Origin of the sequence: Lichenicoccus roseus, from assembly GCF_005844085.1 — a bacterium.
Taxonomy (GTDB): Bacteria; Pseudomonadota; Alphaproteobacteria; order Acetobacterales; family Acetobacteraceae; genus Lichenicoccus; species Lichenicoccus roseus.
The window spans coordinates 56,873-98,904 of sequence record NZ_VCDI01000011.1 but is presented as its reverse complement, the minus strand read 5'-3'; the positions used below and the strand labels follow the sequence as shown (position 1 = coordinate 98,904).

General features: G+C 61.5%; 40 protein-coding genes and 1 pseudogene (1 of these 41 cut by a window edge). 24 read left to right on the top strand and 17 right to left on the bottom strand.

What is annotated here, in order from left to right:
• The 6 genes and pseudogenes from FE263_RS20685 to FE263_RS20660 form a co-directional block, all read right to left on the bottom strand.
• Positions 1–239: pseudogene (locus tag FE263_RS20685) on the bottom strand (hypothetical protein); the annotation flags it as partial.
• Entirely contained in the window at positions 236–949 is a 714-nt protein-coding gene (locus tag FE263_RS20680) for a site-specific integrase (RefSeq protein ID WP_138327936.1), read from the bottom strand. The gene FE263_RS20680 and the pseudogene FE263_RS20685, both read right to left, overlap by 4 nt.
• A 4-nt stretch (positions 950–953) precedes the next feature.
• Positions 954–1,451: a hypothetical protein gene (locus FE263_RS20675; RefSeq protein ID WP_138327935.1), complete on the bottom strand. Its 498-nt coding sequence runs from the start codon at positions 1,449–1,451 to the stop codon at positions 954–956.
• 94 nt (positions 1,452–1,545) lie between these two features.
• A complete protein-coding gene (locus FE263_RS20670; protein WP_138327934.1) occupies positions 1,546–2,898 on the bottom strand; it encodes a mechanosensitive ion channel family protein in 1,353 nt (450 codons plus the stop codon).
• Between the two features lie 220 nt (positions 2,899–3,118).
• Entirely contained in the window at positions 3,119–5,086 is a 1,968-nt protein-coding gene (locus FE263_RS20665; RefSeq protein WP_240760003.1) for an AI-2E family transporter, read from the bottom strand.
• 139 nt (positions 5,087–5,225) lie between these two features.
• Positions 5,226–6,830 carry a PAS domain-containing protein gene (locus tag FE263_RS20660; RefSeq protein WP_205880481.1) on the bottom strand — a complete coding sequence of 535 codons (1,605 nt, stop codon included), beginning with the start codon at positions 6,828–6,830 and terminating at the stop codon, positions 5,226–5,228.
• A gap of 149 nt (positions 6,831–6,979) precedes the next feature.
• On the opposite strand from FE263_RS20660, the gene FE263_RS20655 reads away from it, so the two are divergent.
• The 12 genes from FE263_RS20655 (at position 6,980) to FE263_RS20600 (ending at position 13,777) form a co-directional block, all read left to right on the top strand.
• Positions 6,980–7,153 (top strand): CsbD family protein, encoded by a 174-nt coding sequence (locus FE263_RS20655; protein ID WP_138327933.1) that lies wholly within the window; start codon positions 6,980–6,982, stop codon positions 7,151–7,153.
• 169 nt (positions 7,154–7,322) lie between these two features.
• Positions 7,323–7,733, top strand: coding sequence for a YsnF/AvaK domain-containing protein (locus FE263_RS20650; RefSeq protein ID WP_138327932.1), 411 nt, complete (start codon positions 7,323–7,325; stop codon positions 7,731–7,733).
• Between the two features lie 165 nt (positions 7,734–7,898).
• Positions 7,899–8,600 (top strand): YsnF/AvaK domain-containing protein, encoded by a 702-nt coding sequence (locus tag FE263_RS20645; RefSeq protein WP_171034258.1) that lies wholly within the window; start codon positions 7,899–7,901, stop codon positions 8,598–8,600.
• 136 nt (positions 8,601–8,736) lie between these two features.
• Positions 8,737–9,045 (top strand): hypothetical protein, encoded by a 309-nt coding sequence (locus tag FE263_RS20640; RefSeq protein ID WP_138327930.1) that lies wholly within the window; start codon positions 8,737–8,739, stop codon positions 9,043–9,045.
• A gap of 83 nt (positions 9,046–9,128) precedes the next feature.
• Positions 9,129–9,587, top strand: a complete 459-nt coding sequence (locus FE263_RS20635; protein WP_138327929.1) for a hypothetical protein — start codon at positions 9,129–9,131, stop codon at positions 9,585–9,587.
• Between the two features lie 43 nt (positions 9,588–9,630).
• The gene (locus tag FE263_RS20630) at positions 9,631–10,266 is read left to right on the top strand and encodes a general stress protein (RefSeq protein ID WP_205880480.1); all 636 of its coding nucleotides are present in this window, start codon (positions 9,631–9,633) and stop codon (positions 10,264–10,266) included.
• Between the two features lie 70 nt (positions 10,267–10,336).
• The gene (locus FE263_RS20625; RefSeq protein WP_138327928.1) at positions 10,337–10,867 is read left to right on the top strand and encodes a hypothetical protein; all 531 of its coding nucleotides are present in this window, start codon (positions 10,337–10,339) and stop codon (positions 10,865–10,867) included.
• Positions 10,864–11,259, top strand: coding sequence for a phage holin family protein (locus tag FE263_RS20620; protein WP_138327927.1), 396 nt, complete (start codon positions 10,864–10,866; stop codon positions 11,257–11,259). The genes FE263_RS20625 and FE263_RS20620 overlap by 4 nt, the downstream gene beginning before the upstream one ends.
• The gene (locus FE263_RS20615) at positions 11,259–12,353 is read left to right on the top strand and encodes a DUF3618 domain-containing protein (protein ID WP_138327926.1); all 1,095 of its coding nucleotides are present in this window, start codon (positions 11,259–11,261) and stop codon (positions 12,351–12,353) included. Before FE263_RS20620 ends, FE263_RS20615 begins: the two co-directional genes overlap by 1 nt.
• Positions 12,354–12,453: 100 nt before the next feature.
• Entirely contained in the window at positions 12,454–12,714 is a 261-nt protein-coding gene (locus FE263_RS20610; protein WP_138327925.1) for a GlsB/YeaQ/YmgE family stress response membrane protein, read from the top strand.
• A gap of 46 nt (positions 12,715–12,760) precedes the next feature.
• Complete coding sequence (locus FE263_RS20605; RefSeq protein WP_205880479.1) at positions 12,761–13,165, top strand: YidB family protein; 405 nt, start codon at positions 12,761–12,763, stop codon at positions 13,163–13,165.
• Positions 13,166–13,216: 51 nt separating this feature from the next.
• On the top strand, positions 13,217–13,777 hold the full coding sequence (locus tag FE263_RS20600; RefSeq protein ID WP_138327923.1) for a hypothetical protein: 561 nt from the start codon (positions 13,217–13,219) through the stop codon (positions 13,775–13,777).
• A 65-nt stretch (positions 13,778–13,842) separates the two neighbouring features.
• Here the strand turns inward: FE263_RS20600 and FE263_RS20595 are convergent, their stop codons facing one another.
• The 3 genes from FE263_RS20595 to FE263_RS20585 form a co-directional block, all read right to left on the bottom strand.
• Positions 13,843–14,025 (bottom strand): hypothetical protein, encoded by a 183-nt coding sequence (locus FE263_RS20595; RefSeq protein WP_138327922.1) that lies wholly within the window; start codon positions 14,023–14,025, stop codon positions 13,843–13,845.
• An 81-nt stretch (positions 14,026–14,106) separates the two neighbouring features.
• On the bottom strand, positions 14,107–16,668 hold the full coding sequence (locus FE263_RS20590; RefSeq protein WP_205880478.1) for an EAL domain-containing protein: 2,562 nt from the start codon (positions 16,666–16,668) through the stop codon (positions 14,107–14,109).
• Positions 16,669–17,392: 724 nt separating this feature from the next.
• Positions 17,393–17,635 carry a hypothetical protein gene (locus FE263_RS20585; RefSeq protein WP_138327920.1) on the bottom strand — a complete coding sequence of 81 codons (243 nt, stop codon included), beginning with the start codon at positions 17,633–17,635 and terminating at the stop codon, positions 17,393–17,395.
• Between the two features lie 786 nt (positions 17,636–18,421).
• Between FE263_RS20585 and FE263_RS20580 the strand changes: the two genes are divergently transcribed.
• Positions 18,422–19,456 carry a fatty acid desaturase family protein gene (locus tag FE263_RS20580; protein ID WP_138327919.1) on the top strand — a complete coding sequence of 345 codons (1,035 nt, stop codon included), beginning with the start codon at positions 18,422–18,424 and terminating at the stop codon, positions 19,454–19,456.
• A 132-nt stretch (positions 19,457–19,588) separates the two neighbouring features.
• Here FE263_RS20580 and FE263_RS20575 read toward each other — a convergent pair whose 3' ends face one another.
• Positions 19,589–20,611, bottom strand: coding sequence for an SDR family oxidoreductase (locus tag FE263_RS20575; protein WP_138327918.1), 1,023 nt, complete (start codon positions 20,609–20,611; stop codon positions 19,589–19,591).
• Between the two features lie 512 nt (positions 20,612–21,123).
• Between FE263_RS20575 and FE263_RS20570 the strand changes: the two genes are divergently transcribed.
• On the top strand, positions 21,124–21,423 hold the full coding sequence (locus FE263_RS20570) for a hypothetical protein (RefSeq protein ID WP_138327917.1): 300 nt from the start codon (positions 21,124–21,126) through the stop codon (positions 21,421–21,423).
• 7 nt (positions 21,424–21,430) lie between these two features.
• Here the strand turns inward: FE263_RS20570 and FE263_RS20565 are convergent, their stop codons facing one another.
• A complete protein-coding gene (locus tag FE263_RS20565) occupies positions 21,431–24,085 on the bottom strand; it encodes an HWE histidine kinase domain-containing protein (protein ID WP_138327916.1) in 2,655 nt (884 codons plus the stop codon).
• A gap of 646 nt (positions 24,086–24,731) precedes the next feature.
• Between FE263_RS20565 and FE263_RS20560 the strand changes: the two genes are divergently transcribed.
• The gene (locus tag FE263_RS20560; protein ID WP_138327915.1) at positions 24,732–25,628 is read left to right on the top strand and encodes a ferritin-like domain-containing protein; all 897 of its coding nucleotides are present in this window, start codon (positions 24,732–24,734) and stop codon (positions 25,626–25,628) included.
• Positions 25,629–26,909: 1,281 nt separating this feature from the next.
• On the opposite strand, the gene FE263_RS20555 is transcribed toward FE263_RS20560, so the two are convergent.
• The 3 genes from FE263_RS20555 to FE263_RS20545 form a co-directional block, all read right to left on the bottom strand.
• Complete coding sequence (locus FE263_RS20555; RefSeq protein WP_138327914.1) at positions 26,910–27,170, bottom strand: hypothetical protein; 261 nt, start codon at positions 27,168–27,170, stop codon at positions 26,910–26,912.
• A 129-nt stretch (positions 27,171–27,299) separates the two neighbouring features.
• Positions 27,300–28,022 (bottom strand): Crp/Fnr family transcriptional regulator, encoded by a 723-nt coding sequence (locus FE263_RS20550; RefSeq protein WP_138327913.1) that lies wholly within the window; start codon positions 28,020–28,022, stop codon positions 27,300–27,302.
• A gap of 549 nt (positions 28,023–28,571) precedes the next feature.
• Entirely contained in the window at positions 28,572–28,826 is a 255-nt protein-coding gene (locus FE263_RS20545) for a hypothetical protein (RefSeq protein ID WP_138327912.1), read from the bottom strand.
• 126 nt (positions 28,827–28,952) lie between these two features.
• Here FE263_RS20545 and FE263_RS20540 point away from each other — a divergent pair, with 126 nt between their 5' ends.
• The 8 genes from FE263_RS20540 (at position 28,953) to FE263_RS20505 (ending at position 37,800) form a co-directional block, all read left to right on the top strand.
• Positions 28,953–29,873: a transposase gene (locus FE263_RS20540; RefSeq protein ID WP_138327911.1), complete on the top strand. Its 921-nt coding sequence runs from the start codon at positions 28,953–28,955 to the stop codon at positions 29,871–29,873.
• A 12-nt stretch (positions 29,874–29,885) separates the two neighbouring features.
• The gene (locus FE263_RS22850) at positions 29,886–30,473 is read left to right on the top strand and encodes an IstB-like ATP-binding domain-containing protein (protein ID WP_138327910.1); all 588 of its coding nucleotides are present in this window, start codon (positions 29,886–29,888) and stop codon (positions 30,471–30,473) included.
• A gap of 781 nt (positions 30,474–31,254) precedes the next feature.
• The gene (locus FE263_RS20530) at positions 31,255–32,688 is read left to right on the top strand and encodes a DUF4331 domain-containing protein (RefSeq protein WP_138327909.1); all 1,434 of its coding nucleotides are present in this window, start codon (positions 31,255–31,257) and stop codon (positions 32,686–32,688) included.
• A 95-nt stretch (positions 32,689–32,783) separates the two neighbouring features.
• Positions 32,784–33,959 carry a tetratricopeptide repeat protein gene (locus FE263_RS20525; RefSeq protein WP_138327908.1) on the top strand — a complete coding sequence of 392 codons (1,176 nt, stop codon included), beginning with the start codon at positions 32,784–32,786 and terminating at the stop codon, positions 33,957–33,959.
• A gap of 73 nt (positions 33,960–34,032) precedes the next feature.
• The gene (locus FE263_RS20520) at positions 34,033–35,085 is read left to right on the top strand and encodes a HoxN/HupN/NixA family nickel/cobalt transporter (RefSeq protein ID WP_240760001.1); all 1,053 of its coding nucleotides are present in this window, start codon (positions 34,033–34,035) and stop codon (positions 35,083–35,085) included.
• Complete coding sequence (locus FE263_RS20515) at positions 35,060–36,220, top strand: HupE/UreJ family protein (RefSeq protein ID WP_138327907.1); 1,161 nt, start codon at positions 35,060–35,062, stop codon at positions 36,218–36,220. Before FE263_RS20520 ends, FE263_RS20515 begins: the two co-directional genes overlap by 26 nt.
• A gap of 9 nt (positions 36,221–36,229) precedes the next feature.
• On the top strand, positions 36,230–36,676 hold the full coding sequence (locus FE263_RS20510; protein ID WP_138327906.1) for a hypothetical protein: 447 nt from the start codon (positions 36,230–36,232) through the stop codon (positions 36,674–36,676).
• Entirely contained in the window at positions 36,673–37,800 is a 1,128-nt protein-coding gene (locus tag FE263_RS20505; protein WP_138327905.1) for a HoxN/HupN/NixA family nickel/cobalt transporter, read from the top strand. The genes FE263_RS20510 and FE263_RS20505 overlap by 4 nt, the downstream gene beginning before the upstream one ends.
• Positions 37,801–37,931: 131 nt before the next feature.
• Here FE263_RS20505 and FE263_RS20500 read toward each other — a convergent pair whose 3' ends face one another.
• A complete protein-coding gene (locus FE263_RS20500; RefSeq protein WP_205880477.1) occupies positions 37,932–38,387 on the bottom strand; it encodes a winged helix-turn-helix transcriptional regulator in 456 nt (151 codons plus the stop codon).
• Positions 38,388–38,492: 105 nt separating this feature from the next.
• Between FE263_RS20500 and FE263_RS20495 the strand changes: the two genes are divergently transcribed.
• Complete coding sequence (locus tag FE263_RS20495; RefSeq protein ID WP_138327904.1) at positions 38,493–39,395, top strand: NAD(P)H-binding protein; 903 nt, start codon at positions 38,493–38,495, stop codon at positions 39,393–39,395.
• Between the two features lie 650 nt (positions 39,396–40,045).
• Here FE263_RS20495 and FE263_RS20490 read toward each other — a convergent pair.
• Both FE263_RS20490 and FE263_RS20485 read right to left on the bottom strand, forming a co-directional pair.
• Positions 40,046–40,756: a DUF1223 domain-containing protein gene (locus FE263_RS20490; protein ID WP_138327903.1), complete on the bottom strand. Its 711-nt coding sequence runs from the start codon at positions 40,754–40,756 to the stop codon at positions 40,046–40,048.
• A gap of 37 nt (positions 40,757–40,793) precedes the next feature.
• A protein-coding gene (locus FE263_RS20485) for a lactonase family protein (RefSeq protein WP_138327902.1) crosses the window boundary here: on the bottom strand, positions 40,794–42,032 show its 3' portion. 15 nt of this gene lie beyond the right edge of the window; 1,239 of the gene's 1,254 nt are visible here — the last part of the coding sequence; its start codon lies off the right edge, out of view; it ends in the stop codon at positions 40,794–40,796.

Here is a 42,032-nt window from a genome sequence, read left to right as displayed (position 1 = left end):
AGGCTGCGGGACGCCCCTCCCATCAGCCGGTGGAACCAGTCCTCCTGCAGCTGCTCGAAGTCGATCTGCCACGGGATCGTCCCGGCGCCAGCCGCCCCCGTGCGGAAGCGCGTCAGATCCTGCACCGGCCCGCTGATCGTCAGCCGATGCTGCAGCCAGTCAGTGTCGGGCAGACAGAACGCCTCTTCCGGCTCCGCGATCTCCTGCGCGACAGCATCGGCTGCGGCCGCGCTGGTCACAACGCTGCCTTCTTCGGGCGCAGCCGACGCAGGGCGCGACGGACAAGGATGCGGCGCAGCGCGTCGGTGCCAAGGCGCTGGTGCTCGAGGTTGCCCCAGCGGTCGATCTTGCGGAACACCGGCCCGAACCGCGTCTCCGAACTGCGCAGCCAGTCCTCCAGCACCCGCACCGGACACAGTCGGCGTTCCGCCGTACGCGGCAGCATAACCGCCTGCGTCGCTCCGTCCACCGCCACGATCTGCAGGGTGACGCCCTGGTGGCCGATCTGGATGTGCTCGACATCGAGCCCGACCAGCGCGCCACGACCAAGCCCGGCGGCGGCCAGCAACAGCAACGCACGATCGCGCAGTCCGGCAAGATCACCGGGACAGGCGCCGGCCATGCGGGTCAGCTGCGCCGCACCCGGCGCTGGCCGACGTCGTGGCCGCGCTGTGCGACGCGCTTCCCGCAGCACAGCCTGCACGGCCGGATCCCGCGCCTGCGCCTGCAGCCCGGACCTGCGGTGCTGGTCGACGATCGCCGCCAGCCGACGCGCCAGCCCCCCCGGGCCAAGCCGCACCGTCTGGTCCTGCAGATACGCTGCCAGCGTGACCGCATCGGCCGGCAGCGCCGTCTGGTTGCCGTTGCGGCACCAGAGCGCGAATGCAGCCCAGTCGGTGGCATAGAGCCGCCGGGTCTCCGGCTTCAGCAGGGTCGGTTCGACATCCACGGCTCTAGCGGATGACCACGGGCTGCTGGATGGCGACGCTCTGTGGCCTGCCGACCTGAAGCAGCGAGGCGGCCAGGATCACCAGCGGCCGACTGTCGGGGTTGAACGGGTGCAGCACGAGCGTTTCCGTCTCGACCACCGTATCACCCGGGTTGAGCAGAAGCGCATTCGGCCCGGCATGGACTTCCTGCTGCGGCCCCATGCTGCCATCCGGCTGGACACGGCGCACGAGGGCGATGCCACCGAGCACCTGAAGACCGAGATGCCCGGACACCACGGAGACCACCTGCATGCCCGGATGCACCTCGCCTGGAATGCTGGCCTTCGGGGCGAACGTCACCCGGCGCAGGGAGAGCTCCTGACCGGGCGCGGCTGCCGGAAGCGATGCCCCGAGGACGACGCGGGCCACCCCGTGCACGGCATTGTCCTGAGCTCTCGCCGCGAAGGTCGCGAACACGGCGGGTGCCGCGAGTGCCACGATCAGGAGCGTCTGCCCACGCATGTCTCTCTCCTTCAGCCAATTGGAGCCGCTTTGCGTGCCCTTTGGCAGCATCTAGCCGCCGCATCTTTCGACCGCAGTAGTGCGGGTGCGCCGACTACGGGGCAGCGACGTCGTGCGGCTCCGATCTTTTGGCCTCTCCAAAACTGACTTCTCCAGGACGAAGGACCTTGGCAAGGAGCTCAGGGTTCTTGAGCGTCACGTCGCGCTGCGGGAATGGAAACTCGATGCCGGCCGCATGGTAAGCATCCCAGACCTGTAGCCGGACGTCGCTTTCGACGTTGGCGGTCCCGTTGCGCGGATCCTTAATCCAGAACCGCAGCTCCAGATCGACTGAGCTATCCCCGAAGCCCGCGAGCAGGCAGACGGGTTCCGGTGTTGGGAGAACCCTCTCGACGCGGCTCACCGCCTCGACCGCCAGCCCGATCGCCTTCCGGACATCGGCATCGTAAGCGATACCGAACGCGACCCTGAGGCGAACCAGGTCGTTGGAGTAGCTCCAGTTGATCACGCGCTGGGTGATCAGGTCCTCGTTCGGGATCAGGTATTCGGTTCCATCCCGCGTGACCACCGAGACGAAGCGGGCGTTCAGCTTGGTGATCCAGCCATAGGTGCCCTCGATCTCGATCACGTCGCCGGGCTTGATTGATCGGTCGAGCAGCAGGATCACGCCGCTGATCAGGTTGGAGATGACCTTCTGCAGACCGAAACCGATGCCCACGCCGATCGCGCCCGTGAACACCGCGAACGCCGTCAGATCGATGCCCACGGCACTGAGCGCGAAGACCACCGCCAGCGTCAGCAGGCCGGCCCGGCTCAGCTTGGCGGCCAGCACCTGCATTGCCGGTGTCAGGTCGCGCGAGCCGTTCAACCGGCCCTCGATCACGTTCGAGACCAGGTTGGCGAGCCAGAGCAGCGCCACCAGCAGCGCCACCCCTTTCAGGAGCAGCAGCATGCTGATCCGCAGCGTGCCGACGGTGACCGCCATCGCGCCCAGCACGTCGGCCGTCGGCCCGATCAGCCCGGCGAGGTTCAGGGCCGCGATCGTCCAGGCGACTGCGGCGATCACGCGCGACAGACGCGGGTTGCGCACCAGCCCCGTGCCGAGCCGGATGATGACCCAGGCAAGTGCCAGGCTTTCGACCAGCCGCAGCAGGTGGTCCTGCACCTGCTCGCGTGCGGCAACGAGTTCCTCGAACCGGATCAGCAGCACCAGAAGCAGCCAAGGCGTCGAGGCTGCAACCGCGGTCATGACCCTCCGCACGGACGCGGTATGCAGACGGCTGATCGGGCCCGCGGCCGCTCTCTCCAGCCGCGGCGCCATTAGCCGTACTGCCCCTGCCGCGAGCAGCGCGCCCGCCGCCTGCACGAGTGTCGCCAGGACGAGAACGTCCGAGCGGAACCACGCAAGTACGACATAGGCAACTTGGTGCAGATCGTCCGTCTTCATGTGCGCTCCTCGATGAGGCACAGGTCTGCCTGCGAGACCTGTTGCCCTGCAAGGTCGCTGCTCAGCCTTTTAGCCCGATGATGCGTCAACTTGCTTCAAACGTTGCTCGTGACAGGAGTGGTTCTGAATGGCGAAGGCTTGCAGGCTTCGTTTGAGGGCTTGCCGAGGACGTTTTCAAGCGAGCACATGAAGATCTGCTGCAGCAATCACAAGGGGAGCGTCAGGCTTTCTGGCGCAGCTCCTCCTTTGACGACTGCCCAGCTGCTCGGACGCAACATGTGACAGCCTCGGACAGAGAACTGGTGAAGTAGTCCGCCCCGATGCTCGCCTGAACTTGCTTGTCAGTCAGGATGCTGTCCTGCGTCGGCCATAGTCCGACTAGGATGGGCGCCCCCTGTGGCAACTTCTGCCGAAGCCGCCGCATGAGATAGCGCAGATTGGCTGGGCTGCCGCTAATGTTGAGATACGAAACGCAGGCCATCGCGACACCTTGCACGTCCAGCCGCTCCACATTCTCGCGTGACACGTCCTGGTAGCCGACCAGACGGCTGGGGATGCCGTGCTTGCCGAGAAGTTGCACCAGCATGGATGCGGCGGCCTCATCCAGTGGACCGCTCCCCGCGATGCAGAGCACGGCGCCTTCCGCGCTCCAGGCGACGGGCAAGCCTTCTTCCGTTGGGTTCACGGTTGCCGGACCGCAGTTTACAGGTAGATCGTTCTCGGCGGCGAGCGGCGCTATGGCGCCCCTGTCACCCTTCGCCGGGGACGACTGCTCGTCGTCGCGGGCACGCAGGCTGTTGACGAGCACCTTGACCGTTGACTTGATCCGCTCGAGTTGTGCGTGCTCGAGCACGCCGCGCTGCGCGTCGTTAGCAGCCAACTGCAGGCCCTTGAGGGCCACCTCGTCGTAGTAGGTCGACAGCGAGCGCTGCTTCAGCAGCGTCTCGGCATGGTCCTCCGCCTCGTCGGCATCGCCGGCCAGGATGCGCTGGTAGAAGCTCTCTACCGGTGTCAGCGCCGGACGGTCGCCAAGCAACACGTCCAGGAACGCCAGCCGCTCGACATGCCGGCCTATCACCACGAGACACAGCGTCAGCGGCGTGGAGAGGATCAGGCCGATCGGACCCCACACCCACGACCAGAAGATGGCCGCGACCACGACCGAGAATGGCGACAGCCCGGTCGCGTGGCCGTACACCATCGGTTCGATGACCTGGCCGGTAATACCCTCGACCACCACGTAGAGCCCCAGCGTCCACAGCACCATCGACCAGCCCGGCTCGATTGCGGCGGCGAGCCCCATCGGCAGCACCGCAGACAGCAGCGATCCCACGTACGGGACGAAGCGGAGCAGCGCCGAGAGGATGCCCCACAGTACCGGGTTCGGCACCCCGATGAGTAGCAGCCCGATGCCGACGACAACTCCAAACAGCGTGTTGATGCAGAGCTGGGTGATGAAGTAGCGGCTCAGCCGGCGAGCGCCGTCATCGATGGCGACGGTCGTTCGGTGCAGGTCGTCGGAACCGACCAGACGAATGAGCCGGTCCCGCAGGTCCTCGCGTTGCAGCAGCGCGAACACCGCAACCACGAAGACGATACCCAGGGTTGCCAACGGCGACAGCACCGGGCCGAGATACTTCTCGGCAATGCTTAACGGCGAGTTCGTGGTTGCTGCGGAAACGCCGTTGCTGGTCGGCCCCGGTGAGACGCCCAGCGGCGGCAATATAGACGGAAGCGAGCCGGAAGACGCGTTTGCCGGTGGCGGCGGCGGTTTGCCGGTAGGGTGAGGGTTATGGATGCTGACGCTATCCGCCAAATGCGATAGACGGCCAATCGTATAGTTGCGGACGCTTGTGACCTTGGCTTCCAAAGTGGCCGCGTACTGCGGGATGTTGCCGGTCAGCTCGGCAATCTGGCTGCCGATGACGCCGCCAATCACGAGGATGAGCCCAAGTGTGAGGATGACACCGACGAGCACTGACGGCACCTTGCCGAATTGTAGCTGGCGCAGAAGCGTGACGAGAGGCGCCAGCACGAATGCCAGCAGCAACGCAAGCGTCACCGGAACCAGCACCTCCTTGCCAAAATAGAGGATTGCCACGACCATCACGAAAAGGGTTACGACCTTTGAGGCTTCCGGAGGCTGGGCCGAAGCGATGGTCCTCGCGGGTGGCTCACTGCTGTCCAAAATACCGGCTCCTATCCGACTACGGCCCGGTTGTAGCGCATCCTCTTGGCGCTGTGGCGCAACCTGAGTTGTGCATTTAGAATTTCCTGATTTGGCTGCGGGGCTTCACCGGCGAAGTATGAAGACGAGTCGTCGGGTTCTACGATTTCCGAGAGCTCCTAGGTGTCGCTGTCATTTTGGCGCCATAACCATGCTCACGCGCCCAGACAACCGCGGCACTCCGGGTGCAAACTCCTATCTTTCGGAAGATCGCTGTGACGTGGTTGCGCACGGTACTGCGGCTGATGGCCCGGTCGCCCGCTATCCTCGCGTCGGTGTGCCCCTGGGCGATGGACCCGAGGATCTCCCGCTCACGCTCGGACAGCGACTGGTCCGCCGCCTGCCCGGCCCGGTCGGTCTCGTGGCCCGGCAGCTCTGCCAGCTTTTCCATGACCCGCTGACCGAACCATCTCGTGTCTCTCAGAACCGCTTCAATCGCGGATACCAGATCGTTCTCGGTTCGCTTCCGATCTCCGATGTCATGCAGTACGACCAAGAGGCAGGCCTTCTCATCGACAACGACGCGTTCGGCTGCAAGAAGATGTGCGCGCGTTCGCCTGTCCCGATACTGAAGGTCGATCTCGACGCTACCGAGATGCTCCCCAAGCAGGAGGGCCTGGGCAACCAGACGCCCCGTATCGTCATCCCACAAGGCAAGCTCGTGCACGGGCCGGCCCGAGGCTGCTGATCGCGGGTGCCCTGTCGTGCGTGAGAAGCTCTCATTGCTATCGACTACCAGCAAATCTGGGCCCTCCAGAACAAGCATCGGTACCGGCGCCAACCGGAACGCAGTGGCAAAGCGCCGCTCGCTTTGAGCTAAAGCCTGTTGCGCGTCATGCGCAGGCTGGAGGTCGGCAAAGGTAAACAGCATGCACGCCGTGTCGTCGACATCAATCGGTTGGCCAGCGAGCAGGACGCGCCGATGGCCACCGCCCCGAACCGGCAGCCAGGCTTCGGTCTGCGGGATTGTCTTGCCGGCATGGAACAGCTCGACTGCCGCGTCGCGCCCATGCAACGGCGCTAGGACATCGATTGCGTGCAGCGACTTGCCCAGTAGGTCGTCAGCCTTGAAGCCTGTCAGGGCCAGGAAGCCGTGGTTGACCTTGATGTAGTGCGTGTCGGCTAGTCGACAGATCAGCCCCGGGGCAGGATTTGCGTTGAACGACGCCTCGAAGCGAGACTCTGCTAGATATTGCTCGGTGACGTCATTGATTATGAGCACCAGGCAATTCGGCGTGCCTCCCGCGTCTGTGAGCACGAGGCTGCGGATCTGATGGGTCCATTGTGCCTCCTGACCCGGACGTCCCACTTCAACGACGATCTGGCTGAAGCTCTCTCCACCCACAAGGCGATCGAGCGGATAGGCGCCGGTCGGCAGCTTGTGACGGTTACGGTAGCGTAGCTCGAACCGGGAGCGATACTCATCCACGGTTCGACCCAAATCCTCCACCCGGCGGACGCCGTGCATCGCCAAGGCGGCGCTGTTGGCCCAGGCGATCCTTTGGTCAGGTTCGACCAACAGGACACCATCCATCAATCCGGCGATGATATGCTGTAGCTCCGAACGACCAAATGGCGGGCTTTCCGCCTCGCGGTCCGACGCTTTCGGCTTTCGAGCAACTCTGCGTTTGAGATCAGACATTTGTGTCTCGATGCGATGACGAAGGCTATCAACAACGTCGTTGTTTGTCCCGAAAGTCTGCAAAGGCAACTAGCCTAAAGACTTAGGGCCATTACACTAGAGCGAGTCTAACCGCCTGGCGAGAAACAGGATAGTATTTTAGAAACTTTTCGCTCGGCTCTTTGTTTATTGCTTGTACCGGCGCATATTCTGCGTGCGGTTAGGAACCGTTCATGAATGACGATCACGTCAAGGGCGCCGGCAAGAAGATCACCGGTTCACTGAAGGAAGCCATTGGCAAGGTAACGGGCGACAAGAAGACACAGGCGGAAGGAACCGCCGAGAAGGCTGCTGGGCATGCAGAGAGTGTCCTGGGAAAGTCCAAAGATAAGGACGACAAGTCTTAAGCGACTCGGGCACTCAGTCTTGCGGAGAGCGGCGTTCATCGCTCGTAGCAAAGCGGAGTTCCATGGACTCATCCTTTAAAGAAACCTCACCTATACTATGAGTCTATTGCATTAGCAGCCCTGGGCTAGGATCTGATTATCCAGTTTCGGCGCAGTCAAAAGGATGAATATGCCGAGCAAACTGGACTCAGGTGCTACCTCCACGCTCCAGCTGCATCGTGAGGACCTTGAGGTCACCCGGTTGCGCGTCAAAGGTCAAACCGTCCGCGTCAGCACCCGGACGACGACGCACGACCAGGACGTCGACGAGCCGCTGACGCAGGAGACGGTACAGGTCGAGCGCGTGGTGATCGGGCGTGCGATCGAGGCGGCTCCCCCGGTTCGGGTAGAGGGCGACGTGACGATCATCCCGGTTGTGGAAGAGACTCTTATCGTCGAGCGACGGCTGATCCTTAAGGAAGAGATCCACATGCGGCGCGTTCGGACCATCGAGCATCATCGCGAGACCGTCACCCTGCGTCGGCAAGAGGCTGAGGTTACACGCTTGCCGCCGAGTACTGGCTCAGACGTCAGGTCCTAGATCTCGCAACTATCTACCTAATCAAACAGGAGAAGAAACATGACCACAGAGACCATCGTCGCTGTCTACGATACCGCTGAGCACGCCGAGATGGCCGTGCATGATCTGCTTGCAGCCAATGTGCCATCGGAGGCGATCAGCCGGCACGCAAGCACCGGAATGACGATGGGCGCTGCGACCACCACAACAGCGCCGGCGCAGGAAAAGGGTTTTTGGGCGCGGACGTTTGGCGGCGAGCCCGATCATGACACTTCGGTGTATGACCGCAGTGTCGGATCCGGTTCAACCGTAGTCACCGTCCAGGTACCCGACGAGCATGTGACCGCTGTCACCGAGATCCTCGAGAAGCACAGCCCGATCGACATCGATGAGCGCGCCTCGAGCTACGGCATTGCGCAGACGACCACGACGCAGATGCCCGTTGCGGCAGCCGGATCCGTAGCAGTCGCCCCAACGGATGGCGTCATGCAGCTCAGCGAGGAGCAGCTCGTCGTCGGCACGCGAGTAGTCAATCGCGGCAGCACCCGCATCCGCCGGTTCGTCGTCGAGACGCCGGTCGAGCAGCAGGTCACGCTGCACGAGGAGACGGTCAAGATCGATCGCCGCCCGGTCACCGACGGCCGCCCTGTCACCGGGCAGGCCTTTGCCGACAAGACCATTGAGATGACCGAGACCGGCGAGGAGGCCGTCGTCGGCAAGACGGCGCATGTCTACGAGGAGGTCGGGCTGCACAAGGAAGCGGCTGAGCGGGTCGAGACGGTCAAGGACACGGTGCGTCGCGAGGACGTCAAGATCGAGAAGGTTCCGGGTGAGGCGGTCAGCACGCGTACAACCGCACCGGTGACGCCCAGCACCAAGAAGATCTGATCCATCGAGCCTACGGCCGGGCCGCGCATGCGGTCCGGGCCTTCTCATCTGGAGACGCCGATGTCCACCGAAACCTATGCCAGCGCGCTGGCATCAAAACGTGGACCCGGTGTCGTTGAGTCCACGACAGTTCTGAGTGGCGGTGGTCACGCGCATCGGGCGGGTTTCCTGGGGGGCGATCTTGGGTGGCGTCATCCTGGTCGTAGCGGTGCAACTGCTGCTCAGCCTGCTCGGTGCCGGCATCGGGCCTGGAACCGTTAACGTCAACGCCGGAAGCGAGGCGATCCAGACCGCCAAGAACGCGGCCGACACCAGTGCAGCCGCGGCATCGAAGACCTCGTTCGCCGCCTTCGGCGTGCTGTTGCTCGATGCCATCGCAGCCGCGATCGGCGGTGCGATCGCCCTTCAGCGGCGCGCCCTCGGGGCGCCGCGCTTCGCTCGCTAGAACCTCTGAACATCCCCAGCCATTCAAACCCGCAGCCGCAGTGCGTGAGTATCCCCCAGCTGCGGCTTGTTAGGACGACGACCATGAAAACCCTTCCGCTTGCCTTTGCATTCACCCTGGCAGCAACAGCCGCACTGGCTCAAACGACGATCGCGCCGGGCAACTCCGGCACCAACAGCTCGACCGGCATGACCGGACGTCAAGCCAGCCCGTCGCAGGCCAATCCCATGCAGACAGGGATGCAACCTGGGGCTGCGGCTTCTTCGCCAGGTATGGGCATGCCAAGCCGCAACGGCGCGAGTATAGCAAGCGGTGATAACAATCAGGCTGTTGCCACCACCGACAGCAATGCAATGCAGCCCGCGCACGGTGCCAACTCGTTCAGCCGCGGCGAGGCCCGGCGCCGGATCGAGAGCCACGGCTTCCAGAACGTCTCGGACCTACGCAAAAGCAACCACGGCGTCTGGATGGGCAAGGGCATGAAGGACGGTCAGCCGGTCCACGTATGGCTCGATTACAAGGGCAATGTCGGCCAGCGCTAGCAGCTCAGTCCGCCGCTACTCATCGCTCAGCTAGGAGGCCTTTATGGCCATGCAAACCTTCACTCATCTCTACGACAACTATAGCGAGGCACAGCACACCGTTGAGGCGCTTGAGGCTGCCGGTGTTCCTCACAGTGACATCAGCATTGTCGGCAACAACGCTGACAACAGCCACACGGGTTCTTTGACAACGGCTGTGGTCCCTGGCGAGGGTGAAACCGACGGCGCCCCGACGCGGGCCGGCACCGGGGCTTCCACCGGCACGCTCGTCGGCGGCGGTGTCGGTCTGCTGACCGGTCTGGGCCTGCTGGCCATCCCGGGTGTCGGTCCGGTCGTCGCGGCAGGCTGGCTGATCGCCACGCTGTCCGGTGCCGGCATCGGCGCCGCCGGTGGCGGCCTGCTGGGCTCGCTGGTCCATGCCGGCGTGCCAGAGGAACATGCGCATACCTATGCCGAAGGCGTTCGTCGCGGTGGCACCCTCGTCAGTGCCCGCGCTGACGAGAGCCGGGCCAGCACGGTCGAGGCGGTGCTGGCCGGGCGCTCGACAATTGCCGTCAATCCGGCGGCACGGCGCACTGCCTACGTCTCGGATGGATGGGAGAAGTTCGATGACACTGCGCCGCACTATACGGCGGATCAGGTTGTCGCGGACCGCGCCGTCCGCGGACGCGTCTCCTAGACGACAGGCACACAACTGGTCACGGCGACCGAGTGCTCAGCCGTGACCTAAGCAAGAACCGGAGGAACGCATGGCTGATCAAAGTAGGACCGAACCCGTCAAGTCGGGGCTTGTGGCGGCGCAGGCCGTGGGCGATGCCGCGAAGCAGGTGGGTGAGCGAGCAGGACAGGCCGGTTCTAGTGCCGTGCAGCAGGCAAAGGACCTCGCGAGCGATGCGCAGACGCGTGGAACCGCGTTGGCCAGCGCTGTCGGCGAGCAAGTCAGCGCCGCCGCCGAGACGCAGAAGCAGAGCCTCGCGGATCAGCTCGAGGACATCGCACAGGCGGTGCATCGATCCGGCGCCGAGCTGGAGGGCCACCAGGATTGGGCGGCGCGTCTGGTGGAGCGTGGCGCTGCCGAGCTCAGCACCATCGCCAGCACGCTTCGGCACAATGATGTGCCCGCGCTGATGGAGAACGTGCAGGATCTCGCCCGACGGCAGCCCGCCTTGTTCACCGGCGCTTCATTCGCTGCCGGGTTTGCGCTTGCACGTGTCGGACGGGTCGCCGTAGCCGGGGCATCAAAGGCTGACCTCCCTGAAGCTTTCCGAGGCCAGCCATGAGCAGCACCGACACTGCTGGCTCCTACCGCTTGGCGCCTGCCCTCGGCAGCGTCGCCGCCGACCTCAGGCAGTTGCTTGGCGGCGAGATGCGACTGGCACGTGCCGAACTCGATCAAAAGCTGCATCGCGTCATCCTGGCTGCGGTATTCCTGGTTGGTGGCGCGCTGGTCGCCTTTGCGGGGCTGGTTGTCGCCCTTCAGGGCCTTGCCGCAGCCCTGGCCCTCGTTCTGCCGACCTGGGCCGCGCTCCTGATCGTCGGCTTCGGCATCGTCATTGTGGGCGGACTGTTCGCGCGCTCCGGGCTGGCGATGCTGTCGTTGAAGACCCTCATCCCCGGACACCTCGCGACAAGCTTGGCAAAGGACGTGCGCGTCCTCAAGGAGCACATCTGATGTCATCGAGCATCCCGAAGCAGGCTGCCATCGAAGGTGATCTCGACAGGACCCGCGCACATCTGAGCGGAAGCCTCAGCGAACTGCGGACCCGGATGACCCCGGGGCAAGTCATCGACGACCTGATGCGCTACTTCCGCGGCCAGGAAGGCGCCGAGTTCGGGCGCAACCTGATGGATAACGTCCGCAGCAACCCGATGCCTGCGGCAGTGACCGGGATTGGCCTCACCTGGTTGATGGCAACCAGCAAGCGTCCTGGTCCGGCTCAAGCGCCTGCCGCGGTGGGGGCGACTAGCAAGGTGCGCGTCTATCATCCCGGGCAAGGATACAACGAGGGCGGCTACAAGGCGGTCGCGGCCAGGGTCAATGTCGCAGAGATGGGAGTCCTCCGTGCGATCGATGAACCCGACCTCGAATATACCGCACGCCTGGATGACGCGCGCGGACAGGCACTTGGCCTCGCCCGTCATGCCCAGGAAAGCGCGCCGTCCTTCAGTCAGCGGGTTCGCGATGCCCTGGCCGCCGCGCAAGGGACTGCCGCCGAGCTTGGACAGGGCCTGAGCGATCGTGCAGGAGGACTGGCGTCGACCGTGAGCGGCCAGCTCCAGGACGTGACCGATGCCATCAGCCATGGCACGCAACAGGCCGGTGGGGTGATGTCGCAGGGGAGCGATGCCGTGAGCCAGGCGACCGGCAAGATGATGAAGACGCTGACCGAGACCCCCTTGCTGCTCGGCGCTCTTGGTCTCGCGGCAGGCGCGCTTCTGGGCGCTTTCCTGCCGCAGCCTGAGCAGGAAGCCGCCGCGCTCCATGATGCCGCCGAAACGGCTCGTCAGAACGCGAGCCGTCTTGCGCAACAGGCAGTCGATGAGGGCAAGAACATCGGTCAGGCCGTCGTCGACAAGGGGATGGAGAGTGCCGATCAGCAGAAACTGACGGGCAGCCGGAGCGCAGGTGAAGTGGTGGACGCGGCCTTGGGTGGCACGTTGGCGACTGACGCAAAGCAGGTGGCGACCGACGTTCTGAAGGCCGGGGATGAGGCGTTCCGCAAAACCGCGCTCGGTGAGAAGCCGTCAGAAGGAAGCGCGGCGTAGGCCTTCGACGCCAGAAGACGGCGCTTATGTACGTCTTCGCAGCTAGAGCCCGACGGCTTAACTGCAAGCGACTAACCAAGCTCTATCCTCAGGAAACGACATGTCGATCATCGGGTGGATTATCCTCGGCCTCATCGCGGGCTTCATTGGCAGCAAGATTGTCAACAAGAGCGGTGAAGGCCTGATGCTGGACCTGATCCTGGGCATTGTAGGCGCGATCGTCGGCGGCTTTCTCTTCTCCTTGGTCGGAGCGGCTCCGGTAACAGGCTTGAACATATACAGTCTGATCGTGGCGGTGATCGGTTCTATCGTCGTGCTTGTCGCCTACCACGCAATCTTTGGCCGACGCAGCCTCCGCTGACGGACCTGCTCAACAACATGCAACAACTCGGCAACTGGAGCTGATCATGGGACTTCTTGACCAAGTCGTTGGCGGCTTGATGGGCGGCGGAGCCGGTGCCTCGTCTCCGATGGGCGGCGTTTTGTCCAGCCTCCTTGGCGGTGGCGGGCAAATGGGCGGCTCAACCGGGCAGATGCTTGGAGGCGCGGGTGGAATTGGCGGCTTGGTCTCCCAGTTCGAGCAAGCCGGGCTCGGACATGTTGCGCAGTCCTGGGTTGGCAACAGCCCGAACCAGCCTGTGTCTCCGCAGCAACTCCAAAGTGTCTTCGGTGAGAACCAAGTGCAGGGCATGGCAAGTCAGGCTGGCATGGCGCCACAGGACTTCCTCTCTCAGCTCAGCCAGCATCTCCCGAACGCGGTCCATGGCATGACGCCTGACGGCGAGGTGCCGAATCAGGAAACTTCTATCTAGTCAGATCGATTTCCTGGAGCCGAGCGACCGGACCGCTTCATCGACATCGCCGTGCAGCTGATAATCGCCACAGATCCACCGCCAGGACCAATGCCCCTTAGCCCGTCGGACGTTGCGAACATAGAGGGGGAGGCTCACGATTGGATCGTCGCTCGCGCCGAGCGGCAGATCGACGAACAATCGAGCCTTGCCAAGGCGCAAGACGCCCGGGCGGTCATGATGCTCACAACCTCTGTCATCCTGTCGACGCTCTCCGCCCTCGTTGCTGCAATAGCTCTGGCGGTGCCGAGAAATGATGCCTCGGTACTCGTGGCATCCCTAGCCGGACTGGCTGGGTTCAGTCTTGCCTCGTCACTCGTCCTGTTCTCGGTGAGGTCACCGAGCTTTAACATCTCGGGTGCACCACCATCCCGTTTTGTGGAAGGAGGACGTCGGCAAGAGACGCTCGCTGCCTTGCGCAAGTCCCGGGTTCTGGAACTTGAGGAGTGCCTTTCCGAGAACCGGAGGATGCTTGAACAGCGACGATACCTGGGAAACTGGGCGCTCTGGACGCTTATGGCAACGCCACTGATCTCTCTACTCTATGGGTGGCTTGCCTCTACTGGGCAATAAAGCCATCGGCGTAACGGCGCAGCCTCTGTCGCCGTGGCCGAATGAAGGTCACCCACCCCTGGCTCCTACTCAACTTGCGAGTTCTGGTCGGCCAGTTTATGCCGCGCCTGCAGTTTGTTCAGGCTCTCCAGCGCCTTGACGTCAAGGCTGATAACGGCGCCATCTGGCCCTTCCAGCCGGATGCTGTGTGTGTCCAGAAACGTGGCGTGGACGCCACTGCCAATGTGTTCGTCTTCAATCAGCGCCATGCAACGCTCCTCATCCGCTCATCAACCCAATGGGCGGCACGATAAGTTCGATACTTACGAGATAATTTCGGCCGCCCAGGCTTAAGATGGGACTTCGAACGCTGATACAGGTCTGCCGAACAAGTAACCCTGTCCCTGCAGGCATCCGATGGCAAGAAGCATGGCGGCCTGAGCTTCCGTCTCCACACCTTCCGCAATCACCTGAAGCCCAAGGCTCTGGCCCAGTGCAACGACTGCCTTCACGACAGCATAAGAGCCCGTGTCTGTCTCCATCTTGCGGGTAAAAGATTGATCGATCTTCAATTTATCGAAAGGAAATTGGCAGAGATAACCTAGTCCGGCATAGCCGGTACCGAAGTCATCCAGTGCGACATGAATCCCAAGCAGCCTGATCGTCTGCAAGGTGTTCCTTACCTGCTCGCTATCGTCCATCAGCAGGCCTTCCGTCACCTCCAGCTCCAGACGGGTCGGAACAAGCCCCGTGCGTGCCAGGACAGTGACAACCTGTTCAACCAGATCATGGCGGCGCAACTGTGCGGGTGAGAGGTTCACGGAGACGATCTGCTGGCGACGCCAGGTTATCGCTGCGGCGCAGGCAAGCTCCAGGATCAAGGCACCGAGGCCGACAATGAGGCCGGTTTCCTCGGCAATCGGGATGAAGATACCGGGAGCGACCTCACCATGGATCGGATGGGTCCAGCGCGCGAGTGCTTCATATCCCACTGTCTCCCTCGTCGCGATGTCAACAATTGGCTGGAAGTCTAGGTCAAGTTCGCTGTTCTCGATCGCCAGGCGAAGATCCCGTTCAAGAGCCTGCCGGTAGCGCAGATCGGCTTCCAGTTCCGGGTCATAGAGCTTAATACATCCGCCGCCGGCCGCCTTGGCTTGATAGAGGGCTAAGTCCGCCCGAAAAAGCAGTTCTTCCGAGGTGTTGCCGTCCCTGATGCAGGAGGCGATGCCGATGCTGGCTTTGACGGTCAGGTCCTGCCCCTGGATCGCAAAGGGTCTCGAGAGCTCATTCATGATCTTGGCGCCCAGCACTGTCCCCGCTTCCGGGGGCCCAACACGCTGCACAAGTACGAACTCGTCCCCGCCGGGACGCGCGAGGAGGTCTCCCTCACGCACGCAGGCTCCAATCCGGGCAGCAACCTGCCTCAGCAGGTCATCGCCCCCGCGATGTCCGAACTGGTCATTGATGGCCTTGAAACGGTCAAGATCCAGGTAGAGGACGTTGCACCACGCGGGCTCCTGCCCACCAGCGGACGTTGTCTGCTCCAGGACCCGATCAAGCATAGCCCGGTTCGCGACCCCGGTTAGGACGTCGTGATACGCGAGGAAGTGAACCTGCTCCTCGGCCTGCCGGAGACTGTCAATGTCCGTGGACGTGCCAAACCACTGCCTTGGGCTTGAATCTTCGCTCTCCTGCAGCGGGGTCGCCCGGGTCTGGAACCAGCGGTAAATGCCGTCTGCACGCCGCAGCCTGTGCTCAACCTCCATGCCGCCGCGGGACGCCGCAACATGCCACGCCTGCAGCGTAACCTCCCGGTCGTCCGGGTGGACAATCTCCCTCCAACCGCGGTCATGGCTCTCGACTTCTCGCTGCCCGGTATAGGCAACCCATTGTGGGCTGGCCCAGTCCCACCTGCCATCATCCAAGGACCGCCAAACAAGTTGGGGAATGGTCTCGGTCAGAAGCTGGAACTGAGGCTCGCTCGAAATAGAGGATGGCGTCGTTGGCTGTGGCAACCCCGGGTTACGGAGGATAATGACTAACCCGGACAGGCCATCGGCGTCTTTCGAGAGCAGGAAACTGTCGGCCCAGAATCGGCTCCCATCGTTGCGCAAGCACCACTGTGCGCCATTGAAGACGGGGTAACGGGGGATGTTCGCAATTTCACCTTCGAGAGAACTTCCATCGGGTTCCGAGGGCTCGAACAGGGAGAGGTACGACCGTCCCCGAACGTCGGATGACTGCCAGCCAAATAGTGCGCTAGCGCCCGCGTTCCAACCGACTATCTGACCGGTATCGTCAGTGGTAATCAAAGCATAGGCCGCTGGAAGAAGATCCCCCTCCTGACGCGTGAGCTGGTTTACAACTTCAGCGATTTGCCCAGCCGTGCCGATGAAGCTTATGGGACCGTCGAAGTCGATTGCATTCTGCTGCATCCCGCGGACCTTCAGTCCGGGGTCGAGAACAACGGTCAGGCCACCTGCCCTGTGAATGGCCGCGAGGCCTCGGGACCCGTCGTCCAACAGCCCCGACAACACGATACCTATGGTTCTTGGACCCACCCAGTCCGCTAAGGAACTAAATAGGGCATCAATGCTACGATTTTGAAGCATGCCCTTTGAGCCAACTACAAGGTGCGCCCGATTACGGTCCATCAGCGTGAGATGACCGTCAGGTTCACCGATGTAGCAATTGCCTGTCTCCAAGATCGAGGCCTCACTGGCGACGATTACGGGCATCCGAGAGGAGGAAGCCAGGATATCTCTCAGATGACTTACCCTGTCGCTTGGTCGATGCCACACGATCATGACAACGGCTCGCGTACCTCTGGACAGGAGCGTGAGAAGCCTCTGGATGTCATCGAGACCCTCGCTGCCAGAGGCTCCGATCGCGATGAAATACGGCTGGTCCATGCTGTTCATAGAAGAAGATAAACCCGAAACGGCAGAACAATAAAGGGCCTGTTAGGGCATTAAGATCATGCTCCTTTTTGTCCAAGCGTTCAGGCCTGAAGGTCTGCCCTTATGCGTTTCGGCTCAATATCGGTCAAGTATGGCTGGCCACGGACTTGCAGTGCCGTAAGCGGTTGGCGGCAGCCTGTAAGGCCAGTTAAGCGAGACAGGTTCTCGTGCCACGTCCAAAGCCGCAGTAACCGGGGGGAACACGTCTTCGCTCTTAGTCTCGCAATCGGCCTGCTAAGCAATAGCCAGATGGATCAGCACGTCAGACTGAGAGCACCCAGCCTGACGTGTGACGGACGCGCCCTGCCAGGGTTCGGCTAAAGCAGTCGGAGCCCTGACAAGCATGAGAATGGCGCTCTTTCGAGGCGTCGGAAAGGATCGAAACTACTCAGGATTATCACACGATCCGGCGGACAGCGGCTCGCGCCAGTAGCCCTGATAGCCAGAGCGACGTTCATTGCCTCGAACCTGGGAACCGGAACCTGGGGATCAAACAGCCACGGCAGCAGACTACTGAAGTGCTTACTCCGGTTAACTGCCGTGCCGTACGCAATGGGTTGCAGCAGGAAGTGGTGCTCGCCGATGAGCAGGCCCGTAACGCCCCGGAGAGCCATCGTAGTTCCCGGTCGTTGTCTGCAACCAGAACTCTAAGCCAGATGACAATGCAGTCGGCGGCTTAGCCCTCGATGTTCTCGATCACCCAACCCTTCTCCAATCGACTCTTCAGGCCGGCAATCGATGGGTGCCAGGTAGGATAGTCATCTGAGCCAGTCAGCACCGACAAGTCTGTCGCCGGAGGCACAGCAATCCCGATGGTGGTCAGGATGTCCGATCGCGGTGCCTTCACCACCGCGAGAATACAAGCTATCGCGATCACCCCGCACGCAGGCCAGCCCGCCCGCTGGATGACACCGCGCATACCTTCTAATCGTCGTTATCTCCCCCTAGCTTACTTGGATCCGTAAGGCTTGATCTGGGGCCAACTTAACCAGCCCGCTCGGGACCCGCGCGTTGGTATCCACCACCCCGGCACGGGACCCCAGCGTGATTGAGCCAAAAGCTCAATATCCTCGAGCACGATTCCCCTCGCCGCCATCAGGCGACCAGACTGCGAATTTGCGGCCTGATCCTGACCTCGCGGAGTCAGAGCACTGCTAATCGCCATCACTGCTTGTCGAAGACACTGCACCACGCAAGGTGGGCGGTGATAGGGGGGATAACGTCTTCTCACGGTCTTGATATCGAGGCGAAAATTACGCGGACTAAGAGAAACTTTTACTAATCAGATGGGATGCATCACTAGAATTGGAGGCTTTAGATGGAAATGCATAACTCAATCAACGTGATGGCTCATCACCACTGGTTTGACTGGATCTTCTTCGCGATAGTCGGCATCCCTTTAGCTTTGGCATGTGTTCAAATGGCACTGCCGGATTGTCTCGAGTCCTATATAAGCAGTGGCCGATTACGTGCGGGATCGGTAGAGACTCGCAAGCGCTAGCACGGGTCTCCTTCTACGCGACGCTGACCTTCTCGGCCGCAACGACGCCCGCGTGTGGCAGCGGTTGAGCAACAAGGGCCGCATCCCCGACGACTTGACTTAGGTCGATGACGGCCCACCCCGGCCGGTTCACATTTCCATCGAAGCGATTTGGGGGATCGGCAAAGATCCACAGGATTTGGAAAAGTAGGGACGCTTATCGGTATGAGTATGACGCATCAGCTTAACCCGCCTGACTATCAGGGTATTCCTGTACCTGATCGCCAAGCCCTACTTGAGGGAATGGCTCCCTTTCAAGCCTCGATGATTGGCCGCAGCCTTTGGCAAGTAGGCTCGACTCTTGTGGGCTTGATAATACTTGAAGCACTTATGTATAAGTGCCTACTGATAAGTAGAGTGCTGACTCTTTCTTTAGCACTGCCGGCTACGGGACTTTTGCTACGGATATTCGTCATCCAGCACGATTGCGGCCACGGCTCTTTTTTCCATGTGCGCTGGGCGAATGATATGCTGGGTCGCTTCTGTAGTCTGTTTACCTTCACACCGTATGCATTCTGGCGCCGTCAACACGCTAATCATCATGCGTCTTTCAACAACCTTGATCGCCGTGACACAGGCATTGATATCTACTCCACCTGCACAACGCTTGCGGAGTTTCGAGCTCTCTCCCCCTGGGGCCAGATCACATTTCGTATCACCCATCATCCGATCCTGACACAGCTTGTCTTTCCGCCGCTGGTGTTTCTGCTTCTCTACCGTGTTCCATTTGATGCTCCAGCGCACTGGCTTCGGGAACGGCGGAGCGTGTGGATCACCGACCTCATGGTTGTCTGTGTAGTGTTGGCGCTGGTCTCTCTCAACGGCGTATGGGCTGTAGTTATGGTTCAATTACCAATTCTGGTCTTCGCGTCGATCATCGGAATGTGGCTCTTCTCGGTGCAACACCGGTTTGAAGAGGCACAGTGGGCGCGACAGCCAGGATGGAACCTGATCCATGCAGCGTTGCGCGGCAGCTCGTATCTGAAGCTTCCGACCGTCCTGCAGTGGTTCACCGGCAATATCGGTTTCCACCACATTCACCACCTATCGGCCCGAATCCCGAACTACCGGCTGCAGGAGTGTCACGAGAGCCGGCCCGACTTGAAGTCAGTCACGACACTGACGCTGAGGCAGGCGCTGCTCGCTCCTTCCTTCACGCTTTGGGATGAGGCTCAAGGGTGCATGGTGAGGTGCCCTTGAGAGGCAGCCCCATCTCCTGGGAGGATCTGGAAATGCTGTCGGCGATAGAGGGAACGCGCTTGTGGTTCAGCGACCTTCTTCTCATAGATGCGTCGGCTGCACCCTTGATTGGGTTACCCGAGGGTCAGAGGTTCAGATCGCCCGACGGAAGACAGCCTTTGCCATGATCGCAGGCCCAACGACAAACGGGGAGGTCACGAGCATCTGCAGGCCGATGGCACCGAACAGCAGCAAGCTGGCTGCTACCACATCGGCCTGCCGGCTGGTGTAGATGTCGCGCCGGCTCTTCGCAATAGCATCAAATCGGCCTCTGGCAGCTTGGCCGCCGCCAGGGGCTGGCTCGAACAGGTTGCCATCCGAAGCGGGCGAGGACTCACTGCTAAGCTGGGAGGAGTAACCCTTCCTCGCCAACAGCTGGTCAATCACGCTCGGCGCAAGCCGGGCGGCCAGGATCATAGAAGGCGTGGAAGAGCCGACGAACACCTCACGCCACCTGTGCGTCGCCGCATACACGATGGCATCGGCGGCGACTTCTGGCTGGTAGGGGCTTGGCGCCTTGGTCTGCAGTCCCGTCTTATTGCGAGCCCAGTCGAACTGCGGCGTGTTGATCGCCGGGAGATGCACCATGGTCAGGTGGGTCGGGTTGCGATCGTGGATCAACTCGGAGCGCAGCGCCTCGGTAAACCCACGTAGAGCGAATTTGGCGCCACAATAGGCCCCCTGGATCGGAAGAGCACGCCACGCGAGAACCGAGCTTATCTGAACAATCGTGCCGCCGTTCATGTGCTTCAGCGCCGCCAGCGTGCCGTTGACAGCCCCGAGATAGGTTACCTCCGTCACCCGACGGATTTCGGCCGCCTCCATCTTCTGGATGGGGCTGTAGACCGTCACCATGGCATTATTCACCCAGACGGTGATGGTCCCGAGTGCAACTTCTATTGTAGCAGCTGCCTGCTCCAACGCGTCTGGGTCCGCCACGTCCGCGGGGACCGTATGAACCCGGGCTCCCTGGGCTTCGAGTTCCTTCCGAGCTTCTTCCAGCCTTTTAGCACCACGAGCAATGAGGCCAATCGAGTAACCCTCTGCAGCGAAGGCGCGTGCTGTGGCTCGACCGATGCCTGCACTACCACCAGTTATGACTACGACTTTCTGCACGGACGTGTTCCTTACTCTCTGCTAGTGCCAGCAGGGGGGCTTCGCGCTGATTGCCAAGATTGCGTCGGTCATGAGCCCGAAGATCACGTGCAGGGCTAGTTGGCAGCGCCTGGAAGGCTGTCCGGTTGCGGAAGGACGTCGCCCAATCCCTAAACACCGGCTCAAGCCGGTATCCTGCATCAGGAACAGGCCTGCTCCGAAAGGCACGCCATGCAGTGCGTCAACTAAGGGCAGGCGTGGTCGCATCACCCCATATGCCGCTCCCTGTAAGGCACCGAGCGCGTAATGCTGTGTCAGGCCTACTGTCGCATTCCCGGAGCGAGGAGGAACCTGGCCTTCCGTTGCCGCCAGTTTTGGTCGCTGGGCGAAATCCAACCCGGCAGAAGCCGCGTCGCCACACCCCTGATGAAGATTACCGGTCTCAACATGCCGGAAAGGGCATCACCAGCACGTACTTCTCGCAACTGGGCGCTGGCGATAGAGAGGTGCAAGCCCTCCGGATAAAGTGCGTCATGCCGGTCTACAGGCTCTATCCGCTCGGACCCTTCGGGACGATCACCGGTCCTGCGACCGACTACTACTGCGATGACGACCAAGCAGCCCTCGCCCTCGAGGAAAAGCTGCGCGCGCAGGGTCAGGATTTTGAGGTCTGGCGAGCCGCCGTCAAGGTCGGAAACTCAGGGCACGCAAGCATGGAAGCAGCGCTTGGTATCTCGTCGGGTAGCTCAACCGCTGCTGTGTGGCTGCTCCCGATCGGGGCTCCGGTAGCCACGGAACCGGAAGTTCGATGGGGCAGGCGCGAACTGATGTGATCCCGGTTCATAGTGGGTGCGTTGCGGTTGAGCGGCGTCCTCCGGCCGCTATGACTTCCCGAAGCCGGTTTTCGAGATCCCTGCTGTGGTAGGGCTTGGCGAGCACCGTGCTTCCGGCGAGGTCATCGGGCAGAACGCTGGATGCGTCGTATCCGGTGCCGAACACGAAAGGGATGCCGCGCGTCCTGAGCACCGCAGCCACGTCCCAGGACGTCTCGCCATCGAGATTGACGTCGAGCAGCGCCGCGTCAAACACCTCCGACCGGGCCAGCGTTAGCGCCTCGTTCCGACGTGTCGCGGGTCCGACGGTTACCCAGCCGAGATCATCGATCATGGCTTGGATTGCCATGACCAGAAGGAACGAATCCTCGACCACAAGAATCCGAAAGACTTCGGGAGGCGTCGCATCCGCCACCGTCGCCATCGGCTCGATGGCCGCCCGTGCCTCCGTGCCATTCTGTGCGGTCGCGCCGGAGTAGGAGACCGATGCCGCTGGTAGGAAGACGTCGCACACGACGCCGGTTCGCATGTAGTGCACGATCGCCCGGCCGCCCGTCTCCATCGCGAGCGCCTGTTCGATCAGCGTCGAGCCGAAGCCGCGGCGTTTGGGCTGTTCGACGAGCGGCCCTCCGATCTCGGTCCACGACAATTCTACGCCGCCGTCGCCGGCCCGCCGCCAACCCACAGCCACTCGCCCGGCAGGCGCGCTGAACGCGCCATACTTCGCCCCGTTGGTCGCCAGTTCATGAATCGCGAGGGATAGCGAGAGGGCCGACTTCGGCGTCAGGAGCATGTTGGGCCCGTCGAGGATGACGGCCGCATGTCCATCGGCATAGGGGCTGAGCTCCTCGCGAAGCAGCTTGTCAATCGAGACGCCTTCCCAGCGGCTCTGGGACAGCAGGCTATGGGCCTTGGCCATCGCCTGGATGCGGCCCTCCAGCCCTTTGACAAAGCCCGTCAACGAATCCGCGTTGCGGCTCGTCTGCACAACGAGGGCCTGGATGTTGGCGATAGTGTTCTTCACGCGGTGGTCGAGTTCGGCCATGAGGAGCTTATCGCGCTCGGCTACCCGCTTGCGTTCCTGCGCGGCCGTGTTGATCCGGCGCAGGACCACGTGGAGCAGGGAGACGCGCAGGTCGAACGCCGCATCGAGATCGGCCGGCGCCCACGGCAGGCACCGCCCACGGACCGTTTCCTTCCACACCTCGAAGGATTTTCGCGGACTGAGCCGATTGCCGTCCGGGCTGCTCACCACCCGCTTCGTCAGCTCGCCCGCCCAGCTGGATGTCCCGACGAGTTCCGGCCGGAACCAGATGATGAAGTCGGATCGTTGCTCCGACACCGAGATGACGAGCACGCCGGAGGCGACATCGGCGAAAGCAGCGCCGGGCGACCACACCTCGCTCAGCCTGTCGGTCGAGAACACGCCATCATTGTTCGGGACGTGGACGTTCAGCCACTCGATCAGATCATGGATCTGCCCCTGGCTGGGCGTTATTCCGAGGAAGGTCAACTGGCCCTTGATGCTGACCGCGACACCCCCCTGAGCTTCTCCGTCGGCGGAAGACGATCCGCCATGGATGTAGTCAAGCAGGTTGGGCGACTCCTTGGTTAATCCGGCCGCATAGTCCTCCGCGCTTGCCAGGTTGAGCATGAGGTTCTGGAGCACGGTGCGGCTCGCCAGCCGCTCGTCAAAACGCTCCCCCTTCTCGCGCGCCTCGAGCTGGAGCGAGAACATGGAACCGAACAGTTCGCATATGGCGCGCAGGTGCCGCGGCAAGATGCGGGGGCTGTAGTGGTGGCAGGCGATGAGGCCCCAGAGCTTGCCGCCACGGATGATCGAGATCGACATCGAGGCGTCGATGCCCATGTTTCGTAGGTATTCGAGGTGGATCGGCGACACGTCGCGCAGGATCGCCTGGCTCATGTCGAGCGGCTCCCCCGTACGCGGATGAGTGGCCGGCGTCAGTGGGGCAGGGTCGTAATCAACCCGGGTGATGAGCCGCAGTGCATTCTTCACGTACAGGGCCCGGGCCTGCTGGGGAATGTCAGCGGCCGGGTAGTGGAGGTCGAGAAATGGTTCGAGATGCGGCTCCCGGCTCTCGGCGATGACCCAACCGGATTCGTCGTGCATGAAGCGGTAGACCAGCACGCGATCGTATCGGGCGACGCCGCGAACTCGCTCGGCGGCAAGGTGGCACAGGGCCTGGAGCGAGGACGATTCGTCGAACCCCCGGACCATCTCCTGCACCCCTGCGAGCGGATCGGCTGCGAACCGGTCGCTGGGATCGGCGGCCTCGAACTCCATGACCAGCGACCCGGCGCTGCGGTGCAGGCTCGCATCGAGCGGTTGGCCGGCGATCACGCGCATCTGCGGGTCGAGCAGATGACGCGGCTTCACGAGGTCGAGCGCGGCCACCAGCCCGCGCAGGCTTTCGATCTGGTCGGGGCGAAACAGCAGCTCCACCGAGCGGCGCAGCAACTCCACGAGGGGTAGACCCAGAAGGCGGGGCGTGTCGCCGGCCGCTTGCATAACCTCCAGCGTGTCGGCGTCCAGCACCAGCATGGCGCCGTGCGGCAGAATCGCACCGGGAATGTGAATTGGCTCCTTGTCGCAGTTCGTGACGTCAGTGGACGCCTTCGCGATGCCGAAGTCAGTCATAGGCTACAGTGCTCCGTCCATCTTTTACCAGGTCTCGGCAAATAAGCCGAACGCCCGCACTCTTCATCCGCTGCATCGTCGAAAGAAAAGAGGCGCCAGATCAAGGCCATCAGCATCAGTTGCGGCGGCAGCACCACAAAGATCCGGCGGATAGCACGGCGTGGCCGCCCCAAAAGCCAACTTAAAGGAAAGTCGCCCAGCTGTATCCAGCTCATTACTCGCAACCACACAACGCCGAAAAAGCAGCCCTCGCGCAGTAGTTGCCCACGTTGCCTGACATCAATGTCTACTTGGTCACAGTAAGATCGACTTTAGCCAAGCAAAACGATCTTGAATTACATTAGTTTAGCGATAGCGGAACGGATTGTGCGTACTTGTGAGTCAACGGTCTTGTATTAGTGCATCTGTTCCGCGGGAGGAAAATACCAGATTAAAGCATTTTATCCAAATAGGCCGTGACAGCATAAGTGCAGCGGGTGCGCTGAACCTGTCCGGTCAAGGAAATCCCTACATATGGATCTTGTCACGATTTCGACATTGACCGATATTTGTGGCGCGTCCGACGTTCGCACTGGAAGCGAAACCGAAATACGCTCTAAGTGGAGCCCATCTAGGCCAGCCGCTCTACTGCTTGAGGAGAAGTCGATTGAGTGACGAGCTGCAGAACGACCGGCTAGCGATCACTCCAAAACGGCGTGGTATGATCCGACACGTAGGGCTTAGTTTCGCTGGTATTGTAGCAACAGGGGTGCTTGCATCCAGCACGAAGGCGTCCGCTGCGGCTTTTACAGATGCGGATTTGTTTAACTTTGCCCTAAACTTTGAATATCTTGGTGCCAACTACTATTTGCAGGCGGTTACTGGTAAGGGTCTAGATGCATATGCCAGCATCGCCGGTACGGGGACGCCGGGAAATGTGGTGGGGGGCTCGCCTGTGCCGTTTAAAACACCTGCCCTTGCATATTATGCCCAACAACTTGCGAATGATGAACTCGCGCATGCCCTCTTCCTTCGCGACGTCCTCGGAGCCGCAGCGATCACCCAGCCAGCCGTGGATTTGGCTGACAGCTGGACAGTTCTCGCCTTGGCGGCAGGCCTAATAAGCCCGGGGCAGACGTTCAACCCATTTCAGGACGAGGTTAATTTCCTGCTTGGGGCCTATGCAATTGAGGATGTTTGCGTGACCGGCCTCACCGGTGCAGCAGCGTTGTTGACTAGTCCAACGAATATTGCTTATGCCGCGAGCCTGCTTGGTGCTGAAGGCTACCATGGAGGGGCCATCCGCGGGTTCCTTTCTGATATTGGAGCAGGCGTTGCAACAAATGCAATCTCTAGCCTGCGCGCAACATTGTCTGGAGTTGGCGACAACGGTACGAGCGCCGACGGTAATCCCTTCAACATCACAAACGTCGACTTCAACGGACAGGCTTATCGCCGCACTCCGTCACAGGTGCTTTCTATCCTTTACGGTAGCAGCGTCAGCGGGACAGCAAGCGGTCTGTTCTTCCCCTCCGGAGTCAACGGCATCATCAACATTGTCTAGTTAAGACATCGCGAGCTTTATGTTGTCGTAATCAAAAACTTGAGACGCATTTAACGCGAGTCCGAAAGCCGGCAGCGCCGCTATTAAACTTAAGTGGCCGGGATGTACTGGCTACAACTTGGCGTGGTCACAGAATTTGTCGTCAGCCGCATGCGGCGCAAGGCCGGCGTTGCCAAGGCTCATCCTTAAGATCACAAAATGTGCGCCCTATCTGGTAGCACAGCCGGCGACCCAGACCCGGATCAGGTCGGTATCTTGGGTATCTTCAGCAGAAGCGGGATCACATTTACTTCCCAGCGCGTTGTGCGTCACGATTGCGGAAGAACCGCGTCACGCTGATAAAAGTCCTACGGAACAGTTGCGCGGCCTCGTGCAGGAGCCTGCGCTGCCTCTCCGTTTGTACGACGACGTCGTCGGTCTGCAGCACATGCATGCGGCACTGGATGCAGCGCATCAGCGTGCCCATTTATATATTCGCTATAATCACGCCGGAGCTTGCTGCTGGTCGACTGGGTGCCGTGTTTGAACTTTGGGCGTCAACGGCTCCACCGAGTTATCGACGCGGCATCAAAAGTGGAAAATGGCACCAGAGGCTGAGCAGGCTTCTCGGCAAGGAGAGCCACCGCTGAGGCGGGTTGTAAGCTATTTACCCATGCATCCTATTATTACGGCGGGCGATGCATCCCTACAGTATGCCACACGTCCACCCTGCAGTTACGATAATCGGAGGCTGTTCATTGTCCGGGACTGAGGAAAGTCGATACTGGACCGTGCCTCCGAGCGTGCGTAGGCGCTATGGGAGGAAGCCGGCCGGCCGCATGATTGGTCGGAGGAGTTTTGGCGTCAGGCTAGCGAGGAGGCCGAAGCCGAAGACGCTGCCGAGGTAGGTAATCCTCTGAAGATCGTGGCGACTGATCGCTAACAGACACAGTAGGCGTTTCGCCGATTTTTCCCAACCAGAGACGCCGCCCTTGCATCTATTTTGCTAATGGCTATGGCAGCGAACTGCTGGGCTACGAATCTACTTGACGTCACCGGCAGGCAACGGATTAATACCGTTCACCGGCACGGTATAAAAGCTTTGTGGTTGATGGAATTCCGGCTTCTAGCAGGCGGCCGATGACCAGAGAGGGCTGTGCGCTTTTGCTCTGCTTAGGCCCCGATTGTGGGGCTTTCCTCGTCCGTAAAAGAAACTGGATTCTCATCTGGACTTCTCTTGATCAACCTACAACAGAAATTGCCTTTTACTAACCAGCGCAGGTTCATGAATGTGATCGATTACTAATGTTCGGCCCCGATGACATTGGGGAGCAGCCTTGCAACAGAGACAGACACGACAGACCGAAGCATCTGCGTTCCATCCTCAAGTCTAATACTGATCTCGACCGCGGCGGTCTGTTCACCCTGATTGACCTCATCGGCCAGCAGGGCAACCGCGCCGCGCACGCCGGATGCCAGTGCATCTTCAGGCCGCTCATACTGTGCGCCATCATCGCGTGAGAAGAACGTCGAATTGGTCGCATGAATAAAAAGCTGCAGCATATTGTCGCCTCCGCGAGGCGAAGGTTGTTCCCTCAGTCATCAGCGCCTCAATGACCGTGCCGACGATGACGTCTTCTCGCACAAGCAACGATAGAAAACAATATACGAAGTTAATGTTCTCGATTAACCTCAGTTATAGGCGCGCAGTCGTCTGTGGAGATAGTTATCGTCAAAGCCGGAGATGCGGGTGAGTATTTCCGGTCCCAGAATGCGCAGCAACCCGCGCTTTAGCTCGATCGCCCCGGATCGGCGAAGGTCTTGCAGCATCCGATTAACGTGTACGGGCGTCATCCCAAGGGCGTCGGCAAGGACGGTCTGCGAAATTGGAAGTTCGAGCTCGTCGCGATTGGCCAAGCCGGTTCGAACACCGCGGATATACAGTTCGAGGAGAAGATGGGCGACCCGCTCGGCACTACTGCGACGACCCAGGCTGACAATCCAGGCCCTTAGCGTGCTCTCGTCGATGAGCTGTGCCACATACATCGCCCGGGCAATGCGCGGGTGGTTGGTCATCAGATCGGTCAGCACCGTGCTTTCGATCTTTGAGACTTGCGCATGGGTGGCGGTCTGAATGCTATGATCCATCTCCGCCAGCATGCTGATGTTCAGGTCGCAACAATCACCCGGTATCAGGAAGGCGATGATCTGCCGCGTCCCGTTCGGTAGCACCTTGTAGCGAAACGCCCATCCCTCCAGGACTACGAGTACGGGTCCTGGCTGATCGCCTTCCCTGATGAGATCCGTACGAGGCGGGAACGTCTGAGGGCGACCTGTGGCCTCTTCAAGCGCACGGATGTCTGCAGCGGTAAGCTCAACAAATCCCTGCAGTTTTTTTATAAACTGGTTCACCATGCGTCGCGCCTACACACAATATCTTTAAAACGATATAGTTGTAGGTCAATAACATATGTTTACGTTGGAGTCATCCTCTCCAGCTTCATCAGGTCAATCGAAGGGAACCGAAAGGCTGCTTAACCAACCCAAAAAGTCACGAAGAGAAGTGCGACGAGAACCGTCAGCATCAAGGTTGTCAAGAAAAGCATCGTTGCCAGCTGATGGCACTCTTGATCAAGCCGACGAGTGGTGGCCTCTAGTTCCTTCTTCCTGTCTGCTTCCTTCCCGTTCACTTCGAAGACGTTGTGGATAGGCCCGTCTTTAGCGTGAGGACTCACAACATAAGACATGCGACGTCTCTCCAGGCATAGGCGGTCTGAAAAGGGCTCGTGCCTGGACGGCTATCCTGCATCCTCTGGACACTTCGGCCGCGTCACGAGTAGCCCGTCATCATTGTGTTCCAGCAGCACCTGCTGACCTGGCTTCCAGAGCATTGCGTGTAGGAGAAAGCCCGGGATCCTTGGGCTTCCATCTGGCGCAATGCCAGTCTTGTCTTGAGCAAAATCGTCAGCCATAGGTCGCTTCCTTGCTTTGAGATGTCTCAAGGGATGGCAACACATCTTTTGTTGGCTTGAGGTCCTTGCTATCCAGCGAGGTGAACGGTCGGAGCCTCGTAGTGCCACGCCAGATCTCGGCGCGCTGGCCGCCCGCCCATACCGCGCGCACTAGGGCGATGGCCGTCTGGTCATCGGCACAGTCGTGATTGAAGGCAGACACGATCTTGTCGTTGGAGTCGAGCGTATAGAGCCGATAGTTCGACATCTCAGACCCCTGGCCGCAGAAGCGAGAAGCTGAAGCCTCCTCAGTCGCCAGCGCCTCTTTGATATGAACTGGCGATAAGCACCTGTATCAAGAACACGTAATATTTTTGCTAACTTCAATCAACCTTTGGGAACTTTCTTCAAAAACATTGCCGGCGGGAGACCCCTTTTCCTTCTTGCTCCAAAGCAGCAAGCCGTCAGTCTCGTGGCGCACGACGGCACGGCGGTGTTGCTAGGGCGGGTTCGACACCCGCGCGACAAAGCCAAGGTCGAAACCGCAGTGCTGATCGTTGAGCGGTTCATCCTGACGCGGCTGCGCAACCGGCGGTTCGTGTCGCTCGGCGAGCTCAACGAGGCGATCCATTCGATCCAGGGCGACCTGAACGCCCGGCTGATGCGCAAGCTCGGCGCGAGCCGGCGGGAGTTCTTCGACAGCATTGATCGCCCGGCGCTGATGCCGCTCCCAGGCGAGCCCTACGCCTACGCGGAGTGGAAGCGCTACCGGGTAGCACCGGACTACCACGTCGAACTACACGGGCAATTCTATTCGGTCCCCTCTCGACTGATCCGGGAAATGGTCGAAGCCGGCATCACCGACGCGACGATCGAGGTGTTCCATGCCGGTCAGCGAGTCGCGGCGCATCCGCGGTCGGCGCTGCGCCGGCGGCATACGACGACACCTGAGCATATGCCGAGCGCCCATCGCCGCTACGCCAGCTGGACGCCGGCGCGGATCCAGTCGTTTGCCGCCGAGGTCGGTCCGGGCACCGCCGCCCTGGTCGAGACGATCATGAGCGCCAAGCCGCCAAGCCGCACCCCGAGCAGGGTTTCCGCGCCTGCCTCGGCATCCTACAGCTTGCGAAGACCTACGGGAACGGCTGCCTGGAGGCGGCCTGCCAGCGCGGCCTCACCATCGGCTTGCGCAGCTACGGCTCGGTCGCCTGGATCCTGCGCAACGGTCTCGATCGGGCATTCCAGGACGATCCAGTCCCCGACACCGCGCCCGTGCTGCACGAAAACATCCGCGGCCGCGGCTATTACCACTTAAAAAGGAGATCCGATGCTCGCCCAGGAACGCCTGATCGCGCTCGGCCTTGGCAGCATGGCCAAGGCGCTCGACGACCAGCGACGACAGCCTGATATCGCGGCGCTGAGCTTTGTCGAGCGGCTGGCGCTGCTGCTCGACGCTCTACGAATAGGCGGCATGACCGCCAGCGCCGGGCCGCTGGCACTGGAGGGTGCACCACCCGACGAAGGTGAGTGGGAGCAGGCGCCGCTCGCACTCCGGCGGGAGAACGAGGCGCCGGTACTGTCGGTCGGCGGGTTCGAGGGGCCGCTAGGCTGTCTGCTCGAGCTGGTGCGGACACACCGCCTCGACCTCTCCCGCCTGTCGATCGTGGCGCTAGTCGAGACTTTCGCTACAGCGCTGGAGCAGGCGCTGCAGCAGGATGGTGACCCGACGGACAGCGTCTTTGTTGTCGCGCTGGGCGGACTGGCTGGTGATGGCGGCGACGCTCACTCAGGTGAGCGCTCGGCAGATCCTGCCTGCAGCAGAATCAGAGGCGCAGGCAGCCGCCCGCGAGGCGGAGGGGCTGCGGCGGCGGCTGCTCAGCTGGCAGCACCTTCAGGCCGCCGCCGACTGGCTTGAGCGTCGGCAGCAGCTCGAGCTGCATGTGTCGGCGCGGGGCAGGCCAGAGGCGGGGGTCGGAAGCGTTGCGATCGAGGGCGGTGAACTCGCTGAGCTGATGCGGGCCTGTCTGGCGGCGCTTGCACTGCCAGATCAGATGGAGGAGGCATACCGGCTGCCGTTGCGCACCCTCTGGCCGGTGCCAGATTCGATCGCCCGCATCCGCGACCGGCTTGTGGTCCTGCCGGATGGCAGCGCTCTGACGTCCTCCCTGCCAGATCTGCAGGCAACGGACGACTTCCGGAAGGGATCGGCAATCGCGGGCTTGTTCGATGCCGGGCTTGAACTCGCACGAGCCAATCTATTGATGCTGGACCAAGCCGAGACCTGGCAGATAATCCTGGTTTAGCCAGCGAAACTGAAGTCGAAGCCGCGAGCTCCAATTGCTATTGGCGAAATCTTGTAGCGCTCGCTGTTCAACCATCCGACCCGAGCCGTTATCCACGTCAAGAAGTATGGGGCAGGTAAGGTGGTCAACTCCACGCAGATTCTATCGTGAGCAGACTGGGAACCATGAGAGATGGCACGAATGGTCGGCCTCATCTAACCTGGGTTAATAACACAAAGGTTAGTGCTACCACGATTAAGAGTAAAATGTTAAATTTAACTTTGATGCGATGCAAAAGAAGATAGTTTGTGCTGATTTCATGCATCCAATTTCGCATGCGGCGTGGATTGGTTGTAGCGGCGTCGATCGGACACCGTCAGCAACAATGTGCGGGATGTGCACGCGGAGCTCCAGATGAAGCGCCTTTTCCTCGCAGCGACTTCACTATTAGCGTCTGCCGCACTAGGGGCACACGCCTATGCCTCCAGCCATCGGGAAGCCCCGATGATCGCTGGTATGCCCAGACTTGATGCCAGTGACTTCTTTCTGTTTCGAAGCTATGAGCCTGGGCGGTCGAATTATGTCACGATGATTGCAGATTATGTGCCACTTCAGGACCCAGGCGGCGGACCCAACTTCTTCGACATGGAACATAACGGATACTACGACATAAACGTCGACTCTGATGGGTCGGGAAAGCCAACTTACACTTTTAGATTTCGTGTCTATCCGGTAACTCGCAATCTGACCGTTTCTGTTGGTGGTCAGAACGTCGCCATCTCGCTCATCAATGACGGGCAGATCACTACAACAAACGACGCTGCGCAGAATACCGGCGAGGTCTACACGATCTCCCTGGTCACCTACCGCAACGGCGCGCCAAGCGAGGAACTTCTCAAGGATACGAGTGGGCAGACCTTGTTCCAGAAGCCGGCGGACCGGATTGGCGACAAGTCGATCCCGAACTACGCGGCATATGCCGCAACTTTCACCCACGATATCGTTGTCCCGGGATGCGGCACCGGTCGTGTCTTCGTCGGTCAACGCAAGGATCCGTTCGTCGTCAACCTCGGCGAGACCTTTGATCTGGTCAATTACGTCCATCCGATCGGTGAGCAGTACAAAGCCTCCGCAATGGACGACCTCGCCGGCAAAAACGTGACCTCGATCGTCTGGGAGATCCAGTCTGCCTGTTTGACCCATGTCGGCGATCCGGTTGTTGGCGCGTGGACGACCTCGGACCTTGGCTCGAAGGACTCCTATGGTAGGACCACTTACCAACAGGTTTCGCGGCTGGCGAACCCGCTGGTCAACGAGCTCGTGATCGGCCTGAAGGACAAGGACAAGTTCAATATGTCTCTGCCTGCTAACGATACGCAATTTGGTCAGTATGTCACCAATCCGACGGTTCCTGCGCTCATCCAGGCGCTGTTTCCCACCGCCAAGGCGCCGACAAAGATTCCGCGTGCCGATCTGGTGGCGGTCTTCCTGACCGGCATCAAAGGCCTGAATGCGCCGGTCCGCCTGAATGCGGCCTCCGAGGAGATGCGGCTCAATACCAGTACTCCGATCACACCATACGGCTCGCAGAACCGGCTGGGCGTGATCGCCGGGGATAAGGCAGGCTATCCGAACGGCCGTCGGCCGGGTGATGACGTCGTCGATATCACTCTGCGGGTCGCAATGGGCCGGCTCTATGCACTCGGCCTCTATGGCACTCCGGCCGATGCTCCCGCCGGGCTGTTGGACTTCACCGACGGTGCCTATACCGATGACACCCACTACTTAACGGCATTTCCCTATGTGATGCCGCCGCTATCGGACAGCCATCAACCGGTCCACGAGTAGACGTACAGGCGTTGCGGATGCCCGCTCTGCAGGCAGTCCAACGATCGACTGCCGGCCGTGCTGGTGCGAGACGGTTCTTGCACCAGCTCTCTGTCATGCTGGTCTGGACGCTGCTGTTTGATCCTGTTGCGCAAGCGGCACCCTTTTTGCCGAACTCCGACAGCCAGGTTCTCGAGCAGGTTCCAGAAGCTCTGGACTCTGCCGGTGGGGTGCTGCGGGCCATGAACCGGAAGCTCGCAGACGACCGTAAAAACCTTGCGCTCGCGTTGCAGGTTGCGCGGCTCGAGATCGGGCTGTCCCGCAGACTGGGCGACCCGCGCTTCCTTGGTCGTGCCGAGGCAGCGCTCGCGCCGTGGCCGATCGGGCCGCCTACGCCGGCCGACGTCCTGCTCTTGCGCGCGGTGATCCTGCAGAGCAACCACGATTTCGCCGGTAGCATCACGGCGTTGCAGCGGGTGGTTGCCCTCAAGCCTGGATCGGCGCAGGCGTGGCTCACCTTGGCCGCGGTCCACCAGGCGCAGGCGGAGTACCCTTCAGCGCTCCATGACTGCGGCCAGTTCGCCGACCGCACCCTCGGGCTTGCTCCTGATATCTGCACAGCATCGGTGATGGCACTTACTGGCCATGCTCAGCTTGCCCTGCGGGCCATGGGGATCTCTCTCTCCCAGAACCAGGCGGAAGCACGTGCTCAACCGGCCGTTGCAGTGTGGGCTATCACCGTGCAGGCGGAGACAGCCGACCGTGTCGGCGAACCCGCAGCGGAGCGGTACTACCAGGCTGCGCTCAGGCTTGATGCAACCGATCCCTATCTGCTTGCTGCCTGGAGCGACTGGTTGCTCGATCATGATCGTCCACGCGACGTGATCGCCCTGCTGTCCGGCCTCACGCGGATCGACCCTCTGCTCCTACGTCTTGCCCTGGCGGAGCGCGCGATCGGGGATGGTCAGGCTGCGACCCATATCGCCGATCTCGCGGCCCGCTTCGAGACCAGCCGGTTGCGTGGCGAGACCGTGCACCGGCGCGAGGAGGCCCGGTTCGCGCTTCATCTCCAGCAGCAGCCACAACGGGCGCTGCAATTAGCCAAGGCGAACTGGACGGTCCAGCGTGAGCCGGCCGATGCGCGGATCCTGCTGGAGGCGGCTCTCGCGGCCGGAGCGCCGCGGGACGCCGACCCGGTCCGGCTCTGGCTACGCATCAACGCTGTTGAGGCGCCACGCCTGACCGCCCTGGCGGACGGTCACATCAAGCCGATTTCGGGAGGAAAGTCATGACTGCGGACTGCGAGCACCCATCATTCCCGGCGGCCAAACGCAATCTCCCACAACAGGCCGGGAGGCTTCGTTCGTGCTCGGCTTGATACAGAGCCTGATGCGAGGCCGGTCCACCACCCGAGGCAGGATCGTCCTGATCTATGCTCTCCTTGTGGCCGCAAATGTGGCGGCGTGGCTCTGGGCGTTGAGCACTTTTCGGCACTATCCCCTGCTTCTTGGCACTGCGGTCCTGGCCTACAGCTTCGGATTGCGCCATGCAGTGGATGCCGACCATATCGCCGCGATCGACAACGTGACCCGCAAGCTGATGCAGGAGGGCAAGCGCCCGGTCAGCGTCGGCTTTTTCTTTTCCCTGGGCCACTCCACTATCGTGGTGCTGGCCACGGTTGCCATCGCCGTGACCGCGACCGAGTTCAAGGCCCAGTTCGATGCCTTCAAGGCCATCGGCGGCGTCCTTGGCACCGCCGTCTCAGCGGCCTTCCTCTTCGCGATTGCGCTGATGAACCTGTCGGTCCTGCAAAGCGTCTGGCACTCCTTCAGGCAGATCAGAGATGGCCATCCGGCTTTACAAGACGAGACGCAACACTTCACGATCGGCGGCGGCGTTACGGCGAGGATCTGCCGTCCGCTCTTTCAGATTATCGGCAAGTCCTGGCACATGTATCCTCTCGGATTACTGTTCGGTCTTGGCTTCGACACCGCAACCGAAGTCGGCCTGCTCGGGATTTCAGCAGCCCAGGCGACAAGCGGGCTGCCGATCTGGTCGATCCTGGTGTTCCCCGCCTTGTTCACGGTCGGAATGTCGCTGATCGACACCACCGACGGTATCCTGATGCTTGGCACCTATGGCTGGGCGTTCCTCAAGCCGATACGCAAGCTCTACTACAATATGACGATCACCGCCGTCTCGATAGTGGTTGCCGTTCTTGTTGGCGGTATAGAAACGCTGGGACTGATCGGTGATGAACTTGGATTGCAGGGCAGTCTTTGGATAGCAGTCGGCTCGCTGAACAACCATTTCGGTAGCCTCGGCGTTGTCATCATCGGTGTTTTCGTCGCAAGCTGGATCCTGTCAGCGATCATATATCGGCTGAAGGGATATGATCGGCTCGGCGCCGATGCCTGACGCAGCACGAGCATTGCACCATCTGCTGCGTCTCCAGGTCGGAGTGCTGTGTCTGCTGATCGTTCTGAGCGTACCGGCCTTCGCACACAGCAGCAGCTCGAGCTACCTCACGGTCGTCAAGGACACGGATAAGCTGTCGGTGCAGTGGGAGATCGCGCTCCGCGACCTCGACTACGCTATCGGGCTGAACCCGACCGGCCGGATCACCTGGGGCGACCTTCGGGCCCGGGCTCCGGCCATCGCGTCTTACACCCTGCCGCGACTTCGCCTGGACGCCGGTGGTGGACGGTGCCGGCCCGGCCCGGTCACTCTGCTTGCGGACGAACGCGGCGGGACCGGCTATGCCGTACTGCGCTTTATCGCCAGGTGCCCGGGGCAGGTGCACCAGGTCGGCATTGCCTATTCGCTCATGTTCGATCTCGATCCGCAGCATCGGGCTCTGCTGGACTTCATTGCCGGTCCCTCATTTCATGTTGCCGTACTGTCTCCAGACCGGCCCCGGGTGGCCCTGGACGCCGATGTCGGGCTCGGTCGAACCTTTTTTGATTTCGGCCGCGTCGGTGTCGATCACATCCTGTCGGGACCTGACCACCTGCTCTTCATCGCGATCCTGCTGTTTCCAGCAATGTTTCGGCGTGTCAATGCGGGTGCCTGGCTGCCCGTCCGACGGTTCTTCCCCGCCTTCCTTGAGACCACCAAGATCCTCAGCGCCTTCACGATTGCGCATGCCATCACCGTCACCGCCGCCGTGCTCGGCTGGGTGAATGTTCCGTCCCGCCTGATCGAAGGCGCGATCGCCCTGACCATCGTGGCAACCGCACTGGACAACATTGTCCCCATCCTGCCACGGCGCCGGTGGACGATCGCCTTTGGGTTCGGCCTGATCCACGGCATGGGGTTCGCCGCAGCGCTCGGGCCCCTCGCGCTGCCGCCACTCCCGCTTGCCGTTGCGCTGCTCTCCTTTAACCTCGGTGTCGAGGCAGCTCAGATCGCGGCGGCCTCGATCGTTCTGCCGCTGGGATTTGCACTGCGCAATATGCACGGCTATTCGGCAAAATTCATCCCTGGTGCGTCGGGGCTGGCCGGCCTGGTGGCAATCGTGTGGTTCATGCAGCGAACGTTGCAGATCCTGTGAACGAGGCAAATGATGCAGAGACCCGCCATCGCGCTCCTGCTGCTGGTATTTCCCTCCGTTGCTTACGCGCATAGCGTCAATGTTGAACTGCGTGGGCCGGGAACCGCCGAGGTGGTCTTCCGCTATGCGGATGGATCGGCCATGCGGGATGCGGAGTATCGCGTCTTCGCTCCTGGGAACGGCCCGTTTCCGGTGGCCACTGGAGAAACTGATCCTACCGGTCAGGTCCCACTGCATGCGACCACAGACGGGCGCTGGCGTATCGAGGTCGAGGACAGGATCGGGCATGCCAGCCAGGCGCGCATCGACGTGACGCGCGGCCTGGTGGCGGTTCCCGGCCAGACCGTTCCGGATTGGTTCGTCGCCATCAGCGTGATGCTAAACACTCTCTTGGCCATCCCGCTGCTGGTTCGATACCGGCAATACTTTCCCCTCAGACGGAATACCTCGACATGAACCCGGCCGACCTGATCCAGACCTCCTCGCTCGGTTGGCTGATGGGCATCGGCCTGCTGCTCGGAGCGTTGCATGCCCTGGAGCCGGGGCATGCCAAAACGCTCATCGCGTCATTTGTCGTAGCCACGCGCGGCAGCGTGCCGCAGGCGGCCCTGCTCGGCTTGTCGGCTGCGGTTTCTCATTCCCTGTTGGTCTGGATACTGGCCGGGCTCGCGATCTACCTTGGCAACCAGTTCATCGGAGATGAAGTGGAACCCTGGCTGCAGCTCACCTCAGGCGTAGTCATCGTCGTTATCGGATCGACCATGATCTGGCGACTTGGGCGGAGGGCTGCGCATCTGCAGCCTGAAAGCACTGGCCCCAGAGGCGGCAAGACGTTCCGGACGACCGACCGCGTCGTGGAGCTGAGTGTCTACGAGGAGCAGACGCCACCGGAGTTTCGGATCCATTTCTATGATCTGGAACTCGGGGCCGTCGCTCCACCGGACGCCGGCTCGATCTCATTGCAGACCGTCTGTAGAGCAGGAACAAGGCAAGCCTTTCACCTCACCGTCCGAGACGGCTATTTGGTTTCGAGCGAGACGATCCCGGAACCGCATGATTTCGCGGCTGCCTTCTCCCTTATGGAGGACGGCCGGCGGCACGACCACACGTTCCAGTTCCTCGGACCGCACCCTCATCTGGCAGCCCATCAGCACGACCATCATCATGAGCATGGGCATCACCACGAGCACGTGCGCCACGGCCATCATGACGCGCATGCTCAGGCTCATGCCGCCCAGATCAGGCAGCATCTTCACGGTCGGTCGGTAACGACGGGTCAGATCGCCTGGTTCGGCTTGAGCAGCGGACTGATGCCATGCCCGGCTGCCCTGACCATGCTCCTGATGTGCCTGCGGCTGAAGCATGTGGCGCTCGGAATTGGCCTCGTTAGTGCCTTCAGCCTTGGCCTCGCAGCAACCCTGGTGATGCTGGGTGTTGTCGCTTCTCTCGGCATGAGACACGCCGTACGCTACCTGCCGCGCTCGGATCGCTGGATGGAGGTGCTGCCCTATTGCTCGGCAACTCTGGTGATCGGTGTCGGCGTCTTTATGAGCGTCACGGGCTTCTCAGCGTTGCCTTGAGGCAATGGCGCCGTGTGGCGCCGTGATCTTGCGGACGTAGCCAGTCTGGTGAGCGCTGCGCTACCAGCTTCCTGCTGTTCTAGCGGGATACAGAGTCAGTTCAAATAATGAAGGAAGGCGGGCAGCTCCCGTTATCTGGTCGGATGAGTAGAAGGCTGACGTTCGCTGAGTTCTCGAGCTTGTCCATTAGCCTTCACATCGTAACCTGCTCGCGCTCGGCGAATGTCGGCGTGATGACCATCCGCCCAGACAAGCACGCCATACAGGGGGTCAAGGAAGGAATGGCCCAGGCCGGTGATGCGATATTCGACGCCCGGGAGCTTTGTCGGAAAGGCATGCCGCGAGACGAAGCCGTCCCGCTCCAGATCTCGTAACGTCGTTGTCAGCATACGCTTGGAAATATGTGGAATCCTCCTGCGCAAACCGCCGAAGCGGTGGGGAGCGGAGCCCAGACAGAGCAGGATCAACGTGTTCCACTTGCCTCCGAAATGCACCAGAACGTCCCGAACCGGGCATTCCGCCGGGTCCCCACTGGCAATTAGGGCGATATCGAACGGCCCACTCGGCATGGTCGGTCGAAGTGTCACGGCAGGGAACCTCCAGGTAACCGGGCAGGAAAACCTGCCTTCTTGCACATCATGTTGTAGGTCTCAAAATGGCACCAGTCTCAAACTGAACCCATAGGACCTCTGATGATAAACGCTTCGGCTCCGTCCCTGCTCGTGACTGGTGCGGCAGGTCAGCTTGGTCGGCTCACTGTGGAGAGGCTTCTGACTTCAGGCGTATCGAACATCGTTGCCGGATCACGCGACCCGTCGAAGCTCGGCTCCCTTGCCGACAGGGGTGTGGAGGTCCGCAAGGTCGATTTCGACGATCTTTCCTCTCTCGCCGTGGCGTTCAATGGCATCCACCGTGCCTTGATCGTCTCGACTGACGCAATCATGGTGCCGGACCTCCGGCTGCGGCAGCACCTGGCTGCTGTGAACGCGGCCGTAAGGGCCGGGGTCGAGCATATCGCCTACACGTCGCTTCCGAATGCGGGTCCGGAATCCCCTGTGCCCTTCGCTCCGGACCATCGTGAAACGGAGCGAGCAATCGCTGAAAGTGGCGTCGCCTTCACCTTCCTGCGCAACAATTTCTATATGGAGAACACGTTCTTCATGGCCCGAGCCCTGGCGTCCGGGCGGGTCTTCTCGTCGGCTGGTTCCGGACGGTCGTCGCATGTCTCGCGTGCAGATGCCGCCAGTGTCGCCGCGGCTGTTCTGGCTTCCGGAATTCCGGGGGCCTATGACGTCACCGGCCCGTCTTCCCACACAATCGATGAGCTAGTCGCTGCTCTGGCTCGGGCAGTTGAACACCCCGTGGAGGTCGTACACGTCTCGGATGATGAACTGGGGCAGGGCATGATTGAGGCCGGGCTTCCTCCGGCCATGGCCGCAGCCCTGGTGTCGATGGACGTCGCTACACGCCGGGGGCTGCAAGGCACTGTCACCGATGCCGTTCGGGCTCTGACCGGCCATCCGGCTGTGTCGCTTGCGGAGTTCCTCGCTGTAAGCACTCATCGCGCGGCGCTCGTGAGGCCCTCGCAGCACTGACGGCTCCTAAGCTGCGCAGCTCCAGCATCACGCAGAGGCTCCTGGTCTAACCAGCACCATCATGTCGGCCGACCCCGGCGCGTTGCTCGGCAGGCTCTGTAGGGGCACTCCTGAGCGCAGTTGACCGCGCTTCTGGGTATCGCAGCTTGCCCAGCACCTGGCGCACTGTGGCGGCGCCGTAGACGGGCAGCAGGGCAACGATCGGCACGGCAATCTCGGCTCCGCAATCCCGGCGCCAGGACGCTGCGGGCACCGGCTGCAGCGCGTGCAGGTCAAACCGGAATGCGCGGCTGCACCGTCTGATCGCCGCTACGGTAGCGTTCGCGGTGGTGGTGGAAATTGGGATCCCGTGAGGGTGTAGCTGGAGGTGGTCACCGGATCTGCTGGCTAAGGTGGAGTTGCGACACCGCAACCTGACCGGAGAACCCGATAACCGAGGAGAGACTACCTTTGGCCGAGCTGCTGGCCAAAGCCGGAGAACGACGATTTTCTACGCAACGTGGCGGAGGCGATGGTGCCGATTGCCTGTGACTAAAATGGTCAATCTTGATCCTACTTTGTCTGAGCCGGATCAATCCGGAGTTGAAGGATGTTCGTCAGGGATGGCGAGCACTCTGCCGGACCTGTTATCGGCGTCCAGACCGACCACCTCAGACCCGCGCCGCAGCCAGTATCGGACCGGCGACGGCGGTCTGCACCAGCACGATCGAGCGCAGATGCAGGTTGGTCGCCGTGGGCAGCCGGTAGTGGACGGTTCCGCCAGCCCAGGCGCCAAGATCAGCGACCTGCCGGACGACGTTGCGATGCGGCAGTGTCCGACCGCCATTCTCGCCGCGACGGATCGGTATCTGCTGGATCGACGGATCGTAGCGTACCAGCAGTACATGGGACGGTGTGGGCGGCGCGGCGCCTGAGATCTCCAGATTTCCCGCCGTGCTCGAGATCGCCGGGCCACCGGTGCCACGGTCAGCGCTGCGCACAAGGGCGGCGAGCTCCTCCCGGTCATTGCCAACCACGTCGGAGCGGCCGTTCACCACGACTTCAGGGGTGAACACGTTGTCACGGTTGAAGACTCGAGCGTAGTCATACTGGCGCTGGGTAAAAGCTGGCTGGGCAAAGGTGTCTTTCCAGCCCAGCGAGTCCCAGTATGTCACCTGCCAGGACAGGGTCAGCAGATCGGGGCGGTTTGCCAACGCCATCACGTTGGCATTTGCCGGAGGGCAGGATGAGCAGCCCTGGCTCTGGAACAACTCGATCACCGTCGGATGCGCGGCGTCCGCAGCACGAGCGGCGGGGGCGAGAGCGAACAACGCCAGGACGGGGACCAATCCGGACAGCCAGGAGTTCGTGGCGGCGATCATCGCGCGGTTCTGTTGCATGCATCGACAAGCATGAGCATCAGCGGACCGCCATGCCGATGGGGCGGGTGGACGCATCGACCGGCAGGGTGACCAGCTTGCCCGGATCGCTGGTGATCTGTCCCGAAGATGGGTCGAAGTCGAACACGTGGATCTTGTTGCTCTTGCCCGCCGAGGCAACGCTGTTCTCCTGCTCCAGCACGTAGACATGCCGTTGGTCCGGCGACAGCGAGAACTCGAAGTAGCCTCCCAATCCGCCGCCAACAGCGCGGGTGACTTCAGTTGGGCTCGACGGGTTGCTCAGGTCGAACACCGAAATTGATTGATCGGCCGTATTCGCCGCCAGCAGGAAATGCCCGTCACGGGTAGTGCGCAGCCAGCACGGCCCTTGGCCGGAGTCCGCAACCGCCCCAATATATTGCAAATGTCCCTCCGTATTCCAGCGATAGATAGCGACCCGGTTCACGTTGACCAGGCCGGCATAGAGGAAGGGCCGCGACGGGTGTGCCCACAGGCCCAGGGCAAGCGCCTGTACACCGTCGAACGTTGGTGGAAGAGCCGTGTCGGCCTGGGTGATTGTGCCGTCCGCCTGGCGGGCGAATGCGGAGACGTCGCCGCCGGCGGGAAAGTTAGTGCCAAAGATGAAACGGCCGGTATCCGTGGTCAGGACTTGAGTCGGATTGGACGCCCTCGGGAGAGAGAGTTCCTGCCGCGGACGGCGGAGCGGAAAGCCGCCGGGGAGCAGGTCGAAACTCTGTATATTAGGAACGGGTGTGGACGTAGCCTGTGCAGGATCCTCGGTGCTGTTCAGGACCACCAGGCTGTTTGCCTGCTGACCGATGGAGACGGGTGTACTGCCGCCGGAGGCAATGGGCCAGCCAAGAAGATTGGCGAGCTGCCCTCCAAAGCCGATATGAAGCGCCGATATGGTGTTCGACCCGCCGTTGACGGCATAGAGCGTTCGCCCATCACCGCTCAATGTGAGCTGCTGGTCGTTGTCGAATGGGCCAAGCTTGAAGGATGGATCGAAATAGCCCGTACCTCCGGTGAGGAACGGCGAGCCGGGTAGCGGCTGCAGGCTGCCATCATACGAAAGACCGAAGGCAAAGACCGCGTTCTTGCCCGAACCGGTGGCGTTCGACTCGACATAGAGCGTCTGGCGCCCAGCGATGTCGTATGCTGGTGTATTTACCGTCCCTGCCGCCAATGCCGGCACGGTAAGCAGCCCGCTTGCCAAAGCCGAAACGGCAAACGTCCGCGCGCGGACCGACAACGACTT

What these genes read in the sequence shown, in the direction of transcription:
- FE263_RS20585 (WP_138327920.1), bottom strand. Translation starts at nt 17,635, where the DNA reads ATGCGCGGTGTCATCCAGCGGGCGGGCTGGCCTGCGTGCGGGGTGATC.
- FE263_RS20510 (WP_138327906.1), top strand. Translation starts at nt 36,230, where the DNA reads ATGATGCAGAGACCCGCCATCGCGCTCCTGCTGCTGGTATTTCCCTCC.
- FE263_RS20565 (WP_138327916.1), bottom strand. Translation starts at nt 24,085, where the DNA reads ATGACTGACTTCGGCATCGCGAAGGCGTCCACTGACGTCACGAACTGC.
- FE263_RS20675 (WP_138327935.1), bottom strand. Translation starts at nt 1,451, where the DNA reads ATGCGTGGGCAGACGCTCCTGATCGTGGCACTCGCGGCACCCGCCGTG.
- FE263_RS20545 (WP_138327912.1), bottom strand. Translation starts at nt 28,826, where the DNA reads ATGTCGAACTATCGGCTCTATACGCTCGACTCCAACGACAAGATCGTG.
- FE263_RS20620 (WP_138327927.1), top strand. Translation starts at nt 10,864, where the DNA reads ATGAGCAGCACCGACACTGCTGGCTCCTACCGCTTGGCGCCTGCCCTC.
- FE263_RS20615 (WP_138327926.1), top strand. Translation starts at nt 11,259, where the DNA reads ATGTCATCGAGCATCCCGAAGCAGGCTGCCATCGAAGGTGATCTCGAC.
- FE263_RS20515 (WP_138327907.1), top strand. Translation starts at nt 35,060, where the DNA reads ATGATCGGCTCGGCGCCGATGCCTGACGCAGCACGAGCATTGCACCAT.
- FE263_RS20655 (WP_138327933.1), top strand. Translation starts at nt 6,980, where the DNA reads ATGAATGACGATCACGTCAAGGGCGCCGGCAAGAAGATCACCGGTTCA.
- FE263_RS20550 (WP_138327913.1), bottom strand. Translation starts at nt 28,022, where the DNA reads ATGGTGAACCAGTTTATAAAAAAACTGCAGGGATTTGTTGAGCTTACC.
- FE263_RS20605 (WP_205880479.1), top strand. Translation starts at nt 12,761, where the DNA reads ATGGGACTTCTTGACCAAGTCGTTGGCGGCTTGATGGGCGGCGGAGCC.
- FE263_RS20625 (WP_138327928.1), top strand. Translation starts at nt 10,337, where the DNA reads ATGGCTGATCAAAGTAGGACCGAACCCGTCAAGTCGGGGCTTGTGGCG.
- FE263_RS20645 (WP_171034258.1), top strand. Translation starts at nt 7,899, where the DNA reads ATGGGCGCTGCGACCACCACAACAGCGCCGGCGCAGGAAAAGGGTTTT.
- FE263_RS20635 (WP_138327929.1), top strand. Translation starts at nt 9,129, where the DNA reads ATGAAAACCCTTCCGCTTGCCTTTGCATTCACCCTGGCAGCAACAGCC.
- FE263_RS20670 (WP_138327934.1), bottom strand. Translation starts at nt 2,898, where the DNA reads ATGAAGACGGACGATCTGCACCAAGTTGCCTATGTCGTACTTGCGTGG.
- FE263_RS20490 (WP_138327903.1), bottom strand. Translation starts at nt 40,756, where the DNA reads ATGATCGCCGCCACGAACTCCTGGCTGTCCGGATTGGTCCCCGTCCTG.
- FE263_RS20630 (WP_205880480.1), top strand. Translation starts at nt 9,631, where the DNA reads ATGGCCATGCAAACCTTCACTCATCTCTACGACAACTATAGCGAGGCA.
- FE263_RS20525 (WP_138327908.1), top strand. Translation starts at nt 32,784, where the DNA reads ATGCTGGTCTGGACGCTGCTGTTTGATCCTGTTGCGCAAGCGGCACCC.
- FE263_RS20610 (WP_138327925.1), top strand. Translation starts at nt 12,454, where the DNA reads ATGTCGATCATCGGGTGGATTATCCTCGGCCTCATCGCGGGCTTCATT.
- FE263_RS20505 (WP_138327905.1), top strand. Translation starts at nt 36,673, where the DNA reads ATGAACCCGGCCGACCTGATCCAGACCTCCTCGCTCGGTTGGCTGATG.
- FE263_RS20595 (WP_138327922.1), bottom strand. Translation starts at nt 14,025, where the DNA reads ATGGCGCTGATTGAAGACGAACACATTGGCAGTGGCGTCCACGCCACG.
- FE263_RS20650 (WP_138327932.1), top strand. Translation starts at nt 7,323, where the DNA reads ATGCCGAGCAAACTGGACTCAGGTGCTACCTCCACGCTCCAGCTGCAT.
- FE263_RS20530 (WP_138327909.1), top strand. Translation starts at nt 31,255, where the DNA reads ATGAAGCGCCTTTTCCTCGCAGCGACTTCACTATTAGCGTCTGCCGCA.
- FE263_RS20495 (WP_138327904.1), top strand. Translation starts at nt 38,493, where the DNA reads ATGATAAACGCTTCGGCTCCGTCCCTGCTCGTGACTGGTGCGGCAGGT.
- FE263_RS20580 (WP_138327919.1), top strand. Translation starts at nt 18,422, where the DNA reads ATGAGTATGACGCATCAGCTTAACCCGCCTGACTATCAGGGTATTCCT.
- FE263_RS20555 (WP_138327914.1), bottom strand. Translation starts at nt 27,170, where the DNA reads ATGCTGCAGCTTTTTATTCATGCGACCAATTCGACGTTCTTCTCACGC.
- FE263_RS22850 (WP_138327910.1), top strand. Translation starts at nt 29,886, where the DNA reads ATGCTCGCCCAGGAACGCCTGATCGCGCTCGGCCTTGGCAGCATGGCC.
- FE263_RS20590 (WP_205880478.1), bottom strand. Translation starts at nt 16,668, where the DNA reads ATGGACCAGCCGTATTTCATCGCGATCGGAGCCTCTGGCAGCGAGGGT.
- FE263_RS20570 (WP_138327917.1), top strand. Translation starts at nt 21,124, where the DNA reads ATGCCGGTCTACAGGCTCTATCCGCTCGGACCCTTCGGGACGATCACC.